The sequence below is a fragment of the Hymenobacter negativus genome (genome assembly GCF_016056375.1).
Lineage (GTDB): Bacteria > Bacteroidota > Bacteroidia > Cytophagales > Hymenobacteraceae > Hymenobacter > Hymenobacter negativus_A.
Window position 1 is genome coordinate 57,672 of record NZ_JAEDAE010000010.1, and the last position, 57,671, is coordinate 115,342.

41 protein-coding genes and 1 tRNA gene (2 of these 42 cut by a window edge) are annotated in these 57,671 nt (G+C 61.1%); 26 read left to right on the plus strand and 16 right to left on the minus strand.

The genetic code is table 11. From position 1 onward, the window contains the following. The 5 genes from I7X13_RS18135 to I7X13_RS18155 form a co-directional block, all read left to right on the plus strand. Positions 1-358: the end of a polysaccharide biosynthesis tyrosine autokinase gene (locus I7X13_RS18135; RefSeq protein WP_198076561.1), read on the plus strand. 2,147 nt of this gene lie to the left of the window's left edge; 358 of the gene's 2,505 nt are visible here — the last part of the coding sequence; its start codon lies off the left edge, out of view; its stop codon occupies positions 356-358. Positions 359-372: 14 nt separating this feature from the next. After that, positions 373-1,143 (plus strand): tyrosine-protein phosphatase, encoded by a 771-nt coding sequence (locus I7X13_RS18140; protein ID WP_233454843.1) that lies wholly within the window; start codon positions 373-375, stop codon positions 1,141-1,143. Between the two features lie 84 nt (positions 1,144-1,227). Continuing rightward, on the plus strand, positions 1,228-2,250 hold the full coding sequence (locus I7X13_RS18145) for an NAD-dependent epimerase/dehydratase family protein (protein WP_198076562.1): 1,023 nt from the start codon (positions 1,228-1,230) through the stop codon (positions 2,248-2,250). 164 nt (positions 2,251-2,414) lie between these two features. Continuing rightward, positions 2,415-3,812 carry a tetratricopeptide repeat protein gene (locus I7X13_RS18150; RefSeq protein ID WP_198076563.1) on the plus strand — a complete coding sequence of 466 codons (1,398 nt, stop codon included), beginning with the start codon at positions 2,415-2,417 and terminating at the stop codon, positions 3,810-3,812. A gap of 124 nt (positions 3,813-3,936) precedes the next feature. Further along, on the plus strand, positions 3,937-4,767 hold the full coding sequence (locus I7X13_RS18155; protein ID WP_198069787.1) for a phosphosulfolactate synthase: 831 nt from the start codon (positions 3,937-3,939) through the stop codon (positions 4,765-4,767). A 148-nt stretch (positions 4,768-4,915) separates the two neighbouring features. Here the strand turns inward: I7X13_RS18155 and I7X13_RS21955 are convergent, their stop codons facing one another. Both I7X13_RS21955 and I7X13_RS18165 read right to left on the minus strand, forming a co-directional pair. Then, positions 4,916-7,579, minus strand: coding sequence for a T9SS type A sorting domain-containing protein (locus tag I7X13_RS21955; RefSeq protein WP_198076564.1), 2,664 nt, complete (start codon positions 7,577-7,579; stop codon positions 4,916-4,918). 835 nt (positions 7,580-8,414) lie between these two features. Continuing rightward, the gene (locus I7X13_RS18165) at positions 8,415-9,338 is read right to left on the minus strand and encodes a bestrophin family protein (protein ID WP_198069785.1); all 924 of its coding nucleotides are present in this window, start codon (positions 9,336-9,338) and stop codon (positions 8,415-8,417) included. Positions 9,339-9,760: 422 nt separating this feature from the next. Here I7X13_RS18165 and I7X13_RS18170 point away from each other — a divergent pair, with 422 nt between their 5' ends. From I7X13_RS18170 to I7X13_RS18195, 6 genes are all read left to right on the plus strand, one after another. Next, positions 9,761-10,423: a DedA family protein gene (locus I7X13_RS18170; protein WP_198069784.1), complete on the plus strand. Its 663-nt coding sequence runs from the start codon at positions 9,761-9,763 to the stop codon at positions 10,421-10,423. Positions 10,424-10,543: 120 nt separating this feature from the next. Further along, on the plus strand, positions 10,544-11,296 hold the full coding sequence (locus I7X13_RS18175) for a shikimate dehydrogenase family protein (RefSeq protein ID WP_198076565.1): 753 nt from the start codon (positions 10,544-10,546) through the stop codon (positions 11,294-11,296). Between the two features lie 160 nt (positions 11,297-11,456). After that, positions 11,457-12,116: an RNA polymerase sigma factor gene (locus I7X13_RS18180; protein WP_198076566.1), complete on the plus strand. Its 660-nt coding sequence runs from the start codon at positions 11,457-11,459 to the stop codon at positions 12,114-12,116. Further along, complete coding sequence (locus I7X13_RS18185) at positions 12,106-13,818, plus strand: hypothetical protein (RefSeq protein ID WP_198076567.1); 1,713 nt, start codon at positions 12,106-12,108, stop codon at positions 13,816-13,818. Before I7X13_RS18180 ends, I7X13_RS18185 begins: the two co-directional genes overlap by 11 nt. Positions 13,819-14,013: 195 nt before the next feature. Continuing rightward, positions 14,014-16,056 carry an excinuclease ABC subunit UvrB gene (uvrB, locus tag I7X13_RS18190; protein WP_198069780.1) on the plus strand — a complete coding sequence of 681 codons (2,043 nt, stop codon included), beginning with the start codon at positions 14,014-14,016 and terminating at the stop codon, positions 16,054-16,056. 41 nt (positions 16,057-16,097) lie between these two features. Continuing rightward, positions 16,098-16,436, plus strand: coding sequence for a hypothetical protein (locus I7X13_RS18195; RefSeq protein ID WP_198069779.1), 339 nt, complete (start codon positions 16,098-16,100; stop codon positions 16,434-16,436). A gap of 3 nt (positions 16,437-16,439) precedes the next feature. Here the strand turns inward: I7X13_RS18195 and I7X13_RS18200 are convergent, their stop codons facing one another. From I7X13_RS18200 to I7X13_RS18245, 10 genes are all read right to left on the minus strand, one after another. Further along, positions 16,440-17,684 carry a metal-dependent hydrolase family protein gene (locus I7X13_RS18200; RefSeq protein WP_198076623.1) on the minus strand — a complete coding sequence of 415 codons (1,245 nt, stop codon included), beginning with the start codon at positions 17,682-17,684 and terminating at the stop codon, positions 16,440-16,442. 203 nt (positions 17,685-17,887) lie between these two features. Next, positions 17,888-20,284: a glycoside hydrolase family 3 C-terminal domain-containing protein gene (locus I7X13_RS18205; protein ID WP_198076569.1), complete on the minus strand. Its 2,397-nt coding sequence runs from the start codon at positions 20,282-20,284 to the stop codon at positions 17,888-17,890. 33 nt (positions 20,285-20,317) lie between these two features. Next, positions 20,318-22,378, minus strand: coding sequence for a glycoside hydrolase family 65 protein (locus I7X13_RS18210; protein ID WP_198076570.1), 2,061 nt, complete (start codon positions 22,376-22,378; stop codon positions 20,318-20,320). Between the two features lie 135 nt (positions 22,379-22,513). Next, positions 22,514-24,079, minus strand: a complete 1,566-nt coding sequence (locus I7X13_RS18215; protein ID WP_198069776.1) for a RagB/SusD family nutrient uptake outer membrane protein — start codon at positions 24,077-24,079, stop codon at positions 22,514-22,516. 19 nt (positions 24,080-24,098) lie between these two features. Beyond that, positions 24,099-27,164 (minus strand): SusC/RagA family TonB-linked outer membrane protein, encoded by a 3,066-nt coding sequence (locus I7X13_RS18220; RefSeq protein ID WP_198076571.1) that lies wholly within the window; start codon positions 27,162-27,164, stop codon positions 24,099-24,101. Between the two features lie 164 nt (positions 27,165-27,328). After that, positions 27,329-29,158, minus strand: coding sequence for a glycoside hydrolase family 13 protein (locus I7X13_RS18225; protein WP_198076572.1), 1,830 nt, complete (start codon positions 29,156-29,158; stop codon positions 27,329-27,331). A gap of 45 nt (positions 29,159-29,203) precedes the next feature. After that, positions 29,204-30,748, minus strand: coding sequence for a glycoside hydrolase family 32 protein (locus I7X13_RS18230; protein ID WP_198076573.1), 1,545 nt, complete (start codon positions 30,746-30,748; stop codon positions 29,204-29,206). Positions 30,749-30,793: 45 nt separating this feature from the next. Further along, positions 30,794-31,675 (minus strand): carbohydrate kinase family protein, encoded by an 882-nt coding sequence (locus I7X13_RS18235; RefSeq protein ID WP_233454844.1) that lies wholly within the window; start codon positions 31,673-31,675, stop codon positions 30,794-30,796. Between the two features lie 70 nt (positions 31,676-31,745). Continuing rightward, positions 31,746-33,068, minus strand: coding sequence for a sugar porter family MFS transporter (locus I7X13_RS18240; protein ID WP_198076574.1), 1,323 nt, complete (start codon positions 33,066-33,068; stop codon positions 31,746-31,748). Positions 33,069-33,272: 204 nt separating this feature from the next. Continuing rightward, on the minus strand, positions 33,273-36,056 hold the full coding sequence (locus I7X13_RS18245) for a hybrid sensor histidine kinase/response regulator transcription factor (protein ID WP_317191589.1): 2,784 nt from the start codon (positions 36,054-36,056) through the stop codon (positions 33,273-33,275). A gap of 549 nt (positions 36,057-36,605) precedes the next feature. Between I7X13_RS18245 and I7X13_RS18250 the strand changes: the two genes are divergently transcribed. Both I7X13_RS18250 and I7X13_RS18255 read left to right on the plus strand, forming a co-directional pair. Beyond that, the gene (locus tag I7X13_RS18250; protein ID WP_198076576.1) at positions 36,606-37,754 is read left to right on the plus strand and encodes a glycosyltransferase family 4 protein; all 1,149 of its coding nucleotides are present in this window, start codon (positions 36,606-36,608) and stop codon (positions 37,752-37,754) included. A 57-nt stretch (positions 37,755-37,811) separates the two neighbouring features. Further along, positions 37,812-38,759, plus strand: a complete 948-nt coding sequence (locus I7X13_RS18255; protein WP_198076577.1) for a glycosyltransferase family 2 protein — start codon at positions 37,812-37,814, stop codon at positions 38,757-38,759. Here I7X13_RS18255 and I7X13_RS18260 read toward each other — a convergent pair. Further along, entirely contained in the window at positions 38,756-39,766 is a 1,011-nt protein-coding gene (locus tag I7X13_RS18260) for a UbiA family prenyltransferase (RefSeq protein ID WP_198076578.1), read from the minus strand. The two genes, I7X13_RS18255 and I7X13_RS18260, sit on opposite strands and share 4 nt — an antisense overlap. Before the next feature lie 113 nt (positions 39,767-39,879). Between I7X13_RS18260 and I7X13_RS18265 the strand changes: the two genes are divergently transcribed. The 9 genes from I7X13_RS18265 (at position 39,880) to I7X13_RS18305 (ending at position 51,434) form a co-directional block, all read left to right on the plus strand. Continuing rightward, positions 39,880-40,710 carry an ABC transporter permease gene (locus I7X13_RS18265; RefSeq protein ID WP_198076579.1) on the plus strand — a complete coding sequence of 277 codons (831 nt, stop codon included), beginning with the start codon at positions 39,880-39,882 and terminating at the stop codon, positions 40,708-40,710. Continuing rightward, on the plus strand, positions 40,710-42,974 hold the full coding sequence (locus I7X13_RS18270) for a cytochrome P450 (protein WP_198076580.1): 2,265 nt from the start codon (positions 40,710-40,712) through the stop codon (positions 42,972-42,974). The genes I7X13_RS18265 and I7X13_RS18270 overlap by 1 nt, the downstream gene beginning before the upstream one ends. Then, positions 42,967-44,208, plus strand: coding sequence for an ABC transporter ATP-binding protein (locus tag I7X13_RS18275; protein WP_198076581.1), 1,242 nt, complete (start codon positions 42,967-42,969; stop codon positions 44,206-44,208). Before I7X13_RS18270 ends, I7X13_RS18275 begins: the two co-directional genes overlap by 8 nt. Then, the gene (locus tag I7X13_RS18280; RefSeq protein WP_198076582.1) at positions 44,199-45,266 is read left to right on the plus strand and encodes a prenyltransferase/squalene oxidase repeat-containing protein; all 1,068 of its coding nucleotides are present in this window, start codon (positions 44,199-44,201) and stop codon (positions 45,264-45,266) included. The genes I7X13_RS18275 and I7X13_RS18280 overlap by 10 nt, the downstream gene beginning before the upstream one ends. 6 nt (positions 45,267-45,272) lie before the next feature. Beyond that, complete coding sequence (locus tag I7X13_RS18285) at positions 45,273-46,439, plus strand: acyltransferase family protein (protein ID WP_198076583.1); 1,167 nt, start codon at positions 45,273-45,275, stop codon at positions 46,437-46,439. Positions 46,440-46,483: 44 nt separating this feature from the next. Continuing rightward, a complete protein-coding gene (locus tag I7X13_RS18290; RefSeq protein ID WP_198076584.1) occupies positions 46,484-47,938 on the plus strand; it encodes an MBOAT family O-acyltransferase in 1,455 nt (484 codons plus the stop codon). 9 nt (positions 47,939-47,947) lie between these two features. Next, complete coding sequence (locus I7X13_RS18295) at positions 47,948-49,018, plus strand: hypothetical protein (RefSeq protein WP_198076585.1); 1,071 nt, start codon at positions 47,948-47,950, stop codon at positions 49,016-49,018. Between the two features lie 468 nt (positions 49,019-49,486). After that, positions 49,487-50,380 (plus strand): SDR family NAD(P)-dependent oxidoreductase, encoded by an 894-nt coding sequence (locus I7X13_RS18300; protein ID WP_233454845.1) that lies wholly within the window; start codon positions 49,487-49,489, stop codon positions 50,378-50,380. A 130-nt stretch (positions 50,381-50,510) separates the two neighbouring features. After that, positions 50,511-51,434 carry a helix-turn-helix domain-containing protein gene (locus tag I7X13_RS18305; RefSeq protein ID WP_317191590.1) on the plus strand — a complete coding sequence of 308 codons (924 nt, stop codon included), beginning with the start codon at positions 50,511-50,513 and terminating at the stop codon, positions 51,432-51,434. Between the two features lie 285 nt (positions 51,435-51,719). Here I7X13_RS18305 and I7X13_RS18310 read toward each other — a convergent pair. Continuing rightward, positions 51,720-51,792 (minus strand) — tRNA-Gly (locus I7X13_RS18310). Between the two features lie 104 nt (positions 51,793-51,896). On the opposite strand from I7X13_RS18310, the gene I7X13_RS18315 reads away from it, so the two are divergent. From I7X13_RS18315 to I7X13_RS18325, 3 genes are read left to right on the plus strand one after another with little or no spacing between them, the layout of a single operon-like run. Then, on the plus strand, positions 51,897-52,166 hold the full coding sequence (locus I7X13_RS18315) for a hypothetical protein (RefSeq protein ID WP_198076586.1): 270 nt from the start codon (positions 51,897-51,899) through the stop codon (positions 52,164-52,166). Positions 52,167-52,195: 29 nt separating this feature from the next. After that, positions 52,196-52,741, plus strand: a complete 546-nt coding sequence (locus I7X13_RS18320; RefSeq protein WP_198076587.1) for a GNAT family N-acetyltransferase — start codon at positions 52,196-52,198, stop codon at positions 52,739-52,741. A gap of 24 nt (positions 52,742-52,765) precedes the next feature. Further along, the gene (locus I7X13_RS18325; protein ID WP_198076588.1) at positions 52,766-53,812 is read left to right on the plus strand and encodes a hypothetical protein; all 1,047 of its coding nucleotides are present in this window, start codon (positions 52,766-52,768) and stop codon (positions 53,810-53,812) included. A gap of 15 nt (positions 53,813-53,827) precedes the next feature. Here I7X13_RS18325 and I7X13_RS18330 read toward each other — a convergent pair whose 3' ends face one another. After that, the gene (locus I7X13_RS18330) at positions 53,828-54,823 is read right to left on the minus strand and encodes a lipocalin-like domain-containing protein (RefSeq protein WP_198076589.1); all 996 of its coding nucleotides are present in this window, start codon (positions 54,821-54,823) and stop codon (positions 53,828-53,830) included. An 88-nt stretch (positions 54,824-54,911) separates the two neighbouring features. Next, positions 54,912-57,221: a B12-binding domain-containing radical SAM protein gene (locus I7X13_RS18335; protein WP_198076590.1), complete on the minus strand. Its 2,310-nt coding sequence runs from the start codon at positions 57,219-57,221 to the stop codon at positions 54,912-54,914. 172 nt (positions 57,222-57,393) lie between these two features. Between I7X13_RS18335 and I7X13_RS18340 the strand changes: the two genes are divergently transcribed. Then, on the plus strand, positions 57,394-57,671 hold the 5' portion of the coding sequence (locus tag I7X13_RS18340) for a four-helix bundle copper-binding protein (protein ID WP_232342442.1). It continues 76 nt past the right edge of the window; the window shows 278 of its 354 coding nt (coding positions 1-278); it begins with the start codon at positions 57,394-57,396; its stop codon lies off the right edge, out of view.

The window sequence follows — 57,671 nt, forward strand, 5'->3', positions numbered from 1 at the left end:
TGATACCATGATTCAGGAGCTGTTTCAGCTTTATGATGTTATTCTGATTGATACGCCCCCCGTGGGTTTGGTCACAGATGGTATCCTTATCATGCGCAAGGCCGATATTCCGCTCTACATTGTGCGAGCCGGCTACTCGCGTAAGACGTTCGTTAAGAACATGAACCGGCTGATGCGTAGCAACAACTTCACGCGCATGTGCACCATCCTCAACGATGCGCAATCGGGAGGTGGCTACGGCTACGGTTATGGCTACGGCTACGGCTATGGCTACGGTGCGTATGGGCAGGGCTATTACGAAGAGCCCGCGACCAAACAGTTGTCCTTTGGCGAGAAGCTGAAGAAGTTTTTCACCTAATATTCTCAGGATAAATGGCTTCGCTCTGGCAACGTCTTTTTGGCGGGGCGACTTCCGCTCCGGTGGCCACGGCTTCGCTGGCGGCCCTGGCGGTTGATATGCACTCGCACCTGCTGCCCGGCCTCGACGACGGAGCCGAAACCGTGGAGCATTCGCTGGACCTGCTCCGGGCCTTGCGCGGCCTCGGCTACCGTAAGCTGGTGATGACGCCCCACATCATGGGCGACTTCTACAAGAACACGCCGGAAGGCATTCGGGCCGCGCTGAAGCGGCTGCGCGAAGCTGCCGCCGCCGCCGGCCTGCACGACGTAGCGCTCGAATGTGCCGCCGAATATTACCTCGACGAGTTTCTGGGCCGCAAGCTGGCCGATGGCACCGAAATGCTCACCTTCGGCGGCGACAAGCGCTACCTGCTGTTTGAAACATCGTACATGAACGAGCCGCTGAACTTGTTCGATACTATTTTCGAGATGAAGGCCCAAGGCTACCAGCCGGTGCTGGCTCATCCGGAGCGTTATACTTATTTATACGGTCGCTTTGCCGAAATTGAGAAGATGCGCCACGACCACGGTGTGCTACTCCAGGTGAATCTGAATTCGCTGGCGGGCTACTACTCCCCCGCCGCCAAAAAAGTAGCGGAGCAGCTGATTGATGGCGAATTAGTTGACTTTGTGGGTACTGATGCCCATCATCTTCGCCATACCGATACCCTGGCCCAGCGCACACTGCCGCAGCCTTACATGGAGAAGCTGCTCAAGCTGCCCTTGCTGAATAACACGCTTTAACAAATGGTCCGCCAGGAGTGCTTAGCTGGCCATTATTGGCTCGTTGATACCATTTATTTGCTCTGAGCGTTCATTACCGACTTCATGATATTTGTAACCGGCGGCACCGGCCTTATTGGCTCTTTTCTGTTGCGGGCGCTGCGGGAGCGGGGGCTGGCAGTGCGCGCGTTGTACCGGAGCGCGATACCTGCCGACGCCGCCCCGGGCGTGGAATGGCTGGCCGGCGACTTGCTTGATACCGAACAGCTGCGGGTGGCCCTTACGCCCGATGTCACGCATGTTTTTCACTGCGCAGGGCTGGTTTCATATGCCCCACAGGACGAGGACCGGTTGCTGAGCGTGAACGTGCAGGGCACCGCGGCCGTCGTCGATGCCTGCTTGGAGCGGCCGGGCATTCGGCTGGTACACGTGTCGTCGGTAGCGGCGCTGGGCGGGCCAGCAGCGGGCGCTACGGCCGCCCCCGGCGAGGTGCTTACCGTGACCGAAAAAGCTTCCTGGGACCTGGGCGCAGCCCATCCGGCCTACGCCACGTCCAAATACCTGGGCGAGCTGGAAGTATGGCGCGGGGTGGCCGAAGGGCTGTCGGCCGTTATCGTGAATCCATCGGTGGTGCTGGGGCCGGGCGACTGGCACCGCAGTAGCACGCGCTTATTGCGCTACGCGCACCAGCAGCACCGCTTCTACACCCGTGGCCTCATCAATTTTGTAGATGTGCGCGATGTGGTGGCCCAGTTGCTGGCCCTAGCCTTCGACCAGCCCGAAGCGGACGGTCAGCGCTATATTTTAAGCGCCGAAGCAGTGCCCTTAGCCGATTTTTTTCGGCAGGCCGCGACGGCCATGCAGCGCCGCCCGCCCACGGTGGCCGTGCCCGACTGGGCCGCCGAAATCATCTGGCGGCTGGAGCACGCCCGGGCAGTGCTCACGGGCGCCCGGCCGCTCATCACCAAAGACACGGCCCGGGCCGGACGGCAGCCGGTGGTGTACAGCCACGCCAAAGTACAGAGCACTACCGGGCTCTCATTTCGGCCGTTGGCCGACACCCTGGCGTGGTGCGCGGCCGAGCTAGGGGCGAAACCCGGCAGCCGCGAACCGGTTATCGTATCTTAGCAACAGTCAGATTGCACGGTTTTGGCCAATATTTGTTATAATTGATAGAGTACTAAAAAAGTGGAGTGGAATGGTTCTGGCAAGCGGTGACACAAATGCCTCCGGTCGCTGGATTCGCTAATTCACAAAACCAGATTAATCCACTTAACTGCGATTTTATGCGCATGAACGAACATTTTGAAAACCACCGGACCGTGCTGGATACCGTGCGTCGCTTCGAGCGTATGTTGGCCCAGCAGGAGTCTGTTTTCTTCGACCTGGAAGACTTCGAGAACATCATCGACCATTACGTGACGAGTGCAGCGTTTGACAAGGCCCTCCAGGCCTGTGAGGCGGCCCTCGGCCAATACCCTTTCTCAACTGAGTTGCTGATTGACCGCGCGCAAGTGACGGCCATGCGCGGCGACTACACCGAAGCCGAGCGTCAGATTGACGCCGTAGCGGCCCTGGACCCTACCAACGCCGACGTGGCCGTGACGCGGGGCATTATCAGCACGCAGCGGGGCGAATTTGCGCAGGCAGTAGAGTTTTTCCGCACCGGCCTGGAGCAGGAGCCCGAGCGCGAGGATATTCACTTCAACCTGGGCCTGGCCTTTCAGAGCTGGCAGAAATTCAAGAGTGCGGCCAAGCACTACAAGCAAAGCCTGCGCCTTAATCCCGACAACGAAACCGGGGTGCAGGAGCTCTTGCACTGCCTCGACATCACGGCGCGGCTGGAGGAGCACGAGGAATTCTTCAAGCGCTTCACCGACGATGACCCGTATTCAGCCACGGCCTGGTACAACTTGGGCCAGTACTGGTACCGTCGCGAGGACTTTGAGAAGGCTGCCGAAGCATTTGACTTTGCCGTGACCATCCGTGCCGATTTCTACGATGCCCACCACTGGCTGGCCGATACCTTCGTGTGCCAGCAGGAGTACCTGAAGGCCATTCCCGAGTTTGAAATGGCCTACCCCCCCGGCGAGCCGACCGATGAGGCATTGTGCAACATCGGCGAGTGCTACGAGAAACTGCGCGAGTGGGAGCCCGCCCGCAAGTTCTATCGCCAGGCACTGGAGTTGAACCCGGAGATGGACGAGGCCTGGTTTGGCCAGGGCGTGCTGTTGCAGGAGCAAGGGCGCTGGTTCGAGGCCATACATTACTTCCGCAAAGCAACCGAGCTATACGCCGAAAGCGGCGAGTACTGGTCGGCGCTGGGCGCGGCCGAAAACCAGGTGGGCAATGTGGTAAGCGCGCTCGAATCGTATGAGAAAGCCACCGAAGTAGCCCCCGACGACGTGCAGGGCTGGGTGAGCTGGAGCGCCATTCTCTACGAACAGGGCCATTTCAGCGAAGCGGCAGACTTGGTGCGCCACGCCGTGGAGCTGCACCCGCACGAAGCGCATTTCCACTACATGCTGTGCGCCTACCTGTTGGCCGATGGCCGCATGAAAGAGGCATACGGCGTACTCGAAACGGCCCTTACGCTCAACTATGAGCAGCACGTTATTCTGTTCGACTACTTCCCTCAACTGCGTGAGCAGCCGGGCTTGAAACGACTCATTGAGCAGTTTCGGAAATAACATTTTGGCTTAATGCTACTTTTGTAACCGCCCGTCAGCCGACGGGCGGTTTTTCTTTGCCCGCGCCACCCGTTTTTTAGAGCGGGCAAACACTCCTCAAATTCTCATATTTCACTTTTTATTAATGAATTACGACCTCTCTCAACTGCCAGAGCGCACTGCCAAGCCCCGCGAGCAGGGCTACACCATGGTAATGGACAAAGGCATGAGCCTGCGCGAAGTTGAAGACTTTCTGGAAGTGGGTGAATCCTACACCGATATTGTGAAGCTGGGCTGGGCCACGTCCTACGTGGTACCCAACCTGAAGCGCAAGCTTGAAATCTACCGCGAAGCCAACATTCCGGTGTATTTCGGCGGCACCCTGTTCGAGGCCTTCATCATCCGCAACCAATTCGACGATTACCGCCGCCTGCTGGACACCTACGGCATGGAATACGCTGAGGTGTCGGACGGCAGTATTGACCTCGACCACGAGCGCAAATGCGAGTACATACGCGAACTAAGCAAGACCGTGCGCGTGCTGAGCGAAGTAGGCTCGAAAGATGCTGAAAAAATTATTCCGCCCTACAAGTGGATTTCGCAGATGCAGACCGAACTCGAAGCCGGGGCCATCAAGGTAATCGGCGAGGCCCGTGAGGGTGGCAACGTGGGCTTGTTCCGCAGCACCGGCGAAGTTCGCTCGGGCCTGGTGGAGGAAATTCTGACCAAGATTCCATCGGAGAAAATCCTGTGGGAAGCGCCCCAGAAAGCTCAGCAAGTGTGGTTCATCAAGCTGCTGGGAGCCAACGTAAACCTTGGCAACATCGCCCCTAATGAGGTAGTAAGCCTCGAAACCATCCGACTGGGCTTGCGCGGCGACACGTTCTCGCACTTCCTCGATATGGATGCTGTGGACCCCATGTTCCAGCCAGCGGCCAAGACCGGCAAGCCCGGCACTTCCATGCCCCGCGGCTAAGGAAGCATAGGGCACTAGCTTAAAACTCAGAAGGCCCGTTGTGCTACGCACAACGGGCTTTTTCTGTAGGCATTGGCCTAACGCAACACAAAAAAAGCCGGCCTCCTTGCGGAAGCCGGCTTTTCTATGGGCCGAAGCCGTGGTCAGCTTATTGCTTCACCACTTTCAGGTTCTTCACTTCGCCGGTGGGCAAGGTGAGTTTCACCAGGTACACACCAGCTTTCAGGTCGCTCATGCCAGCAACCGAAGCATCGGTGAGGCTGCCCGTCAGGACTACGTTCTGCTGTTGCAGGGTGCGGCCCGTCATATCGGTCACCAGCAGCTTGGCGGTGCCCGTAGCGGCCGATTGCAGGGCTACGTGGAGTTCGTTGCCAGCATTGAGGGGGTTCGGGTAGGCCACGAAGCTGGAGGCAGGAGCCTTGCCTTCGAAGCTAACAACCGTGGGGGCAAAGAAGGCATCTTTGCCGTCCAGGTCAATCTGGTGCAGGCGGTAGTAACGCTTGCCCGTCTTATTGGCCTCCTTGTCTACATAGCTGTAGTTGGTCACTTGCGTAGTGTTGGGCGAAGCACTCGGAATCGAGGCCAGTGTGCGGTACTCGGTGCCATTGGTCGAAACCTGCACTTCGTAGCCTTTGCTGTTTTCTTCCGTGGCCGTCTGCCAGGTCACCAGCGCATCGCTGCCGATGCGCTTGGCATCAAATGCCATCAGGCGAACGGGCAGCGGGGTTTCGGTGCTGCCCAGCGTGAAGGTGGCAAACTGCGTAACGCCGGTTTTGGTCACGTTGTTGTTCACCTGGTCTACCGGACCATCGCGGCCAATCAGGCTGAAAGCGCCGCCACCGTTGGTCGAGAGGAAGATGGTCAGTTGGTCTTCCGGGATACTGCTGTTGCCAGGAGTGCGGATGTCCGGACCATTCAGGCCTTGGGTTTCCGAATCGCGGTAGTGAAAAATCATCGTAGCGGTGAGGCCACCAGTATTGGTAGCCTGGTCGGAAGGACGCACACCGAAGATGCGGCGGATGCCGAATCGGCCACTAACAGGGGCATAAGCTTCTACCGTGTTGCGGGTTACGTCTACCTGGCCGGGGCTGTTGGTACCGTTGAAGGTCAGCGTCAGGCCCATGTTACCATAGGTACGGGTCTCTCCTACTGCAACGCCCAAACGGGTGGTGCGAGCGAAACCACGCAGGTACGATATATCCGTTTCGCCGTTCAATTGCGCACCGTTGTTACCATTGACAATACCCCGGTCAGCCAGTACAATTACTGAGAGCAAAGGCTTGGTAATATCAGTGGTCAGAACGCCTGCATTGGCATTAAGCTGCGTGTAGGGGTTTGGAATAATGGTATTAACCGAATTCACACTGGGAGTCAGGAAGTTGATGGCCTCCGCCACGTTCATGATGCCAACCACGTCCTTGCGGCCGCCACCCGAGATATCAACCCGCTGGAACGAGCCGCCCGAGATGGTCTGGGTAGTGCTACCTGCAAACTCCATGATGGTGTTCTCGCGCTGGATGAAGCTGTCGTAGCTGTTATCGAAATTGCCGTAAACCTTCAGCTGTCCTTTTACAAGACGGGTAATGGAGCGCGAGCCCTGCGAAGTACCACCCATGATGAGGTTGAGGGCTTTGGCCGGACCCGAACCAAGGTTGCTATAGGTAGGCGTCGTAGCGTCCGAGTTGATGTTGGGGTACGGAACACCGCTACCAGCACCCAAGTCACGAATCAGGGCGTTCTTGGTTTCGTCCGGAACGCCATTGCTCCAGTTACGGGCATCAAACCAGTTGTCGTTGATGGAACCCGTCCAGATGGTTTGGGCCACCGGCGTACCAACTACCGTGAAATTAGCCGAGTAGAAGTTTGCAGGAGCACCGTTCGGGTCCGTGATGGTGAAGTTCGTATTCGTGATGGAGTTCGTACCGCTGGCCTGGTAGTACACATCAACCACGTAGTTGCCAGCAGCAACGACGGCCGGAGTGGCAATCAGGTTGGGCTGGGGGTTGATGCCGTTAACACCGGGGTCGAGGATAAACGTGCGCTGGCCATTGACCGTGTTGCCGGACTGCGTGAGGTTGATGGGCTGGAAGCCACCGCCAGGCGTGCCGCTCAGGCGAGTACGGTAGTAAAGCACCACGTTGGTAATGGTGTTAGCACCGGCTTCGGTGGTGGTTACCGTCGTAGCATCCAGGCGCAGCTGGCCGTCGTTCACGTTGTAGGTAGTACCGTTGTTGCTAGAGGAGCTCAGGTCAGCACCCTGGAAGGGGCGCGGCGTGTTGGGGTTGATGTTGTAGATAACAGTCCCGCTATTGTTCGGAGAAATACCGATGGTATTAGCCTGAATGGTTGGAGCAGGCGTCTTGGTACCGGCTACATCGAAAGTAGCAGCATAAGAATTAGGGTCGTTGGCTCGCTGTGGCAGGCCAGTACCATTTACCTGATAGGTGGCGTGGAAAGACACTTGAATGGTGTAGCCATTGCCAGCATTAGAGATGAGGCTAATCAGGTTAGTGTTTCCGCTGCCAAGCATGAAGGTGCGCACACCATTGCTGGAACTGGTTTGGGTCAGTTGCAAAGCACCATTGCTGATAGCATTAAAGCTAGGGTCATACAAGGTATAGTCCAGAGTGGCGCCGTTAACAACGTAAGTACCTGATTCGGTGGTCGTTACCGTACCGCCCAATAGAATGAGCTGACCAGCATTGATGTCGAAAGCCGGGGTAGTAGTCGAGCCAGGTTTCTGGTCAATCAACTTCGTGTTAAAGCCAGTACCAACGTAGGTCACCGGGCCGTTGCCCTGGTCAACACTCACCGATTCGCCGGAAAACAGGACTTCGTTACGGGGAGGTGATACTAGAGTAAAGACCGAATTGCGGATGGGGGACTGACGGGCATTGTCGTCCGTATCCGTCACACGGAAACGGATATCAAAACGATTAGAGCTTCCAGGGGTCACCGAGCTAGCTGCTGAGGAGAGCAAGTTGATTGCTGCACCGCTGATGGTGAACGTACGAATGTTAGTTCCAGCATCCAATACGCCAGTACCCAAGTCGATGGAGACGAAAGCAGGGTTTGTGCCAGTAGAAGCAGTACCGAAGTTTCCAGGAAACACACGGTACAACAACTCACCAGTGGTATATGTAGCATTACCAGCGGTTTCCTGTACGCTTACAGTTCCGCCAGTAATCTGAAATACATCAGAGGTATTGAAAGTACCAAAATCCTTGTTATAGAAGTTATTAGTACCTGTAGTACCCGCCTGAGTATCGTATGTGCCCGATGTGCCACGCACATTCAGTGTAACTGAACTGCTCACAATCTGAGCCGAAGCCGTCAGCGAAGAGCCCAGGCCCAAGAAGATGGCGAACAGTGGAATGAGAGAACTGAGGAAGCTTCGCTGTCGCAGCAGCTTCTGAGTAAAGGTTAAAGTTTGCATGTAATTGGAGGTTGAATGTTAGAGAGAATGAAACGCTTGGACTGCGGATTACACGACGAGGCGCATATACGCAAAGGTAAAAGAAAGGTCTGAGGTGTTCTGGGAAAATTTAAACAAATGCCGAATCTGTCCAAATAGACTAGTTATGACTTATCAAAGCAGACATCGATGAATGATATTTATTACTGGCTGAATGCATAAAAAAACTCGGTTAATGCACTACACTGTAAGGCACGCTCGCCAAAGCCTTTTTTTCGGCGGGTAGTTCCACGCCTAGCAAATCATGTACACTTACCCGGATTTTATTGGAGAGCTGGGTGATGGGTAAGTCGTTGCTATCGTACCCAAACGGGTTCTCAATTTCGTTGCCAATCATCTCCAGCCCGAGCATGGCGTAGGCCCCAATCATGGTCACGGGCACCATCCACCAGCCGCAGGAATCGACCAGCACCAAGGGCATTACCATGATGAAAACCGTGATGTAGCACTTAATAAAAAAGCTGTAGGAATACGGAATGGGCGTGGACTTGATGCGCTCGCAGGTGCCGTTCACGGTCATCATGCCCAGGTAGTGCTGCTTGATGTTAATGAGGTGGATGGGGTCGAAAATCTGGACCTGGCGCAACTGTTCCACGCTTTCCATGAGCACGGCAATGATGGTGGAGCACACACTCTCGGCCTTTTGGAGGCGCTCGATGATGTCCGGAGTGGCCTCCATCTTATCGAAACGGACTTTGTTGCGCAGGCTGCCTTCGAGGGCAATGGGGAAATTGGAGATGAGAGCGGCGAAGTAGCGGCGGCTGGATTTGGCCTCGCGGGGCAGCAGGGCATTCATTTCCATGGCTAGGCCCCGGCAGTGCGACACGAGCTGGCCCCACACGCGACGGCCTTCGTAGTACCGGTCGTAGGCAGTATTGGTGCGGAAAACCAGCAGCAAGCTGAGCAGGATGCCCAGGATGGACAGGTATTCGCGCCCGATGCGGACGTTGAGGGTATGGAAGTCGATGCTGATGACGGCGATGGCCGAACCGTAGAGCCCAACCAGGGCCACACGCTTCAACAACAGGCGGATAACCGCCGAAGTATGAAAGTGCCACAAGGCCCGCCACCAATCACCGCCCTGATAAACAATCATTGAGAAAGTATTTTTTTGTCCTGCAACGGCAAATCATTTGCCGGGGTTGAACCGAATTAGCCGCACAATAGAATAGTGAAAATGGACGGTTACCGAATCCATATTCGTGTGGCGATGGGCCGTATCATAGGTCATGCCACATTTTGCCGCCTAGCGCTTCTCTAGCCAACACACTTGTGCCTCACAGTACTCGGCAACAGGTTTATCATCCATAATATAGGATTTTTACATTATTTGGACGAATACCGAATAAATACCAAGCCGAGCGCCCGCTTAGCCAATCGGGCCGCAAAGGTAAGAATCACAGGCTCGGGACGCTAACTGCGGGAAATAATAAATGGGCCACGCGCAGCGCCGACAGCCAGCCAGCGAAGTGGATTCGGCGGCAACCGGTTTTCTTTGTAATTCACTTCACGCCCGGCATGGAAATTATTAAACACTTTTTCGACCTTCTGCTACACCTCGACAAGACCCTGGTGGATGTAGTACACAACTATGGCACCTGGACCTACCTGGTGCTTTTTCTCATTGTTTTCACCGAAACGGGCATCATCGTGTTTCCCTTTTTGCCCGGCGACTCGCTGTTGTTTGCGGCCGGTGCGCTGGCAGCCCGCCCCGAAACCGGCCTGAGCGTGTGGATAATTATCCCGCTGCTGATTGCCGCCGCCTTCATCGGCGACAACGTGAACTATGCCGTGGGCGATTATCTGGGGCCGCGGGTATTTCGCGAAGATTTCAGGTTTCTGAACCGCAAGTATCTCGACCAGACGCAGGCGTTCTACGCCAAGCACGGCGGCAAAACCATCATCATGGCGCGCTTTGTGCCCATCGTGCGCACGTTCGCGCCGTTTGTGGCGGGTATTGGCACCATGACTTATCGCTACTTCGCGTCTTATAGCATAATGGGTGCGGTGCTGTGGGTGGTGGTGCTCACGCTGGCAGGTTTCCTGTTCGGCAACATTGAGGTGGTGAAAAAGAACTTCGAATTGGTGATTCTGGGCATTATTGCGCTGTCGGTGCTGCCGCCGCTGTGGTCGTTTGTGAAAGGCAAGCTGGCTGGCCCGGCCGACGCACCGGCCCGGTAGCAGCAGGCCACTCCGCACGAGAGGGCCCTGTCCCCGAGTTGTAAGCCGTCCCGGATTTTCATATTCGGGACGGCTTTTTTGCGCTACTTTGGGTTGTTTTTCGGTTTTAATTCCAATTCCATGCGTCAGTTCGGGCTCATTGGCCGCACCTTAAATCACTCGTTCTCGCAGACATATTTCAGCCAGAAGTTCTACTCGCAAGGCCTGGCCGACCACGCGTATGAGCTGTTTGAGCTGGCTACCGTGGGCGAGTTGCCGGCCCTGCTGGCCGCCCACCCCCACCTGGCGGGTCTGAACGTAACCATTCCCTACAAGGAAAGTGTGGTGCCTTACCTGGATGAGTTGGCCAGCTCGGCCCGGCGCGTGGGGGCCGTGAACGTGATTGAATTCTTGCCCGATGGAAGCCTGCGCGGCCACAACACCGACGTGGTAGGCTTTCGGGAGTCGTTGCGGCAGTTTTTCCCGGCTTTGCCCGAGGCCCGGGCCTTGGTGCTAGGTGCCGGCGGCGCGGCCAAAGCCGTAGGCGTGGCGCTGAATGATTTGGGCATTGCCCACTGGTCTGTCACGCGCGACCCGCTGGGCCCCGGCCTGACCTACGACGACCTGACGCCGCAGGTGCTGGCCGCGCATCAGCTTATCATCAACACCACGCCGCTGGGCACTTTCCCGCTGGTGAACGAGTGCCCGCGCCTGCCCTACGAGGCGCTGACGGCGCAGCACTACCTGTATGACTTGGTGTATAACCCGGCCGAAACGCTGTTTATGGCCAAAGGCCGGGCGGCGGGGGCACAGGTAAAAAACGGCTTCGAGATGCTGTGTCTGCAGGCTGAAGCGGCCTGGAACATTTGGAACGACGAAGCGACTGCCGGATAAGCAGGAATCTGTTTGCAACCTTTTTGCATGGGCATGCATCTCCCATAAGCCAGCCCACCACATTGCTGGCTATCTTCTGATTGACACGCCTTTCTATGCAAGCGAAAATGGACACTTCTACCTTTCTTTCCCTGGCCGGCGCGGGTTACCGGGCGCGGGCATGAGCAGCGGCGCCCTCACCTGGTTTGCGTTCGGGGCCGATGACGTGCTGCCCGACCAGCCCGCCACGGCGCCGCGCCTCACGGCCAGCCGCAGCGCCGCTGTGACGAGCCCGCCCACCGAGGCCGAGCTGATTGACGGCTGCCTGCGCGGCCGCCAGCTGGCCCAGAAACTGCTCTACGACAAGTATGCCGGCAAGATGATGGCCGTGTGCCTGCGCTACGCCCAAACCACCTTCGAGGCCGAGGACGTGTTGCAGGAAGGCTTCCTGACGGTGTTTCGGACGCTGGCCAGCTTCCGGCGCGAGTGCCCGCTGGAATTCTGGATTCGCCGTATCATAATTAACGCGGCCCTGCGCCAGCACCGCCGCAACGCCTCGCTGGTGGCGGTGAGCGACGGTGATTATCCCGAAACCCTGGCCAGCGAGGAGTTCACGCTCAGCAATTATAACTTCAACGAACTGCTGGAAATGGTGCAGGAGTTGGCTCCGCGCTACCGCATGGTTTTCAACCTTTATGCTATCGAAGGCTATACCCACAAAGAAATCGGCGAATTATTAAGCATTACCGAGGGCACCAGCAAATCCCAATATTCCCGGGCCCGCGTCATCCTACAAACTAAACTGGAGCGCCTCGGTGCCCCAACCCGCCATGTCCGTTAATCCTATCGAAGACAACACTACGCCTAAAACCACCGGCAGCCTGGAGGAATTATTCCGCCACCACTTGGGCGAGGAGGCCGCCGTGCCCCCGCGCCCCATGCTGTGGGACCAGATTGACAACTCGCTGCTGATTCGACAGAACGAAACCTACCGCCGTCGCCTCATGGCCACGCGCTGGGTGGCGGCGGCCAGCCTGCTGCTGGCCACGCTGGCCGGCACCGGCTGGTGGGCCAGCCGCACCGACGTACTGGGCGGTGCCGAAATAGCTGCGAATACCGGTAACCCATCGGGCCGCGCAACGACTACCGCCACGCTGGGCATGAAGGAAGTAGCGGGCCAGCCCACTGCTTCGCTGGCGGCAAATGGCTCGGCAGCCGGTGCTAACGGGGCGACTTTTTCGGGCAAGGCCTCCATCGGCAACGGCACCTCGGCAAACAATAACGCCAACGGTGCATCAGCAGATAACCAGGGTTTTGGCACTATGAACCGGGGGACGGTGGCTGCGGCTACCCAAGCCAAGTACACTGGCTTCGGTCCAGCTTCGGCGGCTCGCTACTCGGCGGGCAAACGTGCAGCGGCGGAATCGACTTCGCAGAACGGGCTTGCCTTAGAAGGCTACTCGGTAACTACTGACGAAGCGCTGACCTCAACTACCAACCCAACTGCTGCCCCAACGCACTCCGATGAGCAGGCCCCAAACCGGAATTCCGGCCGAATGCTGGCAGCGGCGGACGTAGCCACCACAACAGCGGCCGGCACTTCGGCAGCCATCGGCGGCACAGCCGGCGCAACGGGCAGTGGCATATCGGCCAGCACTTCGCTGGCCACCACCACCGCTTCGGCGGCAACAGTTGCCCCCGGGGAAGTGAGCCTGCTGGCGGCCCGCCAATCTGCGCTGAGCCTGGCCAATACCACCACCCTACCCAATGGGTTGGCCACGGTATCGGTTGAAGACCTGCCCGCCATCGACGCGCATCGCTGGCATTACGGGGCCAGCTACACCGCTGGCGTATTTAACCCCAACGTAAATTTCTCACGGGCCGGCATTGAGCCGGAGTTTGATTACGACCGGGGGCCTGCCTTCGGCACCGACTCTCCGAAGCTGACCGAAGTAGCGGCCACCGAATACCGCAACAACCTGCGGCCGGGCCTGAGCCAGCGCATTGCACTACTGGCCACGCGCCACCTGCGCGGTCATTGGTCTTTGAGCACCGGGGCCGAACTCAGCCAGGCCACGGCGCAGTCGGCTTCGTCCTCGTCCTTCGTTGGTGAGCAGCTGTTCGACCTGGGTCAGGGCAGCAAACACACGCTGCATACCACTAATTTCCGCTACAACATGGCCAGCATTCCGCTGGAAGTGCGCTACACCAACCCGGTGAAGCGCGGCTGGAGCCTTTACGGCCGCTTGGGCGGCGTGGTAACGGCCCTGTTGGGTGTGCGCAGCGACGTGCAGGGCGACCCGGAAGCTACTCGTACTTACTCCATCGCCTCCACCGGTGGCCCCTACCGGCGCGTGATGGGCAGCCTGCGCGGCGGCGCGGGCACCCAGTTCCGCACTGGCACAGGCAAATGGGCCTTCACGGTAGGTCCGGTAGCCGAAATCGGCCTGGTGGCGCTGAATGCCCACCCGGTGCAGAGCTACTTCGCGCAGAGCCACCCGTATAGCTTCGGACTGGAAGCCGGGGTGGAGTTTGGGCGGTAGAAATCAGTGCTCGCCTGTCATCCTGAGCGCAGCGAAGGACCTTCTCACGTTCGCATATTTTGCTCAGACGTAAGAAAGTCCTTCGCTGCGCTCAGGATGACAGACGAATCCACCCCTTTTCCAATTCCCGCGAAACCCATTATCGCCAATTTGGGTTAAGGTAGGCTGACCATTTCGGCCTACCTTTCGCGTTGCATGGAGTACCAACTGACCTCTGAATTCAAGCCCACCGGCGACCAACCCACCGCCATCGCTAAGCTGGTGGAAGGCGTGAACAACGGCGAGCCCGCCCAAGTGCTGCTCGGCGCCACCGGCACCGGCAAAACCTTCACCATGGCCAACGTCATTGCCGAAACCGGCAAGCCGGCCTTGGTGCTGTGCCACAACAAAACCCTGGCCGCCCAGCTCTACGGCGAGTTCAAGGCGTTTTTTCCGAACAATGCGGTCGAGTACTACATCAGCTACTACGACTACTACCAGCCGGAAGCTTACATCGCCAGCACCGATGTATTTATCGAGAAAGACCTGGCTATTAACCAGGAAATTGAAAAGCTGCGGCTCCACACCACCTCCACCCTGCTCAGCGGGCGGCGCGACGTAATTGTGGTGGCCTCGGTGTCGTGCATCTACGGCATCGGCAATCCCGAGGAGTTCGCCAAAAACGTCATTTTCCTGAAGCCGGGCATGCGCTACACGCGCAATAACCTGCTCTACCAGTTCGTGCAGATTCTGTACTCGCGCACCGAGGTGGAGTTCACGCGCGGCTCGTTTCGGGTGAAGGGCGACACGGTGGACGTGTTTCCGGCCTACGCCGACTACGCCATTCGCATCTACTTTTTCGGCGATGAAATTGAGAGCGTGCACAAGATTGACCCGGTGAGCGGCAAGAAGCTGAGCGACGAAGCGCACGGCATCGCGCTGTATCCGGCCAACCTGTTCGTAACCGGCAAGGAAACGCTGAATTCGGCCATCAAGCAGATTCAGGACGACATGGTGCAGCAGCACGCCTACTTCGAGAAGGAGGGCCGCGACGCCGAAGCCAAGCGCATCATGGAGCGCACGGAGTTCGACCTGGAGATGATTCGTGAGTTGGGCTACTGCTCGGGCATCGAGAACTACTCGCGCTACTTTGATGGGCGCACGCCGGGCTCGCGGCCCTTCTGCCTGCTCGACTACTTCCCCGACGACTACCTGCTGGTAGTAGACGAAAGCCACGCCACCATGCCCCAGATTCGGGCCATGTGGGGCGGCGACCGCAGCCGCAAAACGGCGCTCATCGAGTACGGTTTCCGCCTGCCTTCGGCCTTGGACAACCGGCCGCTGACCTTCAACGAGTTCGAGAGCATGTACCGGCAGGCGGTGTACGTGAGCGCCACGCCGGCTGACTACGAGCTGGCCCAGGCCGACGGCGTGGTGGTGGAGCAAATCATCCGCCCCACCGGCCTGCTCGACCCCGAGATTGACCTGCGCCCCAGCATCAACCAGATTGACGACCTGCTCGACGAGGTTGACAACCGCGTGAAGCAGGGCGACCGGGTGCTGGTGACCACCCTCACCAAGCGCATGGCCGAGGAGCTGAGCAAGTATATGGACCGCCTGGGCATCAAGGTAGAATACGTGCACTCCGACGTGAAAACGCTGGACCGCGTGGAGATTTTGCGCAAGCTGCGCCTGGGCGAAATTGACGTGCTGATTGGCGTTAACCTGCTGCGCGAAGGCCTCGATTTGCCCGAGGTGAGCCTGGTGGCCATTCTGGACGCCGACAAGGAAGGCTTCCTGCGTGACCAGCGCAGCCTGATTCAGACCATGGGCCGGGCGGCGCGGAATGACCGTGGCAAGGTCATCATGTACGCCGACCGCATCACCGGCTCAATGCAACGGGCCATCGACGAGACGAACCGGCGCCGCGCCACCCAAATGGCCTACAACGAAGAGCACGGCATCACGCCGCGCACGGTGCGCAAGTCGCGCGAGGCCATCATGGGCCAGACCGATTTGGCCGACTACCGCATTGTGGAAACCACCGGTTACGCCAACCCCGAAGCCGACGGCGTGGCGCTGGCCATGGCCGCCGAGCCCGTAGTGGCCATGATGAACAAGGCCGAGCTCGAAAAGCTCATCAAAACCACCGAAAAGCAGATGGAGGCTGCCGCCAAGGACCTCGACTTCCTCACGGCCGCCAAGCTGCGCGACGAGTTGGCCGCGCTGAAAACCATGCTCAAAGGCAAGCGGGAGTAAGAGCGTACCAAACAGTCGTTTTCATCCTCAATAATCCTCGTATGCTCCGGTTTTTATTTGTCTCAGCCCTATTTCTGCTCACTGCGCTAGCCCATGCCCAGCAACCGGCAGCAGCGTCTTATCAGTACATGCACATCAGTTATGGTTCAGCTGAAATCAGCTTCTTGCCCGCTTACAATGGCAAGGAATCCATCAAAGTCGCTGATATCCGCGAAGAAGGAAGCAACAAGCGGCGGGCACCGCTAGAAGCCATGAGCAAGGTGCTGACCGATGCTTCGGCCGATGGGTGGGAGGTAGTAAGCGTGGTGCCTATCACGTCGACGATGGGAGGTAGTGGCGGATTTATCGGGGCGCTCTATTTACTGCGCAAGCCGAAGTAGCCGCTACGGCTGGCGGTAGAGCACGCCGCCCTTCATCACCAGCCGGATTTGGCGCAAGGCGGCCACGTCCTGGGTGGGGTCGCCAGCCACGGCCACCAGGTCGGCCAACAGGCCGGGGCGGATGGTGCCCCGGTCGGCGAGGTGGAAAATCTGGGCGTTGCCGCTGGTGGCTTGGCGTAGCACTTGTAGCGGCGTGAGGCTGTAGTCATGCACCAGCAGTTCGGCTTCGCGGATGTTGTCGCCGTGGGCGAATACGCCGACATCGCCGCCTTGCGCCAGTGTCACACCGGCTTTGAGGGCGGCGGCCATGCTCTGGTGCTTTTGTTGGATGCGGGGCGGGGCCGGGTCGGTGCCTTTGTGCCAGCCTTTATATTGGGCCGTGGCATCGGAGGCGGCCACGGTGGGACACAGGGCCACGCCACGCTTTTTCATGAGGGCGAAGATTTCGGGGGTGCCGCCGTCGCCGTGCTCAATGGTTTCGACGCCGGCCAGGACGGCGCGGCGCATGCCCTCGGGCGTGCTGGCGTGGGCCACCACGCCCCGGCCGGCTGAGCGCGCCGTTTGCACTATCAGCGTCAGCTCCTCCTGCGAAAACGTGGGTTGGGCCGAACCATCGGGCCCCCAGCGGTAGTCGGCGTATACCTTAATAATATCGGCGCCCTTCCCAATCTGCTCCCGCACGGCCCGGATGATGCCATCGACGCCATCGGCCTCCTGTGCGCCCTGGGGCACATTTTCGTCCACCGAAAGCTTGGGTCCGTAGCTGCCGGTAGCCACCAGCGCCCGCGTGACCACCAGCAGGCGCGGCCCGGGAATGATGCCTTGGTTGATGGCTTGTTTGAGGCCGACATCGGCAAAGCCTGCGCCTTCGGTGCCCAGGTCGCGGGCGGTGGTGAAGCCGGCCAGCAGCGTGCGCTGGGCGTGCACCGTAGCCCGCGCCACCCGCAGCGCCTGCGATTCGCGCAGCACCTGGTCGTCCCAGGCGGTTTCGTTGTAGGGATGCAGCAGCAGGTGCGAGTGGCCTTCGATAAGCCCGGGCAGCAGTGTGAGGCCGGGTAGCTCCAGGGTGCGGGCAGTGGGCTGCGGGGCTACCTGCGCAGCCGGACCGGCGGCGATGATTTTATCATTTTCGACCAGCACGACCCAACCCGAGTGCATTTCCTGGCCGTCGAACACGGCAGCAGGGCGCAGCAGCGTGGCGGTTGACCCAGCCGGAACACCCTGGGCACGGGCTGTTGTGCTCAGCATACTCAGGGCCAGCAGGCCGCCTAAAACCACGCAGCGGAAGCGCCCCGAGCAGCGGGCGCGGCCCGATTGACCAGCAGGAAAGTCAGAATATCGCATAAATAATCAAGGCCGCCCCATTGGTACGGGGCGGCCTTGCGAAACTACTCTGCACAGGTGGCTTATGCCGGTACCGGCCTTTCGGCCAGCGCGAGCACACAAGCTCATTATTTACTGGCCGTGGGCGCCGCCATTTCCGCCACGGGTGCCTTTGGAGCCAGTAAATGGCGGCTTTTGGCTACTACAATGTGCTTGGCTACCTGGAAGGCAGCCCGCTGCTTCACGTCTACCGACGAGGCGGCGGCCTGCACGGTGTACGTCCCGGCATCCGTCACCCAGGCTGAGGCAGCGGTGTCGTAGGAAGCCAGGTCGGCAGCGGTGAGGGTGAAGCTGAGCGTCTGGGCCTTGCCGGGCGCGAGCAACGACGTTTTGGCGAAGGCTTTCAGCTCGCTCTCGGGCTTGGCGAGCTTGCCTTTGGGGGCGCTTACGTAGAGCTGCACCACTTCGCGGCCCGCCGTTTTGCCGGTATTGGTGACGGTGAGCGTGGCCGTGAGTTTGTCGTTGAGCGTGGGCGCGCTGAGCTTCAGCGGGCCGTAGGCAAAGGTGGTGTAGCTCAGCCCGTGGCCAAAGGCATAGGCTGCCTGCTTGTGGAAGGTGTTAAAGTAACGGTAGCCTACGTAGATACCTTCGGCGTAGGTGTTTTCCGACTCCTGGCCGCCCATGCCGCTGGTTGGGGCTGCGCCGGCCCGCACTTTACCGGGGAAATCCTGGCTGTATGGGATGTCGGTGTAGGCCATCGGAAACGTGGTGGCTAGCTTGCCTGAGGGGTTGGTCTGGCCGCTCAGCACGTCGGCTACCGCGTGGCCACCTTCCTGACCGGGCTGCCAGGCCAGCAGAATGGCATCGGCCTGGCTGCGCCAGCTGGCGGTTTCTACCACACCGCCCACGTTCAGTATCACCACCACTTTCTTGCCCACCGCGTGGAAGGCCGTGGCAACCTGCTGAAGAATGCTTTTCTCATCGGCCCGGAGCGTGAAGTCGTCGGTCACTTTACGGTCGCCCCCTTCGCCCGCGCTCCGGCCGAGGGTGACGATGGCCACATCGGCGGCCTGGGACTGCTGCTGCAACGTAGCCGCATCCAGCCCCATTTCCGCAATGACGGGAACGGGCTCGAAGAAGGTTTTTTTGGGGGGAATCTTGGCTTTTTCGGTCCGCAAATACTGTTTGTACGCTTGGCTAATAGTAGAACTGACGGAAAATCCCGCCTTGCTCAGTCCCTGCTCAATGGAAATAGTGTAGGCGCGGTTCACATCGCCGCTGCCCGTGCCGCCGGCAATGAGGTTGTAGGACGTGTTGCCGAACAAGGCCAGCTTCTGGCCGGCGGCAAGCGGCAGCGCTTGGGCTTCGTTGCGTAGCAGCACCATGCTTTCGGCGGCGGCCTGGCGAGCCACGGCGGCATCGGCGGACAGCGCGGGGCGGCTGGTGTAGCTGTCGCCGAGGAAGGTGGGCGACTCCAGCACCAGTTCCAGCACGCGGGTCACGTTGGCATCGAGCTGGGCGGGGGTGAGCTGGCCGCTTTTGGCGGCCGCCAGCAGGGCCTGCGTCTGGGCCGTGGTGCCGGGCATGAGCAGGTCGTTGCCGGCCTGGAGCTGGGCCACCGGGTTCTGGCCGCCGTACCAGTCGGTCATTACCAAGCCTTTGAAGCCCCACTCCTGCCGTAGCAACGCCGTAAGCAACTCCGGGCTTTGGGAAGTGTAGGTGCCGTTCACGCGGTTGTAGCTCGACATCACTGTCCAGGGCTGGGCCTTGCGCACGGCAATCTGGAAGCCTTTTAGGTAGATTTCACGCAGTGCCCGTTCGCTCACCTGCGAGTTCATCTTCATGCGGTTGAACTCCTGGTTGTTCACCGCGAAGTGCTTGATGCTGGTGCCCACGCCATTCGATTCGACGCCATTTACAAAGGCCGCCGCGATGTTGCCGGTCACCACCGGGTCTTCGGAATAATACTCGAAGTTGCGCCCGCCCAGCGGGTTACGGTGGATGTTCATGCCCGGAGCCAGCAGCACATCAATGCCAAAGGCCCGCACCTCGCCCCCAAAAGCCACCCCCACTTTGTGCACCAGCTCGGTGTCCCAGCTCGACGCCAGCAGCGTGGCCACCGGGAAGGCCGTGGCGTAGTAGGTCCGGGTGCTGTCGCCGCCCCGGATGGGGGCAATGCGCACACCGGCCGGCCCGTCCGATAACGTGAGCGACGGAATGCCGAGCCGGGCAATGGCGTGGGTGCGGCCCGCCGCGCCGGGCACTTTCTCGGGCACCTTGCGGTCGGCAGGGTCGGATGGTGGCAGGATGCCTTCGGGGAAGCCGGCCGGGTAGAAACCCATGCCCACCACCAGCTTCACCTTTTCCTCGGTGGTGAGGGCGGCCAGAATTTCCTTCAATGGCGCTTTGCCCAGCTGCGGCGCAGGCGCCTGGGCCGAAGCCGCCCGGCTGCCCAGCAAAGCCAGCAATACCACCAGCGGAAACTTACCGCCTAAGCGGCCATGCAAACGGTACAGACTACGCATGATTTCAAGGTTTATTCATTGACAATCAATTTTCTATCGCCCCACGGAATACGTGCGCCGCTGCGGCCCCACGCCGGTAATCTTCACCGATTGCCAGCCGGTGGGTAGCGTGGCTTTGCGCTGCACAATGCCGGCCGGCGTGATATCCAGCCCGCCAAAGCCCATGAGCACGGCTTGTAGCACGCCGCCCGCGCCGGTGGCGAAGTAAGGATTGGTGCCGCCCTTGGTTTCGGCAATGACGCGGAAGGGCGGCAGCAGATTTGGTTCGTAAGAGTCTTTAAACCAGAGCTTCGCCTTGTCGGCATTGCCCAGTCGGGCGTAGAGCAGGGCGAAAATGCCCTGAGTCATGGCCGGGGTGCCTTCGTTGGGCACGCGGGTTTCGTAGTAGGCCAGGTCTTTGCGGATTTGGGCCGGGTCGGTGATGACGTTCAGCGGGTAGGCCAGCAGGTTCACGTCGCCCTGCTTGATGCCTTCGCCGTGGTAGGTGGCGTGCTCCTGGGTCACGCCATCGGCCATGCGTAGGATGGGAATGTTCTGAGCCACCAGCGCCCAGTCGGGGTTGGCGCGCAGGCCCAGCAGCCTGGCGGCGGCGGCGGCGTTTTGCAGGTTGACTTTGGCGGCGGCGTTGGTGAAAGCGTCGTTGTCCACGTTTTCGGCCCACTCATCTGAAGCCACCACGTTCTTGATGTCGTAGTGGCCGGGGCCGTTGCGCTCCACCCGGCTGGCCCAGAAGTCGGCGGTGGCCGAAAGCATCGGCCAGCCTTTCTCGCGCAGCCAGTCCTTGTCCTGCGTCACGCAGTAGTATTGCCAGGCGGCCAGGGCCACGCAGGCCGAAATGTGGTGCTCAAACGGCCCGCTCAGGGCCCACACCGGCGTTTCTTCCACGCCCGAGTCGGCGCTTTCCCACGGGTACATGGCGCCCTGGTAGCCGTGGGCAAAGGCATTGCGCCGCGCCGGCTCTAGCCGTTGGAACCGATATTCAACCAGTGACTTGGCAATTTCGGGGTGCAGCACCAGCAGCGCCGGAAACATCCACAGGTCGGCATCCCAGAACACGTGGCCATTGTAGCCCAGCCCCGAAAGGCCCATGGGCGAGGGCGAATAGTCGGTGCCAGCCCGCGAAAAGCTGTAGAGATGGTAGAGCATCGAATGCACGTCCTGCTGCGCTTGAGCGTCACCTGCAATTTGAATGTCGCTCTGCCACAGGTCTTGCCAGGCTTTGGCATGGAAGGCCAGCAGCCGTTCGCGGCCTTCGAGGCGGGCGAAGATGGTCATGCGCTCGGCCTCGTTCAGCGGGTCGGGGTGGTGAGCCGAGGTGATGGCCGAGCCCGCCACGGCATAACCGTAGGTCTGGCCCGCTTTCAGGGCTTTGCTGAACTTCATCAGGTGCTCGCCGTTGTCCCACATTTCGTGGATGACGCGCGGCTCCAACCCCTGCCCTTCCGTGAACAGAAACGTGGTGGAGGCGCACAGCAGCAGCTTGCCCGTCGGGCTTTTGGCCGAGGACGTGAGCAGGCGCACGGTGGCATGCGGCCGGTCGATTTCGTTGTAGTAGTTCTGCACATCGCGCAGGGCGTCGGGCGTATCCATCACGCTGGCGGCCGTCAGGGCCAGGTCCTTTTTCGCCACGATGGACACGTCCAGCAGCACCGTGTAGGGCAGGTGGCGCAGGGCGTAGGTAGTGTAACTGATGGTGGCCTTATCCTGGTAGTCGAAGGTGGTGGTGAGGGTGGCCTTCTGCATGTCCAGCGCCTGCCGGAAGTGGCTGGCATCGGCGGCCCCCAGGCGGCGGCCGTCGATTTCCAGGTACATGTTCAGCAGGTTGATGCCGTTGAGGAAATTGCTCACCCGGCCCCGGCCGTACTGGTCGTAGGCCCCGGCCAGCACCACGTTCTTCACCTTAAACGGCTCAGCCGACGACACCACGCCCATGATGCCGTTGGCCACGGTCACGCCGTAGTAGTTGGCCGGGTCCACCTTGTCGGCGACGATGCGCCAAGGGTCGGGCGTTTGGGAGGTTTGGGCGGTGGCTGGTTGGACGGCTGCAGCCAGCCACAGGCTGGCACAAGCTGCCAGGAGGGAGCGAATATTCACGGGTGGGAAATGAAAGAAGGTGAGAGCAACCGGAACCGCAGCAAAAAGCCGCCATGCCGACCCGAAGTAAGCATGACGGCTTTTGCTGCGGCTACCCGCAAAGTGGCACCGCGCTGGTGGTGCGGCTACTTGTACTTAGTAGCCCGGGTTCTGGGTGATATTGGGATTGATGGCCACTTGGGAGGTCGGCACCGGATACACCAGGTATTTGGGGTCGCTCTGGGGCTTGTCCTTGCGGGCAGCCAGGAACTTGCCAAAGCGAATCATGTCCTGCCGCCGCCACGACTCGCCGTAGAGCTCGCGGCCGCGCTCATCAAGCAGAATGTCTAGCGTGAGAGCCGGCAGCGCACTTGCACCACGTGAGGGGTGGGTGCGCAGGGTGTTGACGATGGCCAGGGCCGTGCTTCCGTAGATGCCCGCGCTGGTAGCAGTACCGCCGCGCATGATGGCTTCGGCCTTCATCAGCAGCACGTCGGCCAGGCGGAAGGTGACGTGGTCATTTTCACAGCCGTTGGTGCCCTTGGCCTCGCTCGCGTAATCGACGGGGTATTTCAAGGGACGGATGCCTTTGGCTTCCAGGTCGGCGCCTCTTTCAAAGAGGTTGATGTCCTGCGTGAACGCCAGCGGAGCTCCGCCACGCGTGGTGAGCGGCGCATCGGTAAGCAGGTTGTACTGCTGGCCCGCCAAGAAGCCCACGTTGATGCGGTTGCCCGGGTTGGCCGGCCCGCCGGGCGAGGCGTAGGCCACGCCCCGGCGCTTGTCGCCTGGCTCAAACAGGGCATAGAACTCGCCCGTTGTGGCCGGGCCGTTGTAGCCATTCACGGGCACCATGTTGTAGTGCGACACGAACTTCCAGAAGTCGCGCGTGGGGCCGGCATTGCCGAAGGTATTAGCTTGGGTAAAAATATTTTCCAAACCAATGGCCGTGTTGTTGGGCGCGAAGTTGTCGAAGAAATTAGGCGTGAATGAGTACTTGCCGCTGGTGATGATTTGGTCAGCCAGCGTGATGACCTGGTTCATGTCGGCGGCCGCAAACGTTGGCGTCTGGCGGTTGGCGTACGCGCCCTTGTTGAGGTAGCACTTCATCAGCAGCACCCGGGCAGCATCTTTGGTAGCGCGGCTCACGGGGGCATCGGGCAGGTCTTTCTGAATGGTCGTCAGCTCACTGATGATGAAATTGAGCGCGTCGGTGCCCTTGCGCACCCGGGCGTCCTTGCTCAGCTCTTCGCCGGGGTCGCGGTACAGCACCTGGTCGTAGAGGTCGAGCAGCAAATATTCGGCCCAAGCCCGAATAAAACGCGCCTCCGCCTGTTGCTGGGTAGTGGGGTTGAAGCGCAGCAGGTCGGTCGCGGCGTACTCGATGCCTTCCAACTGGGTGAAGGTGTCGCGCACCCGCTCGTTGTTGCCGTCCCAGGTATGGTTGAACAGGGCGCGCCACTTGCCGTTGTCGTCCCAGTCCGGGCCGCGGGTGGGCATGATGCGCGCATCGGTCGACACCTCTTCGAGGGCAAACACGCTCACGCAGCCCTGAATGGGGTCGCGCTGGGCGTTGTACACGCCCTGGAGCAGGGCCGTGGGCGAGTCGATGGTAACCTGGGACGTGTTGATTTGGCCGCCCAGCTTTTCGCTCAGGTCGCAGCTACTGACCAGTTGCAGCAAGCCCAGCACGGCCGTCGCGGAGGCTATTTTTTGGTATCTCATGGGAAAGAGCAATTAGACGTTAGAGATTGAAATTGACGCCGAACGTGAAGACGCGGGCGCTGGGATACGCCAGGTAATCGATGCCCACGGAGGGCACTTGGTTGGCCCCCCGCTTCACGGTGTTCACTTCCGGGTCGAAGCCGTCGTATTTGGTCAGCACAAACAGGTTCTGGGCCGTGGCATACACGCGGGCCCCTTTCACGAAGCTGCCAAAGTCGCCCAGGCCGTAGGCTAGCGTGAGGTTCGACATTTTCAGGTAGTCGCCTTTCTGCAGGTAGCGCGTAGAGGCCGAGCCGGCGTTGCCCACGGCTTCCTTAATGGGGTTGTTGAAGGTGGAGAGAGCAATGTTTTTGCCCGCCCCAATCTGCCCCACATTGCCCACGGCATTAAGCGTGTTGTTGTAGATATACTGCCCGAAAGCGCCCGTCATGTTGGCCACCAGCGAGAGCTTGCCGTAGCGCAGGTTGGCCCCCAGGCCCAGCAGGGTACGGGGGTTGGGACTACCCGAGTAAGCCACCGCGCCGTTGTTAGCGTACTGCGACTGGCCCTGGTCGTTGAGGCCCGTAAACTGGGGCAGGAAGAAGGCATTGATGGGGTAGCCGTTGGTGATGAGCTGCGAGGTAGCCCCCGATAACCCTTGCCCGTTGATGGCCCCGGTGATGATGTCGCCGCCCACCAGGTCCTTCACTTCGTTGCGAATAAACGTGGCATTCGCGTTCAGGCCCACTTCTACCCGCTCGCTGCTCACCAGCGTGGTGCCCAGCGCCATTTCTACGCCTTTGTTGATGATTTTCCCATCAAGGTTTTTCCAGTAGATGGCCTGCACCTGCGGCGCGGGCTGCCCGGGAATGGTGGGGAACAGAAGGTCGGTAGTCGTTTTGTTGAAATAATCGGCCGTGAAGGTGAGGCGATTGTTGAACACAGCAATGTCGATACCGACGTTATACTGTCGGTCGGCCTGCCACTTCAGGTCGGCGTTTTTGCCGTTGAGCGGAATAACAACTCCGTTGTTGTCAAGCGTAAAACGGTCTTGAGCGGCACCGGCCGGGAACTCCTGATTGCCGGTAAGGCCAAAACCGGCGCGCAGCTTCAACTGGCTCAGCTTTCCGGCCGGGAAAAATGCTTCCTGACCCAGGTCCCAGGCTGCGGCAAACGACGGGAAATAGCCCACCTTGTGGTTGGCTCCGAACTTGCTGCTTTCGTCGCGACGCAGGGTGCCGGTCAGAATGTAACGGTCTTTGTAATTAAAGATGGCCCGGCCGAAGAACGACTGCAGCGCCGATGTGGGGTCGATGAACGAAGTAATGGTGCGGTTGCCAGCCGCCGAGAACTGAATGTAGTTGGTGTAGTCGAGGCCGTAGTTGCCAAAGCCACCAGTAGCGGCGTTGCCGTAGGCATTCATGCCCGAACCGGAATTGGCAAACTTCGTGTACTCGAAACCAACCACAGCATTCAGATTTAGGTTGGTACTCAGCGCTTTGTTGAAGTTTAGCGTGTGTACCATCTGCTGGGTCGTAAGCTCGTTGTTGCTGATGGCAGCGTAGCCCTGGTTCTCGATGCCGGGGTAATTAATCAACCGCTGGTTGGTAGACTGGCGCCGTTCCCCGCTGCTGTAGTTCACGCTCAGCATCAGGCGGTACTGCAGCCAGTCGGTGAACTTGTACGAGGGAGCGATGCTGGCCAGCACAGAATTCACGCGCGACCGGTCGTCGTACAGCTCCTGGGCCGCTAGGGGGTTTATCACATCGCCCTGCACGATATAGAGCGAGCCATCGGCGTTGCGCAAGGGCTGGGTGGGGTTCCACTGCAACGCCTGCCCGATGAGGCTGCCCCGGAAGCCGGCGTCGGTGGTAATCGGGGCCAGCTGCTCTTTGAACTGGCTGGTGGTCATGTTAATGTCCAGCCCCAACTTCTTGCTTTCCAGAAACTGAAAGTTGGTGGCCAGGCTGGCGCTATACTTCTCAAAACCAGTCCTGCGCACGATGCCGTCCTGGTTGAGGTAGCCCAGCGACACGCGGTAACGGCCGGTTTCGCCGCCCCCGGACATTGCCACGTTGTAGTTCTGCAGACTGCCCGTTTGCAGAATTGATTTCAGGGCATCCACATCGCCACCCTTGTCGGCGCTAGTGGGGCCGCTGGTAGGCAAACCGTAGTAGCTCAGCGCCTGCCGGTACTGGCTGGCGTTGAGGTATTCCGGCCGGCGCAGCAAAGTCGAGAAGCCGCCTGATGCACTTAGGTTTAACAAAGGCGCGCCCGTTTTACCTTTCTTGGTGGTAATGAGCACCACCCCGTAGGCGGCCCGCGAGCCGTAGATGGCCGTCGCCGAAGCATCCTTCAGCACCGTCATCGACTCGATGTCGTCGGGGTTGAGGAAGTTGAGCGGGTTGCTGTCGGCCCCGGTGCCCACGTCGGTCGAAGCTGTCAGGCCCGGGCGGGCCGTGCGACCGTCAAGGGCCACGCCGTCCACTACGTAGAGCGGCTGGCCGGTGCCGGTCACGGCCGAGTTGCCCCGGATGCGCACCGAAGCCGGGCCGCCGGGCTGGCCGCTGTTGTTGCTCACCTGCACCCCCGACACCCGGCCCTGAATCAGCTGGTCGGGCGAGGCGTAGGTGCCGCGGTTAAAATCCTTCTCGCCTACCACCGCCACGGCTCCGGTCACGTCCTGCTTGCGGGCCGTGCCGTAACCAGTTACCACAATCTCATTCAGCGCCTGCGCGTCACCTTTCAGCGCTATCGACACCGACGACTTGCCGGTGATGTCGACCTGCTGCGCAGAGTAGCCCACAAACGAAAACGACAGCTTTGTGGCAGTAGTCGGCACATCGAGCTGGAAACCGCCATCGGCTCCGCTGCTGGTGCCGGTACTGGTCCCGGGCACCAGCACCGTTACACCGGGCAGGCCGTTGCCGGATTCGTCCGTCACCTTGCCCGAAATTGTGCGGTTGGCCTGGGCCTGGCCCAACAGCGGAAACAGAACAAACAAAATGCCCAGCAGCAGGAGCTTCAGGAGTGTTGTTGGGCCGCGCCCCCCGGAGGTGGCCGGCAGCTCACACGGATTATACCGTTTGTAAACGTTGTTTCTCATGGTGTGAAAAGTGAAATGGTGGGAGATTTTTAAGCAGTTGGTGGTTGGCAGGTCTCAGAAAACGATTTCTGCAAACGATTTCGGAGAAGGCAGCGAGTGGCGGGTCTATTCATGTATTGCAGCGTTAGGTGAGAAGAATGGGTTGTTGCGAAAAGCCAATGTTTTTATTGCAGCGGGAGCACCACAGCCTGCCAGGGCTGGAGCGCCAGCGTCGGTGAATTGGCCTGAATGGTGGGGTAATTATTGAGCCAGGCCGCTCCGGTGGACTTCAGGCCCGGGGGCATGGCCCAGCTGCGCGGCTCCGAAGAGAAGTTGAGCACCACCAGCACTTTATCGGCGCCCTGCGTGCGGGTGTAGGCGTAGATGTGCGGGTTGGCCGCGTCGAGCAGCTGGTACTGCCCGTACACCAGCACCGGGTGCGCACGGCGCAGGGCCGTGGCCCGGCGGAAGTGGTTCAGCACCGAAGCCGAGTCTTTCTCCTCTGCCGCTTCGTTGATGGTTAAGTAGTTGGGGTTGACTTTGAGCCAGGGCGTGCCCGTGCTGAAACCGGCCTGAGCCGTGGCGTTCCACTGGAAGGGCGTGCGGGAGTTGTCGCGCGAGAAGCGGGCCAGGTTCTGGAGGTAGGCCGACAGGCTGCCGCCCTGCGCTTTCACCAGCTGGTAGCCGTTACGGGCGGCCACGTCGCGATAGTCGGCAATGTTGGTGAGGCCGATGTTGGTCATGCCCAGCTCGTCGCCGTTGTAGCAGTAGGGCGTGCCGCGCATGGTGAGCAGGAAGGTGTTGAGCAGTTTGGCCGAGGCGGCGCGGAAGGCCGGCCGGTCGTCGCCAAACTTGCTCACGATGCGCGGCTGGTCGTGGCTGCCGAGGTAGATGGACTGCCAGCCCTTGCCCGCAAAGGCACTGTCCCAGCGCGTAAACACGCGCTTGAGGTCGGTGAGCTTGTAGCCGGCGGCCGAGTTGCCCACACCTACCGCATCGAAGTGGTAGGTCATGTTCAGCTCCTTGCGGGCAGGGTCCACAAAGAGCATGGCTTCCTGGGGGTTGCGGCCCGCGCCTTCGGCCACGGTCATGACGTTGTACTTGCTCAGCACTTCCCGGTTCATCTCCTGCAGGTAGTCGTGCAGGTGCGGGCCGTGGTTGTAGGCGTTGGTGTAGTTGCGCTCATTCAGGCCCGGCATAGGCGGAAATGCGGGGTCCTTAGCCACAAACTGAAAGGCGTCCATGCGGAAGCCGTCGATGCCCTTATCCAGCCAGAATTTCATCATGGCGTAGATTTCCTGGCGCACCTTGGGGTTGTTCCAGTTCAAGTCGGGCTGCTTGCGCGAGAAGTAGTGCAGATAATAAGCGTTGGTGAGCGAGTCGTACTGCCAGGCGTTGCGCTTCACATCAAAAGTGCTGTAGCGGGCCGGGGGGGTGCCTTTTTCGGCGGGCCACCAGTAGTAGTAGTCGCGGTAAGGGCTGGTGCGCGAGCTGCGCGACTGCTTGAACCACTCGTGCTCATCGGAGCTGTGGTTCACCACCAGGTCCATCACCAGCTTCAGGCCGCGCTGGTGCATGCCCTTCAGCAGCACATCGAAGTCCTGCATGGTGCCGAACTCGGGCATAATCTGCCGGTAGTTGCTGATGTCGTAGCCATTATCATCATTGGGCGAGGCGTAGATGGGATTCAGCCACACGGCCCCCACGCCCAGGCTTTTCAGGTAATCAAGCCGCGCGCTGATGCCCTTGAGGTCGCCCACGCCGTCGCCGTTGCTGTCCTGGAAGCTGCGCGGATAGAGTTGGTACACCACGGTTTCCTTCCACCAGTCGGGCTTTTTGGTCGCCACGCTATCTATTGCCGCCGGACCAGCCGGTGTGGTAGTAGCCGTTTCGGCTTTTTGCCCACTGTGCCCACAGCCTGCCAGCGCCAGCAGCAACGCGCCGCCCGGCACCAGTCGCCGCAACAGCGGCCTGGCAGTATTCAGCAGAAAAGATGTGGACGAGGAAAGTGGCATTACACAAAAAATTAACGAAAACTGCTTTCTCTAACAATCAGTACTTTAAGGCATTAATGGTTTACTGAGGTCGGCCAGACGTAAGCTGGTCAGTTGCGCCGGGCCGTCGGTGGTGAGAGTGATGCGGCCGGTGTGCTGCCGGGGGAAAACCAAGTCCGTGAGCGTGGTTTCGCCGTCCTGGGCGAAGACTTCGACCACCGACTTATCCACCAGCAGGCGCAACTGGAGCTGGCCGTCGCGCAGGGGCACTTTGGCCGTTTCGAGGCTCATGGCGAACATGGGATGGAAGGCCACGTTGCCCGATTGACGCCGGTCAAGGGTCAGCTCCTGCTTGGCCACGTCGTAGCGCAGCACGGTTTTCTCGTCGGCGCTTTGCAGCAGGTTTAGCGTAAGCAAGTTGGCCTTACCGGGCTTCAGGGTCAATTCCAAATCGTAGGACTCGCCGCGGAAGGGCAGTTCGTAGCCGGCCGCGCCGGGCTTGAGGTCGCGGTTTTTCACAGTCTGGGATTCTTTGCCCAGGCGGCGTAGCTCGGCCAAAGGCTGCTGGGCTAGCACGAGGCCGGCGGCGGTGCGGCGCAAGCTCAGCTCGCGCGGCACGGCGAAGCTGCCGCGCCACTCGGTGCCGGTGGGCACGGCCTGGGCGTAGGCCCAGTCGTTGGCCCAGCCCACCAGCAGGCGGCGGCCGTCGGGCACGTTGTTGAAAGTGACGGCAGCAAAGTAGTCCTTGCCGAAGTCGAGGTAGGCGGGCTCTTCGTAGGCCTGGTCGGGCGTAAACGTCTTGCCATCAAACTGCCCCAGGAAATACTGCTGGCCCCGGAACTGCTCCACCGGGCCGCCGGCCGAAATCAGCAGCACCCACTTAGTGCCGCCGCCGGGCACGGGCAGTTCGAACAAATCGGGGCATTCCCACTCCTTCACCGTGTTGCCGGCGCGACCCCAGCGGCTCAGGAAGCTCCAGTTTTTGAGGTTCTTCGACTCGTAGAAATAGACTTGCTGGCGGTCGGCTTTCACGGTGGCCATCACCCACTTCTGCTGCGGCGCATACCAGAACACCTTGGGGTCGCGGAATTCCTTGCTGCCAATGTCGAGCACGGGGTTGCCGGCGTAGCGCTGCCAGGTGCGGCCGCCGTCCTGGCTGCTGGCCAGGTTCTGGTGCTGAGCTACCACCGCGCCGGCCCGCTCCTGGTGGCCGGTGTAAAAGGCCACCAGCCCGTCGGTTTTGCCGGCCGGAAACAGGCCCGAGGTGTTGTCTTTATCGACCACCGCGCTGCCCGAGAAAATCATGGTGTTGCTGCCATCGGGGCTGGTGTATTCGGTCAGGGCTACGGGTTGGTGCGTCCAGTGTAGCAGGTCGGGGCTGGTGGCGTGTCCCCAGGCCAGGTGGCCGGGCTGGGCGCTCTGCGGGTTATACTGGTAAAACAGGTTGTACTGCCCGTTGCTGTAGACTAAACCATTAGCGTCGTTTATCCAGTTTTTGGGGGCCGTGAAGTGGTACACCGGCCGATACGGGTCGGCGGCCGGCACCGGGGTTTGGGCCGGGCTGGAGATGCTCACGAGCAAAAGCAAAGCGCAGGAGAGCAATTGGTTCATCGGTTGAGATTTGGCAGCTTAAAGCAGACGTTAAGGATTGAATAATCAGGCAGTAGCAGAGGCCAGCTCGCGAACCATGCTTTCGGAAATGGCCGGCGTAGCGCCCTGAAAAGTGGCGACCAGCGAGCCCGCCGCGCAGGCAAAAGCGAGGTTGTCCGCAGGCGGCTGATGGCTCAGCAGGCCCCGAAGCAGCGCCGCCAGAAAAGCATCACCGCTCCCAATGGTGTCCTGCACGGCCACGGGCCGGCCGGGGCTGCGGTAGAGGTGGCCACCAGTCCAGAGGGCGGCGCCGTCCGCCCCTTTGGTCACGCACACGGCTTGTAGCTGGAAGCGGGCCGCGAGCCATTCCAGGGCCGTTTCTTCGGCCGGGCTGGCCCCAAACCAGTCCATGATTTCGGTGAGTTCGTGGTGGTTGAGCTTCACGATGTCGGCGTGGCGCAGCAGGTATTGCACCACATCGCGCGAATAATGTGGGGGCCGAAGGTTGACGTCGAAGACCTTTAGCGGCGCCTGTTGCAGCAGGCGATACAAGGTTTCGCGGCTCACCGGACTGCGAGCAGCTAAGCTGCCAAAGACGAAAGCTTCGGCCCCCTGAACCAGGCTGCTAAGCGCGGGTTCATACTGGATGTAGTCCCAGGCCACCGGCTGGACTATCTTATAAGTCACCTCGTTGGTGTTGCTCACGTTGGCTTTCACCACGCCCGTGAGGTGGGTTTCGCCGCGCTGCACATATTTCGTGCTCAAGCCTTTGCTTTCCACAAAAGCCAGCAACTCCGTCCCCAAATCGTCGTGCCCCACACGGCTGATGAGCTGCGCATCGAGCCCGAAATTGCGCAGGTGCACCGCCACGTTGAGCGGGGCCCCGCCCGGTTGCTTTCCGGTGGGCAGCACGTCCCAGAGCATTTCTCCGAAGCAGGCAATGGCCATGGCGTGAGGGGTGGGTTTTTGGAGGTGAAAGTGTGGGTGGCAGTGGGCGGAAATGGCCGTGGTTGGAGCGCTAGTGCATAACCAGTGCTTTATCGACCTGCTCCAGACTGGTGCCCTTGGTTTCGGGCATAAAGCGCAGGACGAAAATGAGTTGCAGCACCATCATGCCGCAGAAAAAGGCGAATGTGTTGCCGCCGCCCAGGTGCTCGGCAAACCAAGGGAAGGTGAAGGCGATGACTGTGGCCATCACCCAGTGCGTGCTGGAACCCAGCGCCTGGCCCTTGGCCCGTACCGCGTTGGGGAAAATCTCGGAGATGAACACCCAGATAACCGCGCCCTGCGAGAAGGCGAAAAAGGCGATGTACACAAACAGCAGCACCGGCACCAGCACGCCGCCAAACTGCTCGGTGTAGAAAGCCCGCGCCACCAGCCCCAGCGTGGCAATGAGCCCCACCGAGCCCACCAGCATGAGCGTGCGCCGCCCAAACCGGTCTATCAGGTTGACGCCTAGCAGGGTGAAGATGAAATTGACCAGTCCAATGCCGGCCGACGACAGCAGCGCCGCCCCCTGCCCCAGCCCGGTCATCTCAAAAATGCGCGGGGCGTAGTAGATAATGGCATTGATGCCAGACACTTGGTTGAAGAAGGCAAAGGCCACGGCCAGCAGCACCGGCGTGCGGTACTGCACGTTCCAGAGCGATTCATCCTGCCCAGCATCGTGCGCCTGGGAAGTGAGAATGGCAGCTACATCGGCGTCCACGGTGGTCGGGTTGATGATGCCCAGCACGTCGCGGCCTTCATCTAGGCGGCCGTGTAGCAGCAGCCAGCGCGGGCTTTCGGGCACCCGGAACAGGAACAGCAGAAACAGCACCGCGGGCACGGCCTGCACGCCCAGCATCAGGCGCCAGGAATGCTCGCCCACGTTGGCCAACAGGTAGTTGGAGAGGTAGGCGGCAAGGATGCCGAACACGATGTTGAACTGAAACAAGCCCACCAGCTTGCCCCGCGATTCGGCCGGCGAAATCTCGGAGATATACAGCGGTGCCGTCACTGACGACGCCCCTACCCCGAGCCCACCCAAAAACCGAAACACCATGAACGGCACCCAAGCCGGGGCCAGCGCCGCCCCTACCGCTGATACCAAATACAAGACCGCAATCCACCGCAGCGTCTGCCGCCGCCCGAGCGCATCGGACGGGATGCCGCCGAAAATAGCCCCCAGCACCGTGCCGATGAGGGCAATGGAAATGGTGAAGCCGTGCTCAACCGCGCTCAGGTGCCAGAGCTGCTGGATGGCTTTCTCCGCGCCCGATATTACCGCCGTATCGAAGCCGAACAGGAAGCCGCCTAGCGCCGTGACGATGGACCAAAAAAGGACTTTGCGCTGCACCATGGGAAAGCGGGACGAAATGAGGTTGGCTCAAAAGTCCGGTGCAGGTTTCCCAATGGCTTGCTCGTTTCTTTCAATTGCTTGCAGAATTCTAACACAGCCTTAAACTCAACCGCAAAACATTATTTATCAATAATTTATACAATAACTAAATGAGTTGCACTTCTGCTTATCTTTCATTAATCCGACCCGATTTGCAAAAATATTTCACCCCCGCCCGGGGGTGTGCAGGGCTTTAAACTCCGAGGGCGACACCTGATATTTGCCTTTGAAGGCCGTGGAGAAGTACGAAGGCGAGGAGAAGCCGGTGAGGTAGGCGATTTCGGCGATGGTGCTGCCTTCTTGGAGCAGTAGCAGCCGGGCCTTGGTGAGGCGCAGGCTCTGGATGTAGTCCGACACGCCGGTGCCGAGCAGGGCCTTCACCTTGCGGTAGAGCTGCATCTGGGATACGCCCAGGCTGCGGGCCACGTCGTCCACGCTCAGGGTGGGCTGGTCGAGGTTGGCTTCAATGATGGCGGTGAGGTCGGCCAGGAATTTCTGGTCGACGCGCTGCGGGGCCACGGTGGCGGTGTCCACGCTCAGCTCGCGGCGGAAATGCTCGCGCTGCTGGTCGCGGTTGCGCAGCAGCGTGCGCAGGCTTTCGACTAAGAAGGTGGGGTTGAAGGGCTTGGTGAGGTAGAGGTCGGCCCCGGCCTGCACGCCGGCGACCTGCTCCTCGGGCGCGCTGCGGGCCGTGAGCAGCACCAGCGGGATGTGGGAGGTGCGCCAGTCGGCCCGCAGCTGGGCCACCACTTCCAGCCCGCTCAGGCCGGGCAGGTTCACGTCGCACACCACCACATCGGGGATGGTTTCGCCGGCCAGGCGCAGGCCGGTGAGGCCATCGGCGGCGGAGCTGACCTGGAAATAGGGCTGTAGCTTTTGCAGCAGGAAGTTGCGCACGTCGTCGTTGTCCTCAATTACCAGCGCGGTGGCATCGGTGCGGGCCAGCGGCGGCGGGGAAGCTTCGGCAAATTCGTCGTCGGGCAGCAGTTCAGCAGTTAGGGCCGGGCGCGGCTCGGGCGCGGCTTCGAGGAAGGTGGCGGGCCGGGCCAAAGGCAGTTTCACCTCGAAGGTGGTGCCGTGGCCCGGCTCGGTCCGAAACGTAAGCGAGCCTCCGTGCAGCCGGGTCAGGCCTTCGGCTAGTGCCAACCCAATACCAGAGCTGTTAGCCGACGACCGGGTACCTTGGTAAAACCACTCAAATACGTGCGGCTGGTCAACTTCGGCAATGCCGCGGCCGGTGTCCTCCACGCTCACGCGCACCACGTGGGCCACCAAATCAGGCTGCAGACTTACGGTAATGTGGCCGCCATCGGGCGTGTATTTGAAGGCATTAGATAACAGGTTGAAAAACACTTTATCCAGAATTTCACCGTCGAACCAGAGCTGCACCACCGGCTCGGCCGGGAGAAAGCGGTAGGTGATGTTGCGCCGCCGCGCCGTTTTCTCAAACACGTCCATCAGCTCGCGCACAAAATCGACGAGGTTGCCCTCGGTGGCCCGCACCGACATGCGGCCCACGTCGATTTTGCGAAAATCCATGAGCTGGTTCACCAGCCGCAGCAGCCGCTGGGCGTTGCGGCGCACCAGCTGCAGGTCCTGGCGCTGCCCGTCCGAGAGGTCGGCGCCATCGGTCAGCAGTTCCTCCACCGGCCCCAGAATGAGGGTGAGCGGCGTGCGCAGCTCGTGTGAGAAATTGGTAAAAAACCGCAGCTTAGCCTCGGATGAGCGGCTGGCTTCTTCGGCCGTGCGCCGGCCGGCTTCGGCCAGCTGCTCAATCTGGTTGCGCTGGGTGCTGATTTCGGCATTCTGCTGCTCCAGTTGCCGCCGGATGCGTCGGTTGAGGCGCAACGCCCGCCACGCCGACGTGCCCAACAGCGTGGCCACCAACAAGCTGGCCAGCAACAGATACACGGCCGTGCGCTGGCTGGCGTAGCGGTGCATTTCCGATTCGAGCTGCTGCTGCTGCCGCCGCAGGTCGTGTTGCTGCAAGGCCAACTGCTCGGTCTGGGCGCGCATCGGCCCCACGTTGGCCGAATCGATGACCATGGTTTCCAGCATGTTTTCCTTGGCGAAGGGCTCGTGGCGCAGGATGTGCAGGGCCGTCCGAATAGCTTCCTCGCCACCCGTGGGGTAGAGCATGGTGGCATTCAGTACACCGTCTTCCACCAGCTGCAGGCCATTGCCCGGCCCGGCCAACCCGTCTACCCCGATGATGCGCACGGGGTGCGGCAGCGCCAGCTGCGTTACCACCTGATAGGCGGCGCGGGCCATGGGGTCGTTGTGGGCAAAAATCAGCTCGGTTTCGGGGTGCGCCCGCAGCAGCGCCGGCAGTTGGCGCAACACCGACGAGGGCTGCCAGTCGCCGGCCATCTGCGCCGTCAGGCGGATATCCGGATAGGCGGCCAGTACCTGCGCAAAGCCCTTGGCACGGTCGGTAGCGGGTGAGGACCCTGGCCGGCCCAGAATTTCGAGCACTTGCCCGCGCTGGTGCAGCAGTTGGGCCACGTAGCGGCCGGCCGTGCGGCCCACTTCCAGGTTATTGCCGCCCACGTAAGCCGTGTACAGGCGCGAAGTGGTGCGCCGGTCCAGTATCACCACCGGGATTCCTTGGTTGTAAGCCGTTTCGGTGAGGGCCGTGAGCGGGCCGGATTGATTGGGGGAAATAATAAGCAGGTCGACCTTGTCCTTAATCAATTGCTCGACCTGCTGGCGCTGCAGCTCACTGTTGTTGCGGGCGTCCAACATCTGAAACTGCACGTTGGGGTGGAAGCTCAATTCCTTTTCCATGCCCGCCAGCATGGCCCGGCGCCAGTCGTCGCCCATGGTGCACTGCGAAAAGCCAATGCGGTAAACGGGTTCGGCCGGAGGAGCGGCGCATCCCCCCAACAATACCCCTACTTGTAGTAGCAGCAGAATTCGACACCAAAATGAGCTCAGGTAATCAGCCACTTCTATAATAGAAACAAGAAACTACGGGGTAAACGCATGAGCCAGGCGAGCCAACAGTTCATGCCTGCTGCAAACTACACATTATATAATGACTTAAATAAATCCTGGTGAATAGTAGTGTTTTCCTGGACATTTCCGCATGTAAACAATGAGGGTACAGCATTCGATTTTTTTTGGCATCGAGCACGCTTTGTGACAAGACAGCAGACGCTGATGCAACGAATAATGGTGGAGCCAAAAACAAAACAGCCACCTAGCTTAATAGCTAGGTGGCTGTTCATCAATGAGCGAGAAACAAGGTTCGAACTCGCAACCTAACCGAAGGCCCACGCGCGTCCGCGGAAAAAAATGACGGATTACTCATACTAAACCCTAGCACACAGGATGATATTCCCCCAAAGTCATAAAGGATAAGAAATGTAATTTCACGTAACAATTTCTGCTTAATTTATAAGTAATTTAAGCAGAAATTATTATTTAGCATGTATATTAGATGCTGACGTGTTGGTTTACAGTGTAGCTTTGTAGCCCATATCTTTAGCCATTTGCATGCGTTTCACTATAATTAGTTCCTGTATTATCCCATGGGGCGGGAGCGAGGAATTATGGGCAGAAGCAGCACTTGCGTTGCGGAGCGCAGGCCACGAGATTACCATTCTAAAAACGGCTTTTGACGCGCAGCATCCGCGCATCCAACAGCTTCAGGCGGCGGGCTGCATAGTTGTTGGAATAAGGACATACCCAAAGCTGGCTAAACGCCTGCTCAACCGCCTGCTGACTACGAGCCGACAGTGGACAGCCGGCGAAAACCAGTTCGACCAGGTTGAGCAACACCTACGGCAACAGCAGCCTGACTTAGTGGTAGTGGCACAAGGCTCGAATTTCGATGGCATCGGATTCGCCGATGTCTGCCGACGCGCTAACTTTCCTTTTGTGCTCGTGGCCCAAAAAGCGGCTGAAATCTTTTTTCCGCCGGTACACCAGCGCGCGATGGCTCGCTTAGTCTACGGCGCCGCCCGCCACTGCTACTTTGTCTCACGGCACAATTTAGTGGTAACTCAGCACCAATTGGGTCTGGAATTAGACCACGCTAGCGTGGTTCCCAACCCGTTTAATGTGCCATACGCGGGAGAACTGCCCTGGCCAGCCTCTCCCACCCTGGTACATTTGGCATGCGTGGCCCGGCTAGAAGTGCTGGATAAGGGACAGGATATTCTGCTGCAGGTGTTGGCGCTTCCAAAGTGGCAACAGCGCCCCCTGCACGTTTCCTTTTTTGGCAGCGGCGGTGATGAACCGGCCTTGCGAGAGATGGCAGAGTTACTCGGTCTGCACGACCGCGTGACCTGGGCCGGCCAAGTTCCCGATATTACGGCCGTATGGGCCAGCCACCACGCCTTGATTTTGCCATCACGCTACGAAGGCCTGCCGTTAGCCCTGGTGGAAGCGATGCTATGTGGCCGGCCGGCCATTGCTACGGCAGCCGGCGGCACGGCTGAGCTACTTGGGAATAACGAAACGGGCTTTGTGGCCGCGGCCGCTACCGTCGCGGCGCTCGATGAAGCCCTTGAGCGCGCGTGGGTTCGCTATGCCGAATGGCCGAGCATTGGCCAGCGAGCCGCTGCCTGTGCCCGGAACAACGTTCCACCTGAGCCCGGCGCAGTGTTTAGCCAGCGCCTGCTCCAAATGATTGGCAATTGATAATTGATTATTTGTATCACATAAAGATATTGCTCTCACTCAACGGTATACTACTACATGCAGCCAGGCCTGGTTTCTATTATCATTCCAACATATAACCGGGCGCACCTGCTTGCCGATGCCATCCACAGCGTCTTGGCCCAGGATTACCCGCACAAGCAAATCATTGTTGTCGACGATGGCTCCGAGGATAATACGCGTCAGCTGGTAAGTGCCTTTGCGGGAGTGGAATACATCTACCAGACCAATCAAGGCCAAGCGGCGGCGCGAAACGCAGGCCTGCGCCATTGCTGGGGCGAATACGTGGCTTCGCTCGACTCAGACGATGTCTGGGACGCTAACTTTTTAAGCAGTGGCATTGAGCAATTGCAGCCCAACATCAATCTGGTGTTTATGAACTGGCGGGCCGACGAGCAGTACAATGGTATGGAGCTCTTTTTTCGCCAAGCGGCGGCGCAACAGCGCTACTTTACACGGGCCATTGGAGACTGGTGGTACCTCAACGCGGCCCAGTCGCGGCGCCTGATGCTGGAAACCTGTCCGGCGCCTTCTTCTGCCCTTATTGTTCGGCGCAATGTGATGCTGGGTGGCTGGAATGAAGAGATGCTAATCGCCGACGATTGGTGCCTGCTGCTTGATGTTGTAATGCAGCAGCCCACCGCCGCCGCATTTACCATGGTTCCTCGCTGGCTGAAGCGCGTACAGGGGGACAACATCTGCGATGGGCGCAATTACATAGCGTTGGCCAAAGAGCTGAGCTTCCATGATGAGCCCCTGCTACTGCAGCGCCATCGGGCGCAGTTGCTATGGTCAGAGGTAAGCATTTTTCGGCAGCGGCAAGCCAAGCATCATTTTCATTACGCATATGCGAGCTATAAGCATGCTGCAAAAAAGGCTATGTTCCGTCATATCGCCAAGGCCTTTCGGCTAGCGCCTTTGGCTACTAGCCGCAACATTGTTCTAGAGGTAGCGGCCTACGCAAGAAATTACTACGCCAAAAGCTAAGCGCCGGCCCGTTGAAACAGCTGCCGCATTTTATCCCTGAACACAACCGAGGCCGCGCCCCACAAGTGCAACCGCTCCCAACTGTGCAGGCCAAACAGCACGCCGTGCAGCACCAAGACCCATCCATCGCTGGGGGAGCGCCAGACCTGGCCCAGCAGCAGGGCCAGGGGATAGTATACCTCGTAGTACTCGTTGAGCAGAATGTGCTGCCCCGGGCGGGGCTGCGCCACCACCACGGGCTGCCGCCACACGCGGGCGCGCAGCAGTGTGAGGCCCCCATACAGCCCCAAGGCCAGGTAGGCCAACGGCTGCTGGAGCAGGCCGAGCAGCAGGGCCAGGCCGGCCACTTCCAGCAGCAGCGCAGCCAAGGCCAGCCGGCGGCCGGCCACCGCGCCAAAGCGCACCACGAAGGTGTTGACGCCGGCCTGCGCATCGTTGGCCGCGTCGCCCAATTGGTGCCACAGGATGTTGCGCAGCCCGCAGCCCAGGGCCCAAGCCCCCACGACCGCCAGCCACAGGGTCGCGGGAGCTACGCCCGCCCACTGGCTGACCAGCGTGGCCGTGAGCAGTTGCGGAAACAGGTGCGCCCCGGCGGTATCGGCCAGCAGCCCCCAGCCGCTACGTACCTTGAGGCGCAGCGGGGGCAGCGAATACAGCGAATAGGCTACCCAGGCGCCCAAATAAAGCGCTGCTGCCCAATGGCTGAGTTGGTAGAAATACACGCCGATGGCCAGGCCAATGCCCGCGCATCCCACCAGGACCGCCGCCACTGTGCGGCCCGACTGCTGGGCCAGGCGGTTGGCCTTGCCAGCCGCGGCATCGTCGGCCCGGTCGGTCCAGTCGTTGAGCACGCTGACGTAGGTGGCACCCACCATAAGGGCCAGCAGCAACAGCAGCAGCCGCGGCAGCAGGGGCCCTAGCGGTACCCGCACAAGGCAGGCCGTGGCGTAGGCGGTGGCCAGAATCGGGGCGAACTTGTAGGCCCACCACTCGCTGGCGCGCGCCATTTGAAACAGGGAATGGGCTGCCTGTTGCCGAGCCGTTGGTTCGGCCGCAGCCGGGTCGTTCATCATGCTTTATCGGCTGTGGCAGCAGCTCCGCCGTCGCAACTTTACCCCAAATGAAAGAAACAATCTACACTTCGCAGTCGCCCCTCCGCACGCCGCGGGTATTCCTGCAGGGGGTATGGGCCGATTTGGAAGTGGTGTACCACATCGGCTGGCAGTTGTTTTTGCGCAACCTGAAGGTGCAGGTACGCCAGAGCCTGCTGGGCTACGCCTGGCTGGTGCTGCCTCCTTTGGTGACCGGGTTGGTGTGGGTGCTGCTGGGCCGCAGCCGGGTGCTGAACGTGGCATCCAGCGCCGTGCCCTACCCGGCTTTCGTGCTGGCCGGCGTATTCCTGTGGCAGGGCTTCGTGGAGGCGCTCAACTGCCCCTTGCAGCAGTTATCCAATGCCAAAGCCACGCTGGCGAAGGTGCGCGTGCCGCACGAAGCCTTTGTGGCAGCCGGGGCGGCCGTGGTGGTGTTCAACAGCCTGCTGCGGCTGGGCGTGCTGCTGGGGCTTATGCTGTGGTTCGGGGTGCCGCTGACAGGCACGCTGGCGCTGGTGCCGCTGGGCTTGGCAGCACTGGTGTTGCTGGGCCTGGCGCTGGGCTGGCTGCTGGCGCTACTGGGGCTGCTGTACGCCGACGTGGCCCAAGGGCTACCGGTGGTGCTGAACCTGTGGTTTCTGATAACGCCCGTGGTGTACTCGCCCCCCGCCGCTTTTGCCAATTGGTTTAACCTGAACCCGGTGACGCCGCTGCTTACTACCACCCGCCACTGGCTGCTGGCTGGTCCGCTGGCCCCAACTTCTGGCTTTGGCCTAGTGGCGGGGCTCAGCGGCATTTTCTTTTTGCTCACCTGGTTGGCCTACCGCCTAGCCCAGCCGCACCTTATCGCCCGCCTCTAATGTTTGGCATTTTTCGTCCGCTGCTGGTCCGGTATGCGCCCGCTCCCCTCAAGCGGCTGGCGCGGCGCGGGCAGCGGCAGTTTCACTACCTGCGCCACGGCCGCCCCGTTCCGTCCTGCCTGTTCGCATTTGGTGGCCGCACGGCCACCTGGCCCGAGCTAGGCCACGAGCTCTACGCCCGCGACCCGGTCTTCCGGGCCACCGTCGATGCCTGTGAGCTGTTCACCACCCAGGAGCTTCATGGGCCTTCGCTGCTGGCGCAGTTTACCGGCGAAGCGGGACCAGATTTTTTCAGCGATGAGCCGCGCCTGATGCACGGCAGCGTGGTATTGCAACTGGCCCTGGTGGATATGTGGCGGGCCCGGGGCGTGCAGCCCGATGCTGCGCTGGGCACCAGCTTGGGCGAAATTGCCGCCGTGTACGCCTGCGGTGGGCTCAGCCTGCCCGATGCTCTGCGGGTGAGCGCCTGCGGCTACGCCATCGGCCAGCGCACCACGCCAACCCATGGGGTGCTGCTGGTGCCTAGCAGCGAGGCCACGCTGGCGGCGCTGCTGCCCGGCAGCCCGGTTGAGCTGTCGCTGTTGCTGGTACGGGAGGCGGCCAGTTGCCTGCTGCTCTGCCGTTTCGACGAACTGGCCCAAGGCCATGCCTATCTGTCGGCCCACGGCCTTTCCAGCCAGGTGCTGAGCGACACTGCCATCCGGCCCTACCATTCGCTCCTGCCGACGCACCTAACCGCTATGCGCCGCCCCCTGGCCGGTCTGCAGCCCCTGCCCCTGGCCCGGGCCTGCTATTTGGCCACGCGGGGCGGCAGAGTGGCGGCCGGCACGGTGCTGAGCGCCGACTACTGGCTGGCGGTATTTCAGCACGCGGTGCAGCTGCACAGCACTCTGGCCAGTGCCCTGGCCGATGGCAACCGGCTATTGCTTCCGATAGGCAGTAACCCATTTCCTTTCTATAGCGAAGAGGAGCTTGCGGCTCAACTAGGTTCAGTCCAGCTGTTGCCCGCCCTGCAAGCCGGCCAGTCCGAATGGGCCGTGGTGGAAGAAAACTTCGCGCAGCTCCAGCGGCAGCGCGTGACGGGTGCGCCCGAGATGCCGCGCCGGGAAATGACCCCGGCCGAATTCACGGCGCAGTTCCAGCTGCTGGACCCCGGCTTTACCAACGACCTCAACCCTGGTTTTGCTTATCTGCAGCGGCAAGGCCCGCTGCATTTTCTGGCCGCCGAGAACGGCTGGCTGGTGGTCGACAGCGACTTAATCAACGAGGTGATGCGCGAGCCGCTGGTGTACTCCAGCAACCCTACTGCCCCCATCGACAACCAGCTGGCGGGGGCCGACCCGCCCCTGCACACCGAAACCCGGACCCTGATACAGTCCTACTTTTCGCCTAAAAGGCTGGGGGCGCTGGCCGAGTTTGCTAACGATGGGATAGTAGAACTGGGGGCCACGCTGCTGGCCCGCGGCTCGTTCGACTTTGTGCACGACCTCGCCCTGCCCCTGACCCAGGCCATGAGCGGCGAGCTGCTGGGCCTCACGCCGGCCGAGCGACAGGAACTGGGCAGCCGCTTGCCCAGCCAGCTCTACGAGTTCGAGTACTTCAAAGAACTGACGACCTTCTTCCAAGCGCACTTCGAGCAGCGGCAAACGTCGGCCGAACCGGTGCTGCTCGACCGCCTGCTGGCCCACTGGCGGGCCGGCCGGTGTTCGCTCGCCGAGATAGTCAATCTGTCTATAACTATTTGGCTGGCTGGACTATCTACTACTGGCATGCTCATGAGCAGCGCCGCCTATCACCTGCTGGCGCACCCCCAGGTAGCGGAGCAGCTGCGGGCCGACCCCGCGCTGGTGCCGGCCTTCGTGGAAGAAATGCTACGCCTCGAAACGCCTTTGCACACCCTGCCCCGGCGTACTACGCAGCCGGTAGTGCTGGGCGGCCAAGCCCTGCCCGCCGACACCCTGGTGCTCTGCTGCGTGGCAGCGGCCAATCGCGACCCTCGGCGTTTTTCCGCGCCCGATGTGCTCGACTTGCAGCGCAAACCGGCGCGCCACTTGGCGTTTGGAGGCGGCATCCACGCCTGCATTGGGGCCCACCTGGCCCGGCTCGAAACCCGGCTGATGGTGCAGTGGCTGCTGGCCCAGGGCCCGCGCCTGCGGCTGGCCAACGCCCGCGCTCTGCCCGAATTCCGGCCTTCGCAAATCATGCGGGTGCTGCAGCAGCTGCCGCTGCTGGCCTCGTCCGTTCCCGCCGCGCCCCATGACTGATGCTGCCGCCGTGGTTACGGTGCGTAACCTGTCCAAAAAATTCTGCTCCCAGCTGCGCACCTCGCTCTGGTACGGGCTGCGCGACATTGCCGCCGAAGCCTGGCCGGGTGCCGCGCCCACTCTGGGTCTGCGCCGGGCCGAGTTCTGGAGCCTGCACGAATTGTCGTTTGAACTGCGCCGGGGCGAGGCACTGGCCATCATAGGGGCCAACGGGGCCGGGAAAAGCACTCTGCTCAAGCTGCTTAACGGCCTAATCAAGCCCGATGCCGGCTCCATCCACTTGCGGGGCCGGGTGGGCGCGCTCATCGAACTGGGCGCGGGGCTCGACCCGGTGCTGACCGGCCGCGAAAACATCTTCATGCGGGCCGCCCTGCTGGGCGTGGGCCGGGCCCAGGTGCTGCCGCTGCTGCCCGCCATCATCGAGTTTACGGGCCTTGGCGCGGCAATCGACATGCCCGTGCAGTTTTTCAGCTCGGGCATGGTGGCGCGCTTGGCTTATGCTGTGGCCGCCCACCTGCACCCCGACGTGCTGCTCGTGGACGAAGTGCTGGCCGTAGGCGACATCGATTTTCAGCGCAAATGCATCCACCACATGATGAGCTATTTGGCAGCAGGCGGCTCGCTCATCTTGGTGTCGCACCAGCCCCACCACATGCAGGCCGTGTGCCAGCGCGGCCTAGTGCTGGAGAAGGGCCGGTTGGCCTTCGAAGGCACGACCACGGAAGCCCTGGACTATTATTTTTCTCACCAAAAAGCTGGGGCTGCTTCCGCAACGGGCCTGCCCGAGCGAATGACGCCCACTCTAAGCGAAGCATGCCCGGCCTTTATTGAGGACTTAGAGCTTACCGGTCCGGGCCCGGTTATCCAGTCCGGCGACGAGGTGCTCGTGACCCTCACCTACCAAGCCCTGCGGCCGGTGCCCGGCGTAATATGGGGCTTTTTTGTTTATAGCGGCGATGGGAGCACCTGCATCACGGCCGCCTATCCACCGGCGCCCCTGGCGCTGGCTCCCGGGCGGCATCGGCTCACCTGCCGCCTGCGCAGCCTGCCCCTCACGGCCGGCGACTACCTGCTGAAAGCGGCCATTTCTGATTTTGAGAACCGGCAATCCGTCGCTCTCTGGGGCTGGGAAGATGCGCCCGGCCGGCTGCACGTGGGGGACGCGCCCAGCATGACGAAGAATACTCAGAAAATGCTCCAGCAACTCGTCACCGTCGAAGTAGAATGGAACTAGCTGCCGCACTAACCCAGTCGCTGGAAGCGTCCGAGTTGGCCTCGGCCATTGCCCAGGGCCTTGATTATCTGCACCAGCACCAGTACCCCAACGGGGAGTTCTGCAGCTATTTCGCGCCCGATGCGGCCATGCAGGAATGGTGCGTGCACGACAGCTGCATCTTCCCCACGGCCCTCGTTGCCAATAGCCTGCTTTCCCTGGCCCAACACCCGCAGGCCGAGGAAATGCTGACGCGCACCACCGGCTTTTTGCAGTACCACATGAACCGCGGGGGCCTGTGGCACCACTTCACCGGGCTGCACCCGATGCGGGACCCGCTGCCGCTGGATATGGACGATACGGCCTGCGTGTCGGCGCTGCTGCAGGCCCGGGGGGTGGACTGCCCCACACCCACCAACGTGCCGCTGCTGCTGGCCAACCGCAACCGGCAGGGACTGTTCTACACTTGGTTTGTGGCCCGGGGCTGGAACGCCAACCGCACCCACTGGCGTATCACACTGCCCCGGCTGGCCCGCCCGCTGCGCAACCTGCTGCTCTGGCGCAGCGTGGAAGCCACGCCGGGCGACGTCGACCCGGTAGTCAACGCCAACGCGCTCTACTACCTCGGCGACATTCCCGAAACGCAGCCCGTCATTGCCTGGCTGCTGCGCCTCATTGCAGAACACCAGGAAGCCGGCTGCGACAAGTGGTACCCCGACCCGCACGTGGTGTACTACTTCCTTTCCCGCAACTACTCCCGCGGCATCACGCAGCTAGAGCCCGCCCGGCAGCCGGTCATCGACCGGATTGTGGCCGCTGCCCGGCCCGACGGCCGCTTGGGCAACACCGTGCTCGACACGGCCCTGGCCATCTGCACGCTGCTCAACTGGGGCGCGCAGCCACCGGAGCTGCGGCCGGCGGTGCAGTTTCTGCTGGGTGCGCAGCAGGCGCACGGCGAGTGGCCGCGCTGGCTGGTGTACTACGGGGGTGCCAAGAAGCTGGTCGGCTGGGGCTCGGAGGAGATGACCACCGCTTTCTGCCTTGAGGCCCTGGCCCGCTATCAGGCCATTATTAGCTAAACTGCCATGACCTTACTCCGCACCCAACCGGTTGCCAATCAGCCTGCGCTCGGCATTAGCCCGCATAACGAGAAAATTGACGTGCTGCGCGGGGTGGCCATACTACTGGTTTTCAGCTACCACGCCCTGCTGGTTATCTTCGGGCAATATGAAATCTACGATTTCAGCCCTTCCGGCTTCTGGATTGATTTTGCTCGGTACACACCCGGCCGGGTGCTGCTGGGCGCCACGCCCTGGGGCATGGGCGGGCAGGGCGTGACGCTGTTTCTGGTCGTTTCGGGCTTCCTTATCCACTGGGGCTTTCTGAAAAGCGGCGCTAGCTTCCGGCTTAGTGAGTTCTTCAACAAGCGGTTCTGGCGCATCTACCCGCCCTACCTGGTGGCGTTGGCCGTGTTCGGCCTCAGCCTGGGCACGGGCGGCACGTTCAGCCTGCTCACCCACCTCACGCTCACCCACAACCTCTTCGGCCGCTCCTTTTCTACCATCAATCCCTCGTTCTGGTCGCTGGGCCTGGAAATGCAGTTCTACCTGCTCTATCCGGCCTTTTTGCTCTTGCGCCGCTGGCTGGGCATTGGGCGGGCCACGCTGGCCGTGGCGGGGGGCACGGGCCTCACGCTGGTGTTGGTGCTGGGCTTCCAGATTCGCTCGGCGGTGCTCTGGCTTTCCCCGCTCAATATGTGGCTCATCTGGGTGCTTGGGGCCTGGTTTGGGGAGCGTTTTTTCCAGGGCAAGCGCCTGTTCGCGCGCAGCCCCGGCTACCTGGTGGGCTTCTATGGGCTGCTCTCCCTGTCTACGGTGACGGTGGTGTACGGGCTGCTGGGGCGGGTGCTCTTCAGCCTGTTTTTCATTTGCCTGATGGACTGGTACCTGCACCAGAAGGCGCCGGTTACGTCGGCCACGGGCAATGCGCTGACCCGCCTCACGGCGCGGGTGGGCCTGTACAGCTATAGCATCTACCTGTTTCACCAGCCTTTTCTGTATAAAGTCATTGGCTTGCTCAGCTTCGGGCAGCAGCGCAAGCCGGCGCTGGCCCTGGCTGTGCTGCTGGCCTTTGGCCTCATGTTCGGCATTGCGCACTTCACTTACCACTGGCTGGAGCTGCCGGCCATTCGCTGGGGCAAAATGCTGTATGCCCGGTGGTCAGGCGCGCCCCAACCCAGCAGGGCAAGCTAGGCGGGGCCGCCACCCTCCTGCTGTTATCATCTCGCACTGCATGCATGCTTTTTAACTCCTTCCAATTTCTCGTTTTCTTCCCGGTCGTCACCACGCTGTTCTTCGTGCTGCCGCACCGGTTTCGGTGGGTGCTGCTGCTGGGGGCCAGCTGCGTGTTTTACATGGCCTTTGTCCCGGCCTACATCCTCATCCTGCTCTTCACCATTGTCATCGACTATTGGGCCGGGATGCTGATTGAGGCCGCGTCGGGCCCCCGGCGCAAGCTGTACCTGGCCCTAAGCCTGGGAGCTAATTTGGGCGTGCTGGGCGTTTTCAAGTATTATAACTTCTTTAGCGGCAACGTGAGCGCGCTGCTGCACTGGGGCGGTAGCGCCACCACGCTGCCGGTATTGCATCTGTTGCTGCCCATTGGCCTCTCGTTTCACACGTTTCAGGCCATGAGCTACACAATTGAGGTGTACCGCGGGCGGCAGCAGGCGGAGCGGCACCTCGGCCTGTATGCGCTGTACGTGCTGTTTTACCCGCAGCTGGTAGCCGGTCCCATCGAGCGGCCGCAGCACATGCTGCCCCAGTTTCGTCAGAAGCAGTATTTCGACTACGACCGGGTGGTGAGCGGGCTGCGCCTGATGGCCTGGGGCCTGTTTAAGAAGATGGTCATTGCCGACCGCCTGGCCCGGCTGGTGAATGAGGTGTACGACGCGCCCACCCACTACCGGGGCCTGCCGCTGCTGGTGGCCACTGTTTTCTTCTCCGTCCAGATTTACTGCGACTTTTCGGGCTACTCGGATATTGCCCGGGGCAGTGCCCGCGTGATGGGCTTTGAGCTGATGCAGAACTTCAACCGGCCGTATTTCTCCCGGAGCCTGCCCGAGTTCTGGCGCCGCTGGCACATTTCGCTCTCCACTTGGTTCCGGGACTACCTCTACATTCCGCTCGGCGGCAGCCGGGTGGCGCTGCCGCGCGTCTGCGTCAACCTGTTCATCGTGTTTCTACTCAGTGGCCTGTGGCACGGAGCCAACTGGACGTTCCTCATCTGGGGAGCCTTGCACGGCACCTACCTGGTGGTGGGCCTGCTCACCCGCACCCGCCGCCGGAAGCTCGCCGAGCGCCTGCCGCTGCTGGGTCGCCCGGCACTCAACGTGGCCTTCACGTATGGGCTGGTGGTCTTCGCCTGGATTTTCTTCCGTGCCAATTCCCTGCCCGACGCCCACTATATCGTCCGGCACCTGTTTGGCGCGAGTGCCGCCTTACGCGAAGGTACCCTATCCCTGGGGCTGGCCGCCGTGAAAGTATTCTATCAGCGCTACGAGTGGCTGTCACTGGCTGGGGCGTTGCTAGCGCTGGTGCTGGTCGAAACCGCGCAGGCGCGGATGGCCGTGGGCGGTTGGGTGGCTCGGCAGCCCACGCCGGTGCGCTGGGCGCTATACTATAGCATCGTGCTAGGCATCGCCTTGCTTAGCTCCGCCGAGCGCGTGCAGTTTATCTACTTCCAATTCTAACTCGCCCCGATGCCGACCGCTCCGACCGCCCCCGCCCGCCGGCCGCCCACGCGCGGCGTGGGCAAGCTGTTGCTCAAAGCCTTTCTGCTGCTGCTGCCCTTCAGCGCGGTGGTGGGCAGCTACCTGGTGCTGGACCCGTTTCAGGTGCTTTACCACTACGACACCTATGCCACGCAGGTGATTCCGAACCGGGACTACATCAGTACCCAGCTCTTTGTGGACAATTACCCGCAACACCGATACCAGTCTTTCATTCTGGGCAACTCGCGCACGCTGGCCTTCACCGTGCGTGACTGGGCGAAATACACCCACGACCCCAGCGGCTTTCACTACGATGCGTTTGCCGAGTCGCTGTTCGGGGTATGGAAGAAGTTGCAATTTTTGGAAAACCAGGGTGCCGAGCTCAAAAACGTGCTCATCATCTGCGACCCGCAACTGCTGGCCCAAACCCGGGACGTAGAGTCCCACCTATTTCGCAAGGACCCGCGCCTGACCGGGGAGCTACCCTTCCGCTTCCAGCTGTCGTTTTTCCGGGCTTACCTCGCCCGCTTCTTCTTTCTTCATTACTGGAAGCTGAACTTGACGGGGCAGGTGACGCCGGGTATGGAGGATTTGTTCAACACACGGGGTGGAGGTATTGCACCAATTACCAACGACATGCTCCTGACCGAGGTGGAACAGCAGATTGCTGCCGACTCGGTGGGATTTTACGCCCGCAACCCGGGGCTGCCGCCGCGCCCGGCCCGGTCACCGGTCAGCCCGGCGGTTATCGGCCCCGAAGCCAGGGAGCAACTAGCAGCCATCTGGGCTATTCTCGCGCGCCACCATACCAATTACCATTTCGTCATCAGTCCGCTGTATTCGCAGGAGGCCCTGAATCCGGCCGACCTAGCCTATTTAGTACAGACCTTTGGGCGGGAGCATATTCACGATTTCAGCGGCGTAAACGAACTAACCAAGCACCCCGGCTACTACTACGAAGCCTCGCACTACCGCCCGTTGGTGGGCCGAAAAATCATGCGGCTGATTTATGCCAAGGATTCGACTGGCATCGGGGCAGGGCGCGGGGTGGGTAACTAAAGATTCGGCTGGGTAGTGGACCACGGCGTCCCCAAATGCAAGTAGACTAGGGCTTGGAGGAAACCACGACCAGCTTCTACCTCGGAGCCCTGGCCAGCTATCAGAGGACTGGTTTTGAGCCCACTTGTTATCCTGTGCACTCCACGCATCAAGTGGAATGCACAGGATAACAAGTGGACTTTCGTAAATCCAGCCCACCGTTAACGTAGACGCTCGTCATCGAAGCTACGACGTTGCATCCGCTCGCATTTAAGGCCCTAATTTTCTTACTCAGTACGTACCAGAGCCCCTTATTTTCGTCGCCTTCCCTCTGAATCACTTGCAAACGGCCGTGGAAGACGCGCGGGGCGCGGCCCCAGCGCATAGGCAAGGTCACCTCGTTTTGGCTACGAAGTTCCTCGTTTTGCCTACAAGCGCCCGCTGGCACCGGCGGAGCTTTGTCGTGTTGTTGACTTAACCAAAACAGACATGACACCGCAACAGGAAATGAAATCCGCTAGCCTAGCTCCTACCCCCGGCCCGGCCGGCAAAATTTGGTTTATTACGGGGGCCTCGCGCGGCTTTGGCCGCGTGTGGACGGAAGCCGCTTTGCAGCGGGGCGACCAGGTGGCCGCCACGGCGCGCCAGCTGGCCAGCATCGCTGATTTGACGCAGAAGTACGGGGCCAACGTGTTGCCGCTGGAACTGGACGTCACGAACGCTGAGCAGGCCAAAATGGCCGTGGCACAGGCCCACGCGCATTTTGGCCGGCTGGACATCGTGCTCAACAATGCCGGCTATTCGCTGGTCGGCACCGTGGAGGAGGCCAGCCTGCACGACATCCGGGCGATGTATGAGACGAATATTTTCGGGACCGTTTCCGTCATTCAGGCTGCCTTGCCGCTGTTGCGCGCGCAGGGCCACGGGCACATTCTGGGCACGTCGAGCGGCTTGGGCCATTACACCTTGCCGGTTATCGGCTACTATTGTTCCTCCAAGTGGGCGTTCGAAGCCGTCCATGAAAGCCTCGCCGCTGAAGTGGCTGCGTTTGGCCTCAAGGTTACCATTATCGAACCCGGGGCATACGCCACCGAGTTTGGCAGTCCGGAGTCGTTGCGCTTTGCGGCCGGCCTAGAAGCATACAGCGACTTCAAAAACGAGTTTTTCGCAGGCTTACGAAGCACGGAACGTGGCGACCCCGCCGCGACCCCAGCGGCGCTCTTTGCCGTTGTCGACGCCGCGCAGCCGCCGCTGCGGCTGTTCCTGGGCCGCCACAACCTGCCCGAGGTGCGCGCGGCCTACGCCGAACGCTTGGCGACCTGGGAAGCATGGGCGCCCGTATCAGAGGCGGCGCAGGGCCAGTTGGCCAGCATAACCCACTAGCCCGTTAGTCGGCCGTGTGACACACGGGTTTGTTTGCTCGTATTTATATTTTCCCGGTCCAAGCAGCCCGCCGGGAACGCTCCTTCCGGCGGGCTGCGGTGGTGCCACCCTAAAACCTCTTGTTCCTATCGTGTACAAGTTCAGTTCCATCACCGAGGCGCATCAGGCGCTGGGCCTGCCCAAGCCCCTGCACCCGCTCATCAGCGTGGTGGATGCCACGGCCACGCCAGTCGGCGCGGGGCCGTCGTCGGGCGCGCAACTGCTGAGCTTTTACAAGCTCGCCTATAAAACGGGCGGCACCGGGAGTATCAAGTACGGCCCGGGCTACTACGATTTCACAGAAGGCAGCTTGCTCTGCGCCGCACCTAACCAACTCATGGGCGGCGGCAACGAAAATACCTGCGACCAAGGCGGCTACGTCCTGCTGCTGCATCCCGACTTCCTGGTGGGCTACCCGCTGGCCCAAAAAATCAAGCAGTACACCTTCTTTTCGTACGACGCGAGCGAAGCGCTGCACCTCTCAGACAGCGAAAAGGACACCGTGGCGGCGCTGTTTCGCAGCATAGAGCAGGAGTTGCGCGCCCGCATCGACGGCTTCAGCCAGGACGTGCTGCTGGCGCAGTTGGAATTGCTACTGAGCTACACGCAGCGGTTTTACCAACGGCAGTTCATCACCCGGCGCACGGTAAGCCGGGGACTGCTGGCGCAGGTCGAGGCCGTGCTGAACGACTATTTTGGCAAGCAGCAGGGGCTGCGCCAGGGTCTGCCCACGGTGCAGTACCTGGCGGCACAAGTGCACCTGACCCCGAGCTACTTGAGTGACATGCTGCGGTCCCTCACCGGACTGAGCGCGCAGCAGCACATCCACCAGCGGCTTATCGAGCAAGCGAAAGAGCGGCTCTCCATCACTGAGCTGTCCGTGAGCGAAATTGCCTACGAGCTGGGCTTTGAGCATTCGCAGTCGTTCAGCAAGCTGTTCAAGGCCAGAACGAGCTTGTCACCCTTGGCCTTCCGGCGCTCGTTCGCCACAGGAGCCCCGCGACGCTCTCGTTGAACAAGAGGCTCCCTTGCTGCCAGTACCTTTTATGCTACGACCCTTTTCGTGCACTTGCGGAAGCAGGGGCGACCCGCAGGGGCGTGATGCGCGCTAGGGACGCCGCCGATAGTGCAGGATAAAACTGCGGACCTTCTCGGGTGCTTCGCGGTCCTGTTGGACGTATACCAAGCGAAAGGCGCGTCCAAAGGCCTTGAGCCGCGCATACGACGCCGCGATAAACTATAGACCTCTCAAAACCAAAACAGCCACCTAGCAACGAAGCTAAATGGCTGTTCATCAATGAGCGAGAAACGAGGTTCGAACTCGCGACCCTCAGCTTGGGAAGCTGATGCTCTACCAACTGAGCTACTCTCGCGGGGATATTTTGGTGGCCCGAAATTACGCCAAAGAACCGAAACCGCAACGATGGCAAGGCAAACAGCCAACCTCACCTTTGTGGGCGTCGTATGCACGGCTGATATGGCCACTCCTCCCCTCCCTCCTGCTACCCAACGCCTGGTTGGCCTGTTGCTGATATTTAGCGGCGCGCTTTTAGGCATTGGGCTACTGCTGAAAGTAGCCGTCGGGGCCTACTCCTGGAATGCGGGCAGGCCGGATAGCCCCTCGGCCTTCATGCTGTCGGTGAACCTGGTAGGATTGCTAGCCAGCGGCTTGCTGATGCGCGTAGGCCTGCGGATGCGGCGCGGCACCAGTGTGCACCGCAACCCCAACGCTGACGAAATACTTTAAATCCCCGGCGGCAACGCGACCTTTGCGCTATGTCATCTCCTCTGCGCATCTCGCTGGCCAAGGCCAACACCGCCACCGCCGCCCAACTTGCTGATTTGGGCCGCCAAACTTTTCAGGACACCTTCGCCGCCACCAATACCCCGGCCGATATGGCCGCGTATTTAGCTGCAAACTTTGGCCCGGATATCCAGATGGCCGAATTGCAGGACCGCGAAAACACGTTTTTGCTGGCGCACATGCAGAACGAGCTGGTGGGCTACGCCAAGCTGCGGGACAACTCAGAGCTGGGGTTGCCGGAAGGCCAGGACGCTGCCGGCCGCCTCGAAATCGAGCGCCTCTACGTGCGCGACGATTGGCAGGGCACCGGCCTGGGCGCAGCCCTAATGCGCGGCATCCTGGCCCTGGCCGAGCAGCTGCACTGCTCGGCCGTGGTGCTGGGCGTGTGGGAGAAAAACGACAAAGCCCGGGCTTTCTATCAGCGGTTTGGCTTCCGCGAGATTGGCCGGCACGAGTTCCGGCTGGGGCAGGATGTACAGACGGACCTGATTTTGCGCAAGGGCATGGCCGGCCGCTAAAGCGCCTACTTTTACCGAATGCCTATGCCAGCTCCTACGCACCTGCTTATCCCCTATTCCTTTCGCAGAAAGGGCATTTTGCTGGGCGCGTTACTGGGCATATTACTGACGGCCTGCCAGCCCAGGCACGAGCAAGCGGCCGAAGCCGCCACCCCACCAGTGGGGCATTACGAAGGCAGCCTCAACGCCGCCGGGCAGCCCGAGGTGCGGGCCACGCTCGATATTCGCCATCCCAGCCCCGGTCATTACGAAGCCGAATTCACGGCCCCCGGCACGCTCAGCTTCGTGGCCGACACCATTGTTTTCAGCAACAATCAGCTGCGCCTCATCCGGCCCGCCCGGCCCGGCCAGACCCTGGCCCTGACGCTGGAGGGCGACTTCTGGCGCGGCGCTCTCACTCTGGATTCCACCAGGGCCACCACCATTCTGGTGAAGCGCGGCGTGCCCACGCCCAGCACCTACCGCGCCGAGGAAGTGCCGCAGGCCACCGGCTCGGCCTGGCTGTTTACGCCCGCCGATACGGGCACGCCCGGTGCGGCGCTGGCCCTGCTGCCCGACGCCGAAACGGCCCCCACCGCCGCCATCTGGGCCGATGCGCTGGCCCGCGAAGGCCTCATCGTGCTGCTGCTGCCGCCCACCGACTCGGCTACGGCCGCGGCCGAAACCCCGCGCCTGCTGGCTGCCGTGCGCCTGTTGCGCGGCACTGCCGGGGCCGACACGGCCAACGTGGGCGTGTGGGCTACTGGGGCGCGGGCCGCGGCCGTGGCTCAGTTGCTGACCACCGCCGAGGCGCCGCGCGTGGCCTTTCTCATGGCTCACAACATGGCCGTCGGCCCGGCCAGCAATGCTGTGCTACGGGAGCTGCGCCGCCGCAAGCTGGCGGTACTGGGGCTGTACGGCGGCACCACGGCCAGCCAGCGGGCTACCGCCCTGCGCAACGCCCTGGGCGGTCGGCGCGGCGGTACGGTGCTGACTTTCCGCACGGCCGGCCCCGACTTGCTGCGGCCGGACGGTGGAGCTTTCGGGCCAGGCCTGCCCGGTGCCGTGGTGGAGTGGCTTCAGGGCAAGTAGTACCGGCCGCTGTGTCTAAAAGGCCGTATAGGTGATGTAGGCGGTGTACGCCGCGCCCGTTGCGGTGGTACCGCTCGTGCCGAGCTGCAAAGTGGTTGCGGTCAATGAGTAAAGAACACTTCTGGTTGACGCGGTGCCCGGCACGGTCAGGTCAATATTGCTTTGGTTGGCGTCGAAGGCCCAGGTACCGGCTACCGTTTGGGGGTCGGAGACCGAGCACTTGGTCGCGCCTTCGTCTTTGATATACTGGTTGGGAATGTTGAAACGGTAGAAGTTGTCGCGCTCGCAGGCGGGCATTTGCGCATAAACGTCCACGGCACCGTTCGCACCAGCTACGTCGAGCAGGTAACCGGTGATGCGCCATTTGGGTGTGCTGAGCTTATTGGCACGGGTGGGAACAGCCGTGACAACTGGTAGCGCAGTGTTTTGCCCGGACACCACCACCACGTTGCCCAGCTGGCTGGGGGGATAGTAGGCGAGGAATTCAAACGTGGTCATGCCGCCCAGGTAAGTGGCGTTGAAATCTACGTAGTAGGTGCCAGGCGGGAGGCTGGGGAACGAAAAAGCCCCGGTGCTGGTGACCGTTGCCGTGGCGGTGAAGTGGGTAGTAGCCTCGAATACGGTCACGCGCGTGACCGCATCGGCGGGCGCTATCGTGCCGCTCAGCGAGCCGCTGGTTTGCTGCACGGCCACGGCCGGCACCTGGGTGGTGGCCCCGGCGGCTACCACGGCCGTCACCTGAGCCGGGGCAATATAGGTAGCCGCCGGGGCGAAGCTCAGCACGTAGGAACCGGCCGCCAGGCCCGTAAACTGATAGGTGCCGGTCGCGCTCACGGCAGTTGTGGCCTTGGTACCGCTAGGGCCGGTGGCCGTCACGGTGGCAATAGCTGCGGCCGGCGTCACCGTGCCGCTAATGCCGCCGGGAGCGGGGTCTTCTTTTTTCGAGCAGGCACTGAGCAGAAGCAGGCAGCCGGCCAGCAGCGTGCACAGGAAGCGTAAAGGATGCATCATCAATAGGAAAGCGAATAAAATGCGGAGAATTAAACCACCCGAAAGTTAACGCTTTACCGCCGATGTGGCTGGCGGGCCATGCCAGGCGCTACAACAGCAGCAGGCCCTTCTCGCGCAGCAAGGCCCAGGCCGGGCTTTGCAGAAACACCTCAAACGAGCCTTCCGCTTTCGGAAAGCTGGCGGCGGCATCTTTCAGCAGCACTTTGGTATCGAAATCGTGGCTGAGCCGGGTGAGGAGCTGGTGCAGCCAATCGCCGGCGGCTTCGGTAGTTTTCACCTCGAAATCCTCGGCCTGTTCATAGCAGGTAAGCACGGCAAAGGGAGCTTTTTTGCCCGGTTCGATGCGGATTTCGGGGGCGTTGCCGAGCCAGAAGAGGCGCTGGTTCTGCTTGGCGAAATCGGGCTTTTCCGGCGCTTGCAGGGCCTGCTGGATGAGGTGGCGCGGGGTGGTCGTTTTCGGAGTCTTGAAATCGAACCAGCGGCCCAGCGGCTCATCCAAGGCCACGCCGTGCAAGTAGTTGTACAGCGACTTGGCCAGGCCGGGGCCGAAGGCTTCGTGGTCGGTGCCTAGCGGGTCGTCGTGCCAGAGGTCGTTCCAGGCGAAGCCGGCGGGCTCCGGGCCGATGGCGGCCACCTGGTACTTCGCGGGGTTCTTGCCCACGGGCGAATGCGCCGTCATCGAAAAGCGGTGCCAATAGCCGCTCTGCACCACCCCGGCCGCAAACAGCTGGCGCACCACTTCAAGGCTGTCCACCGTTTCCTGGGCGGTTTGGGTGGGGAAGCCGTACATCAGATAAGCGTGCACCATGATGCCGGCCTGCGTGAAGCCATCCGTGACGCGGGCCACCTGCGCGATGGTCACGCCCTTTTCCATGAGGGCCAGCAACCGGTCAGACGCCACTTCCAGCCCGCCACTTACGGCGATGCAGCCCGAAGCGGCCAGCAGCCGGCAGAGGTCGGGCGAGAAGGTTTTTTCGAAGCGAATGTTGCCCCACCAGGTGATGGCCACGCGGCGCTTGAGCAGCTCGATGGCGAGGTCGCGCAGGGCCAGGGGCGGCGCGGCTTCGTCCACGAAATGAAAGCCGGTCTGGCCGGTTTGCTGGATTATTTGCTCGATTCTATCCACCAGCAGGGTACTGGGCGCGGTTTCGTAGCGGGCGATGTAGTCCAGCGTGACGTCGCAGAACGAGCAGCGCTTCCAGTAGCAGCCGTGGGCCACCGTCAGCTTGTTCCAGCGGCCGTCGCTCCAGAGGCGGTGCATGGGGTTCAGCACCTCCAGCACCGAGAGGTACTCGGCGAGGGGCAAATCAGAGTAGTCGGGTGTGCCTACCTCGGCGTGCGGCACTTCAGGGTGCGGGTGGTTGATGTATTCGATTTGCCCTTGCGCGTTGCGACGAAAAGTTCGCTGAAGCAGATTGCTGCTATCCGGAGCGTAGAGAACGGGCTGTAGCTCACAATGCACATCATCAACCGCTTCGCTACCCGATACCAGGCTGACAGATGCCCAATGACGCTGGGAGTGACCGGTTCCCTGTTCTTTCAGGCCGCCCAGATACTCCAGCAGCCGCAGCCACGGGCCTTCGCCATCATCCAGCGTCAGGTAGTCGATGTAATCGAAAAAGCGGGGCTCCTGAATGGTGCGCAACTCGGTGTTGGGGTAGCCGCCGCCCATCACCGTCACGGTGCCGGGGCTGATTTCCTTGATGTGCTTCGCCAGCCGCAGCGCCCCGTAGAGGTTGCCGGGAAAGGGCACCGTAAAGCCCACCACTGCGGGCTGCACCCGCGCCAAAAGGGGCTCCAACTCTTCCAGCAGCATTTTATCCAGCAGGTTGGGGGCGGCTTCGAGCTCCTGGTGCAAGGGCTCGAAACTGGTGGCGGAGAGGGCCAGCTTCTCGGCGTAGCGCGAGAAGCCAAAGTGCGGCCCCACGGTTTCCTTGATGAGGTCGGCGAGGTCTTCGAGGTAGAGCGTGGCCAGGTGGCGGGCCTGGTCGGTGAGGCCCATGGTGCCGAAAGCAGTTTCGAGGTCGGCCACGTTATCGAAGCGGCTGGCTTCGGGCAGGAAACGGCCGTGGCAGATGCGCGGGGCCAGCGTGAGGTCTTTGTTCTGGAGGAAGCGAATGACCGGGCCGATGGTAGCCAGGTAGCGGTTTTGGAGCCGTAGCATGCGCCGGGCGTTATCGCTCAGATTGAATTCCCCAGCTTCGATTTCCTGAAAAACCCGCCGCAAACCGGCCTCCGAAAACAGCCGCAGCACCAGCTGCAAGCCCATGTCGGCCTGCGTCACGTCGTAGCCGCGCCCCGTCAGAAAGCCTTTGATGTAGGCTGTGGCCGGGTACGGGGTGTTGAGCTGCGTGAGCGGCGGCGTGAGCAGCAGGATGCGGGGAGAAGCAGTAGGCACAGTAGGGACTAACCCGGCACGGCGGGTCGGGGTTCATTTCCGGCAAAGTTCGGGCATGGGCAGCGGCAAGGCACCGAATTGTATTGCGGAAAAAGCAAATCCTACACGCCCATCTTTTCCGGTTGGTTCGTAAACCAAGGCATCCGGTATAAACCCCTCAACCCCATCCGATATGCAAATGCCTGCCCCCACTTCTCGAACCCGCCGCGACAACCGCGCCGTTCTCGATGCCCTCAGCCGCTGCGTAGCCGCCTGCGAGCTGTGCGCTGACGCCTGCCTCGATGAAGAAGACCCGAAAATGATGGTGCCTTGCATTCGCCTCGACCGCGACTGCGCCGACATCTGCCGTCTCACGGCTGCCTTCATCGCCCGGGGTTCCGACCACGCCCCGCACGTGCTCAAAGAGTGCATTGAAATTTGCCAGAAGTGCCACGACGAGTGCGCCAAGCA

Bases quoted from the DNA above. Each gene is read 5' to 3' on its own strand.
- I7X13_RS18280 (WP_198076582.1), top strand. From the start codon at position 44,199: ATGGAACTAGCTGCCGCACTAACCCAGTCGCTGGAAGCGTCCGAGTTG.
- I7X13_RS18260 (WP_198076578.1), bottom strand. From the start codon at position 39,766: ATGGCGCGCGCCAGCGAGTGGTGGGCCTACAAGTTCGCCCCGATTCTG.
- I7X13_RS18200 (WP_198076623.1), bottom strand. From the start codon at position 17,684: ATGCTGAGCACAACAGCCCGTGCCCAGGGTGTTCCGGCTGGGTCAACC.
- I7X13_RS18325 (WP_198076588.1), top strand. From the start codon at position 52,766: ATGCCAGCTCCTACGCACCTGCTTATCCCCTATTCCTTTCGCAGAAAG.
- I7X13_RS18145 (WP_198076562.1), top strand. From the start codon at position 1,228: ATGATATTTGTAACCGGCGGCACCGGCCTTATTGGCTCTTTTCTGTTG.
- I7X13_RS18155 (WP_198069787.1), top strand. From the start codon at position 3,937: ATGAATTACGACCTCTCTCAACTGCCAGAGCGCACTGCCAAGCCCCGC.
- I7X13_RS18250 (WP_198076576.1), top strand. From the start codon at position 36,606: ATGCGTTTCACTATAATTAGTTCCTGTATTATCCCATGGGGCGGGAGC.
- I7X13_RS18315 (WP_198076586.1), top strand. From the start codon at position 51,897: ATGGCCACTCCTCCCCTCCCTCCTGCTACCCAACGCCTGGTTGGCCTG.
- I7X13_RS18270 (WP_198076580.1), top strand. From the start codon at position 40,710: ATGTTTGGCATTTTTCGTCCGCTGCTGGTCCGGTATGCGCCCGCTCCC.
- uvrB (WP_198069780.1), top strand. From the start codon at position 14,014: ATGGAGTACCAACTGACCTCTGAATTCAAGCCCACCGGCGACCAACCC.
- I7X13_RS18295 (WP_198076585.1), top strand. From the start codon at position 47,948: ATGCCGACCGCTCCGACCGCCCCCGCCCGCCGGCCGCCCACGCGCGGC.
- I7X13_RS18175 (WP_198076565.1), top strand. From the start codon at position 10,544: ATGCGTCAGTTCGGGCTCATTGGCCGCACCTTAAATCACTCGTTCTCG.
- I7X13_RS18195 (WP_198069779.1), top strand. From the start codon at position 16,098: ATGCTCCGGTTTTTATTTGTCTCAGCCCTATTTCTGCTCACTGCGCTA.
- I7X13_RS18265 (WP_198076579.1), top strand. From the start codon at position 39,880: ATGAAAGAAACAATCTACACTTCGCAGTCGCCCCTCCGCACGCCGCGG.
- I7X13_RS18300 (WP_233454845.1), top strand. From the start codon at position 49,487: ATGACACCGCAACAGGAAATGAAATCCGCTAGCCTAGCTCCTACCCCC.
- I7X13_RS18220 (WP_198076571.1), bottom strand. From the start codon at position 27,164: ATGAGAAACAACGTTTACAAACGGTATAATCCGTGTGAGCTGCCGGCC.
- I7X13_RS18185 (WP_198076567.1), top strand. From the start codon at position 12,106: ATGTCCGTTAATCCTATCGAAGACAACACTACGCCTAAAACCACCGGC.
- I7X13_RS18140 (WP_233454843.1), top strand. From the start codon at position 373: ATGGCTTCGCTCTGGCAACGTCTTTTTGGCGGGGCGACTTCCGCTCCG.
- I7X13_RS18330 (WP_198076589.1), bottom strand. From the start codon at position 54,823: ATGATGCATCCTTTACGCTTCCTGTGCACGCTGCTGGCCGGCTGCCTG.
- I7X13_RS18180 (WP_198076566.1), top strand. From the start codon at position 11,457: ATGAGCAGCGGCGCCCTCACCTGGTTTGCGTTCGGGGCCGATGACGTG.
- I7X13_RS18170 (WP_198069784.1), top strand. From the start codon at position 9,761: ATGGAAATTATTAAACACTTTTTCGACCTTCTGCTACACCTCGACAAG.
- I7X13_RS18215 (WP_198069776.1), bottom strand. From the start codon at position 24,079: ATGAGATACCAAAAAATAGCCTCCGCGACGGCCGTGCTGGGCTTGCTG.
- I7X13_RS18235 (WP_233454844.1), bottom strand. From the start codon at position 31,675: ATGGCCATTGCCTGCTTCGGAGAAATGCTCTGGGACGTGCTGCCCACC.
- I7X13_RS18285 (WP_198076583.1), top strand. From the start codon at position 45,273: ATGACCTTACTCCGCACCCAACCGGTTGCCAATCAGCCTGCGCTCGGC.
- I7X13_RS18165 (WP_198069785.1), bottom strand. From the start codon at position 9,338: ATGATTGTTTATCAGGGCGGTGATTGGTGGCGGGCCTTGTGGCACTTT.
- I7X13_RS18320 (WP_198076587.1), top strand. From the start codon at position 52,196: ATGTCATCTCCTCTGCGCATCTCGCTGGCCAAGGCCAACACCGCCACC.
- I7X13_RS18240 (WP_198076574.1), bottom strand. From the start codon at position 33,068: ATGGTGCAGCGCAAAGTCCTTTTTTGGTCCATCGTCACGGCGCTAGGC.
- I7X13_RS18230 (WP_198076573.1), bottom strand. From the start codon at position 30,748: ATGAACCAATTGCTCTCCTGCGCTTTGCTTTTGCTCGTGAGCATCTCC.
- I7X13_RS18205 (WP_198076569.1), bottom strand. From the start codon at position 20,284: ATGCGTAGTCTGTACCGTTTGCATGGCCGCTTAGGCGGTAAGTTTCCG.
- I7X13_RS18290 (WP_198076584.1), top strand. From the start codon at position 46,484: ATGCTTTTTAACTCCTTCCAATTTCTCGTTTTCTTCCCGGTCGTCACC.
- I7X13_RS18275 (WP_198076581.1), top strand. From the start codon at position 42,967: ATGACTGATGCTGCCGCCGTGGTTACGGTGCGTAACCTGTCCAAAAAA.
- I7X13_RS18150 (WP_198076563.1), top strand. From the start codon at position 2,415: ATGAACGAACATTTTGAAAACCACCGGACCGTGCTGGATACCGTGCGT.
- I7X13_RS18255 (WP_198076577.1), top strand. From the start codon at position 37,812: ATGCAGCCAGGCCTGGTTTCTATTATCATTCCAACATATAACCGGGCG.
- I7X13_RS18225 (WP_198076572.1), bottom strand. From the start codon at position 29,158: ATGCCACTTTCCTCGTCCACATCTTTTCTGCTGAATACTGCCAGGCCG.